Origin of the sequence: Sporosarcina jiandibaonis, assembly GCF_013184495.1 — a bacterium.
GTDB lineage: Bacteria > Bacillota > Bacilli > Bacillales_A > Planococcaceae > Sporosarcina > Sporosarcina jiandibaonis.
On sequence record NZ_JAAOIY010000009.1, the window covers coordinates 1 to 57,671 of the forward strand.

Consider the following 57,671-nt stretch of genomic DNA (forward strand, 5'->3'; position numbering starts at 1 on the left):
TGCTGAAAGCATCTAAGCATGAAGCCCCCTTCAAGATGAGATTTCCCATTACGCAAGTAAGTAAGATCCCTCAGAGAAGATGAGGTTGATAGGTCCGGGGTGTAAGTGCGGCGACGTACGTAGCTGACGGATACTAATTGATCGAGGACTTAACCTATTAAGTTAAAAGGGTTTGATTGACCCTGATTTGTGAACATTATCATTCGTTTTATCCAGTTTTGAGCGAACAAGCTCAAATAGTCTAGTGGCGATAGCGAAGAGGTCACACCCGTTCCCATACCGAACACGGAAGTTAAGCTCTTCAGCGCCGATGGTAGTTGGGGGCTTCCCCCTGCAAGAGTAGGACGTTGCTAGGCATATTTTTTCATTTCATCAACAGGTAAAGATTGATCAACTAAACAATAAATGCAATCAAGAAACCATGATTTATTGAAATGGAAATGGGGTAGGGTCAATGCCCTTCCTATACATACTAAGGTCCCGTGGTGTAGCGGTTAACATGCCTGCCTGTCACGCAGGAGATCGCGGGTTCGATTCCCGTCGGGACCGTCATTTAATTTAAAACATAGAAACCGATTACGGGATTTTCCCGGAGTCGGTTTTTTGTTTTATGATTTTAATAAGCGTCAACGCTTTCCGATAGAATATATTTTCTGTACAATTAAAGAAAATAAGCGGAGTGGACTACTCGAAAGGAAATAAAAAATGAAAAAACAATTTACCGTTCATTCCCTTAAGGAAACGGAACAGCTTGCCAAAAATCTTGCATTACTTGTATCTCCACCGGATGTCATTACTTTAGAAGGCGATTTGGGAGCCGGAAAAACAGCCTTTACACAGGCATTCGCGAAAGCAATTGGAATTACGCGGACTGTTAGCAGTCCTACGTTTACGATTTTAAAACAATATGAAGGGAAATTTCCTTTTAATCATTTGGATGTCTATCGGCTGGCCGGAAGTGAGGAAGATCTCGGTTGGGAAGAATTATTTTACGGTGATGCCGTCACTATTATTGAATGGGCTCATTTGATTGAGGAAGACTTACCAGCAGAACGTCTGGAAATTGAAATTGTTCATGCAGGAAATACAAAAAGAATTATTACTGTTAAGCCGCAAGGCGGCCGATATGAAAAAATTTGTGAGGGGTTAAGTTTATGATTTGGCTAGGAATAGATACAGCAAATATACCACTTTCAGTTGCAATCGTTAAAGATGGTGAAATACTTATTGAAGAAAACACCTCAATGGCAATTAACCATTCGCTTCGTGCGATGCCAGCGATTGATGAAGTGTTTCAAAAAACGGGTATTGCTCCTTCAGATATTAATGCAATTGCTGTATCTGAAGGACCAGGCTCGTATACAGGCGTGAGAATAGGCGTGACGATTGCGAAAACACTTGCATGGACGCTTAATAAACCGCTTATTGGGGTTTCTAGTTTAAAAGCGCTCGCTGCAAATGCCCTGTATTTTAATGGTTTACTTTGCCCAATTATAGATGCTCGGAGAAATAATGTGTATGCTGGTGCTTACCGGTTTGAAAATGGAAAGTTAACCGCAATAATTGAAGATGGACATTTTTCACTTGGGGAATTAATTGGAAAACTGAAATCTTTTAAATATCCAGTTTTGTTTATTGGAAAAGATACGTCATTGCATAAAGATCAATTGATTGATGAGCTTGCAGATCATGCAGTGTTTGCTCCAATCCAGTTTAATTTACCGCGTGCGTCTTCCCTCATTCATGCGGCACAGCAATTTGAAGAGAAAGTGGATATTCATAATTTCGTTCCAGAATATCGTCGAATTGCTGAAGCGGAGGCAAATTGGTTGAAAGCGCAGGAAAAGGGAAATGACCATGGTTAAAGAAATTATTTACCGTGAAATGGTGCGAGCTGATATTCCATCTGTAGTAACTATTGAAGAAGAAGCGTTTACGGTTCCATGGACACAAGAAATATTCGAACATGAGATGACTGGTAATAATTATGCTCATTATATTGTTGCGTTGGAAAATGATGAGGTAATTGGTCATTGTGGAATGTGGATTGTTTTGGACGAGTGTCATATCACGAATGTTGCTGTTCTGAAACGATTCAGAGGGTATAAAATTGGTGAAGGCTTAATGCGACAGGCTATTGCTCTTTGTGAAGAAATGAAAGTGAAGTTAATGACATTAGAAGTTCGAGTTAGTAACCATACAGCGCAAAACTTATATCGAAAGCTTGGCTTCCAAGAAGGCGGCATACGTAAAAACTATTATAGCGACGACGGCGAAGATGCCCTCGTCATGTGGGTGGAATTATAGTGAAAAAAGATTTGTATATATTAGGAATTGAAACAAGTTGTGATGAGACAGCAGCTTCTGTTGTGAAAAATGGAACAGAAATCGTTTCAAATGTAGTTGCATCGCAGATTAAAAGCCAAAAAAGATTTGGCGGTGTTGTCCCGGAAATCGCTTCTAGACACCACGTTGAGCAAATTACATTAGTTATTGAAGAAGCGCTTCAAATTGCCAAATTGCAACCAAAGGATTTAGATGCAGTTGCGGTGACGGAGGGACCAGGTCTAGTAGGAGCTTTGCTTATCGGGATTAATGCCGCAAAGGCATTTGCATTCGCAAATCAATTGCCGATCGTCGGTGTGCATCATATTGCGGGCCATATATATGCCAACCAACTTATTCAACCGATGGAGTTCCCAATGCTTGCACTCATCGTTTCAGGTGGTCACACTGAGCTTGTTCTTATGAAAGAGCACGGATTATTTGAATTGATTGGAGAGACGCGTGACGACGCAGCAGGGGAAGCCTATGATAAAGTTGCTCGCGTACTCGGATTGTCTTATCCGGGCGGACCGGAAATTGACCGATTAGCTACTGAAAGCGATGGGGAAGTCGAATTCCCGAGGGCGTGGCTTGAACCGGAATCATACGATTTTAGTTTTAGCGGACTCAAGTCATCAGTTATTAACTATAAACATAATTTGGAACAGCGCGGGGAGCATGTAAATCCACATCATGTGGCGGCAGGCTTTCAAGCTAGTGTTGTTGATGTGCTAACGACAAAAACAGTACGAGCAGCACAGGAATTTAATGTGAAACAGGTCATAGCCGCGGGTGGTGTCGCTGCGAACAAACAGCTGCGCACATCACTTGAAGCGAAATTTAAAGAACTAAATATTCCTTTTTATGTCCCGCCTATATCGCTTTGCACAGATAATGCTGCAATGATAGCTGCAGCAGGATCTTCAATGTTTGAGAGCGGAATACGGGGCACGTTGTCGATGAATGGAAGACCTGGGATGGAGCTTGTTTCTTGGAATAAATAGTAGAACGTGGAGAATGTCTATTCGGACAATTTCCACGTTTTTATTTTGGTGTTTTATCAATTGTCAAGAGGAACATTCGTACTTATGAACATGTTGTGGATAACTTGTTGATAACTAAGGTAGTTGTTTATTTAATAATAAAATTGATGGGATAACTTTGTGTATAATAAAATATATATCTGTGGAGAATGTGGGAAAGTGCATCATAACGTTGTTTTTAAAGTGTTTATACTGTGGATAAGGTTGTGGAGAAGTTAATTATTTGATAGAGTTCATTCACATGTTATTTCAGAAAAATAAATAGCCATCCCATGATTGTGCATGAAGATGACCATTTATTTGATTTTGTTTTCAGTTTATAAATGTTCAAGTTCTTCTTGTAAAGTGAGCCAGTTTTCAGCTTTTTCGTCATGTTCGGCTTGCAAGTTGTCGATGCTATTTTGAATTTCCATAAGCTTTACATGATCATCCGCATAATCAGGATTTGATAGTTTAATTTCATAAGACGCAATGCGTTCATCAAGCGCATTAATTTCAGCCTCAATTTCAGCGATTGCACGTGTTAATCTTCTCTCTTGTCGCTTTTTTTCTCTATCATCGCCCTGTCCGGTTGCTGCTGGGCGCTTGTTTGCTAATGAGGCTCGCTCTTTATCTGCTAGTAGTTCTTCTTGTTCTTGTTTCTTTTCCACGTAGTAATCGTAGTCGCCTAAATATTCAACTGCACCTTGTGGACTGATATCGATGACTTTTGTTGCTAGGCGATTAATGAAATACCGATCATGTGATACGAAGACGATAGTGCCAGGAAAATCATCCAGTGCATTTTCGAGAATCTCTTTACTATCCAAGTCCAAGTGGTTTGTCGGCTCATCCAATATGAGCGTGTTAGATTTCTGTAGCATCAATTTCGCAAGAGAAAGTCGTGCTTTTTCCCCGCCGGATAATGATGTTACGGATTTTCCGGCGTCATCTCCAGTGAAAAGAAAACGGCCAAGAACACTTCGTATGTCTTTCTCGTTCATCATCGGCCATTCACTCCATAGTTCCTCCAGGACGGTATCATTACCGACTAGGGTGGCCTGCTCTTGATCGTAATAGCCGAATTGAACATTTGTCCCGTATCTAATTTCTCCGGAAAGTTCGGCTTGCTTTTTTACTATTGTTTTTAGTAAAGTCGATTTTCCGACGCCGTTTGGTCCAATTAATGCGATTCGTTCGCCTTTATACACACGTAGGTTAAGATTTTTTGAAATTGGAGTATCATTATATCCGATAGCCAGATTATCTATCGCAAGGACATCGTTCCCGCTTGGACGCTCGATAGAAAAAGTAAAGTTAGCTGACTTTTCATCACCATCCGGGGACTCCATCCAATTCGTTCGTTCCAACATTTTACGACGACTTTGGGCCATCTTAGATGTTGAAGCACGTGCAATATTCCGTTGGATAAAATCTTCGAGATTAGCGCGTTCACTTACTTCTCTTTCGTACATCTTTAAATCACGTTCATAGTTTTTTGCTTTTTCGTTAAGATAAGCGCTATAATTGCCATGGTATTTTGCTACTTTATGTCTTGAAACTTCATAAACAATCGTAACAATTTCATCGAGGAAATAGCGATCATGCGAGACAATCAACAATGCACCCTCGTAATTTACAAGGTATTTTTCTAGCCAACTGAGCGTCTCAATGTCAAGATGGTTTGTCGGTTCATCTAAAATTAATAAATCAGGACTGCTTAGCAACATTTTAGCGAGTGCAAGTCTCGTTTTTTGACCACCAGATAACAGGTTAACTTGTTTTGTATAATCCTCCGGGTAAAATCTCATGCCGTGAAGAACAGACCGTGTGTCTGCTTCATATTGATAGCCTTTTGAATTACTGAATTCAGTTTGTAATTCATCATATTCGGTCGAAACCCGATTGAATTCAATGCTATTTGAAAAGATTGCTGGATCTGCCATTTGTTCTTCTAGGGCGCGGATTCGCCTTTCCATTGCTCGAAGCGGCTCGAAAACGGTCATCATTTCATCCCAAACCGTTAATGAAGAATCAATCCCAGAATGTTGTTCAAGGTATCCAATTCGTATATTCCTCGGGATGATTAAATCACCCGAATCTGCAGTCATTTCACCCGCTATTACTTTTAGCAAGGTTGATTTTCCGGCACCGTTCCGTCCAACAAGGGCTACGCGGTCGCGCTGATGTACTTCTAGTTGAACATTATCTAAAATAGTCGTTCCTGAAAATGATTTAGTTAAAGCATTGACTTGTAAAACAATCATAATAAAACACCTCTATTCTTCTCTAGTCTAATAGAACAGCGCAATGCGCGCAATGGCCAGCTTTACAATAATCAGTAATTAAGATAGGATAGAATAGGCTCTAAGTACGTGTAGGAGGGGTAATATGGCAGAGGAAATGCCTCAGATACCACAGGCAACGTCTAAACGATTGCCTCTTTATTATAGATTTCTCCAAAACTTTGCAAACGCAAACAAAAAGCGCGTTTCATCCAGCGAATTAAGCGAAGCAATGAAAATAGATGCAGCGACAATTCGGCGGGATTTTTCTCATTTTGGCGCGCTCGGTAGAAAAGGATACGGGTATGATGTTCAGTATTTAGTCAATTTTTTTCGTACAATTCTTGATCAAGATGAAGAAACTGATGTAGCCCTTTTCGGTGTAGGAAGCTTAGGCAGTGCTTTTTTAAAATATAACTTTCATAAAAATCATAATACGCGTATCGTAGTGGCGTTTGATACTAATGCTCCGGTTGAGGGGAAGACGATAAGCGGGATTCCCATTTATCATCCGAGGGTTGCTGAAGAGAAGCTGAAGGAGCATGGAATCGAACTTGCTATCCTGACATTGCCATCAGACGTTGCACAAGGCGTTACAGATGATCTGGTTCGCTTTGGAATTAGAGGGATTTTAAACTTTACCCCCGTACGTCTTGCAGCACCAGAATCCGTTCGCGTCCATACAATCGATTTATCTGTAGAATTACAGACGCTTATTTATTTCATGAAAAATGACGTTAAAGATTCACAAATGTAACAGCCCTATTATAGCAATGTAGGCGATTTTAGTGTAAAATATTGATAAGTGAGAGGGACGAGTCTAATATCCCTAGCGACTAGGTAACGCGTTTACCAACTCTTGAATAGGAGGTGTCCGAAGATGATGCCAGGTGCTATGAGTCTTGTTTTAATTGCAATTATTGCATTGCTTGTATTTGGTCCGAAGAAGTTGCCCGAGATAGGAAAAGCATTCGGTTCTTCATTGCGTGAATTTAAAAATGCGACACAGGGACTCGTCAAAGATGACGACGGAGTTAAGAAAGCAGAAAAGACCGAAGAAGAACAGAAGTGAGTTAGGATGTTAGTCCGATGAACGATAAAAATTTAACAATCATTGAACATATAGATGAATTGAGAAAACGGCTGATGGTAATCGTCGTTTTCTTTGTTGTAGCGATCATAGGCAGTTTTTTTCTTGCGAAACCGCTCATTCGTTTTCTCCAGATGCACGGTGAAGCAAGAGATATAACATTGAATGCATTCAATGTTATCGATCCGATGTTGATTTTTTTAAAAGTAATTTTCTTTATTGCGATAGTCATCATATCTCCGATTCTTATGTACCAAATGTGGTCTTTTATTGCTCCCGGCCTGCACGAAAAAGAACGACGTGCGACGTTGAGTTATATTCCATACGCTTTTTTACTATTGCTTGGCGGGATTTCTTTCGCCTATTTTGTCTTGCTGCCGTACGTCATAAAATTCATGATGATGTTATCAACGGACCTAGGTATCACACAGACAATTGGTATTAATGAATACTTTAATTTCTTATTTCAAATTACGATCCCATTCGGGATTGTATTTCAATTACCGGTTGTAATTGTGTTTTTAGCACGGCTTGGTATATTAAATCCATCACTACTTGTGAAAATACGAAAATATGCATACTTTGGTTTATTTGTAATAGCAGCATTCATAACACCGCCTGATTTAATGTCCCATTTGTTTGTGACGGTACCGCTGTTTATACTTTATGAGTTTAGTATTGTTATTTCTCGCGTCGGTTACCGAAAATATTTAAAAGCGGAACAACAACGACAAATTGAAGATGCTACAAATTAATAAAAAGTCTTCCAACCGAATGATGATCGGATGGAAGACTTTTTTATCTTATTAGGAATGCTATGAAAGATTGATGCATATTCTGTAGTTGTTCAATCTTGTCATAATTCAGTTGGACGGTGACAACGAGTCCATTCATTAATAAATGTGAAATCATCGGTGCGATCAATCTTTTTGTTTTGAAGTAGATGAATGAGAAAACAAGACCAGGCGCTAAGTAAATGAGCAAATGTTGGAGTTCTCCATGGACAGCCGCGAATATTAATCCACTCACTAAAGCGGCGATGATGAAATTGGTTTTTTGATAAAGACCGCCGAAAATAACTCGCCTGAATACAATTTCTTCTAACAGTGGTGCGAATACCACAATACAAATGATGATAATGGGAGATACTTTAGCGATTTCAGATAGAAAAGCTGTATTTTCCGAGCCTGGTTCGATACCCATCATTTGTTCGATAAAACCTGCAGCCATTTGCCCGAAAAGTGCAAGAAAAAACCCAATGACGCCCCATAAAATAGTGCTCCCCACCGAAGCTGGTTTTCCTTTAAATACATGAAAGAACTTTTTTCTTGTGAAAATTAATAGAAGGAAGATAATCGCAGCCAGGGTATTAGCGGTGAAAAGCGACCATGCAATTCCATGATATTCAGCCTCTTGTGAAGTTAAGCTTGGATTTCCTTTAAAGTATTGAAAAATCGGCTTAACTAAAAATACGCTGCCGATTTGCATAATTACGTAAGTGAAGATCAGGTAAAAATAGATTTTCCAGTTTTTCAAAATGTTCATCCCCTTAAATAACAACTGCTGTTATTTTAGCTGTTTTAACCAACATTAGCAAAGGGAAGAATGTATGAGTAAATTACTTGCAAAATAGGCAGATGTTTATTATGATTAGAATTGTGTTAGCACTCCTTGTAGATGAGTGCTAAAAGAAATTATTATCTTTGGGAGGTTGTTTTACTTGTTGAAACCATTAGGTGACCGTATCGTAATCGAATTAGTTGAGGCGGAAGAAAAAACGGCGAGCGGCATTATCGTGCCTGATTCTGCGAAAGAAAAACCGCAAGAAGGAAAAGTAATTGCTGCTGGAACAGGGCGCGTTTTGGAAAATGGCCAACGTGTCGACTTAGAAGTTAAGGAAGGCGACAAGATTATCTTCTCAAAATACTCCGGAACTGAAGTTAAACATGAAGGTAATGAATATTTAATCCTGCGTGAAAGCGACGTTTTAGCTGTTATCGGTTAATTCTAGGAAAAAATGAGTACTGTACAAACATGCTTAAAATTCAGGAGGGAAATTATAAATGGCTAAAGAAATTAAATTTAATGAAGATGCACGTAGTGCGATGCAACGCGGAGTTGACAAGCTTGCGGATACAGTTAAGGTAACACTCGGACCAAAAGGACGTAACGTTGTTCTTGAGAAAGCTTTTGGATCGCCACTTATTACAAATGATGGTGTAACGATTGCTCGTGAAATCGAACTTGAAGACAAATTTGAAGATATGGGTGCAAAACTCGTAGCTGAAGTTGCTTCAAAAACGAACGAAATCGCTGGTGACGGGACGACGACAGCTACAGTTCTTGCGCAAGCAATGATTAGCGAAGGTCTTAAAAACGTAACAGCGGGTGCAAACCCAGTTGGAATCCGTAAAGGAATCGAGCTAGCTGTTAAAGAAGCTGTTGAGCAGTTAACAGTTATTTCAAAACCAATCGAAGAAAAAGAGTCAATCGCACAAGTTGCAGCAATATCTTCAGGTGATGAAGAAGTTGGTAAGCTAATCGCGGATGCAATGGAGCGCGTTGGAAACGACGGCGTTATTACAATCGAAGAATCAAAAGGATTCACAACTGAACTTGACGTAGTTGAAGGAATGCAGTTTGACCGCGGCTATGCTTCAGCATATATGGCCACAGATACGGACAAAATGGAAGCAGTTCTTGACAATCCATATATTTTAATTACAGATAAAAAGATTACAAACATTCAAGAGATCTTACCTGTTCTTGAGCAAGTTGTACAACAAGGTAAACCACTTCTAATGATTGCGGAAGACGTTGAAGGAGAAGCACTTGCAACACTAGTTGTAAACAAACTTCGCGGTACGTTTAACGCGGTAGCAGTTAAAGCACCGGGCTTTGGTGATCGTCGTAAAGCAATGCTAGAAGACATCGCAATCCTTACAGGCGGCGAACTTATCACAGAAGACCTTGGACTTGACCTGAAAGAAACACAAATTACTCAACTTGGTACAGCTTCAAAAGTAGTTGTTACGAAAGATAACACGACAATTGTAGAAGGTGCTGGAGATTCAGACCAAATCGCAGGCCGTGTCAATCAAATCCGTACGCAACTTGAAGAAACGACATCTGAGTTCGATAAAGAAAAACTACAAGAGCGCCTTGCGAAACTTTCAGGAGGCGTTGCAGTTATCAAGGTTGGAGCAGCTACTGAAACTGAGTTGAAAGAGCGCAAACTTCGTATTGAAGATGCACTGAACTCAACACGTGCAGCTGTAGAAGAAGGAATCGTTTCGGGCGGCGGAACTGCACTCGTTAACGTTTACAATAAAGTAGCTACTCTTATCGAATCTACTGAAGGTGACGTAGCAACAGGCGTGAACATTGTTCTGCGCGCACTAGAAGAACCAGTTCGTCAAATCGCAAACAACGCGGGCCTTGAAGGGTCAATCGTTGTAGATCGTCTAAAGCGTGAAGAAATCGGTATCGGTTTCGACGCAGCAGAAGGCAACTGGGTGAACATGATGGATGCAGGTATCGTCGACCCAACTAAGGTTACACGTTACGCGCTTCAACACGCGGCATCTGTTGCAGCTATGTTCCTGACAACTGAAGCAGTTGTTGCAAATATTCCACAAGAAAATGCTGGCGGCGGAATGCCGGATATGGGCGGCATGGGTGGAATGGGCGGAATGATGTAAGGGGTCATATAAACCCCGTTACAAAAAGTTTTGTTAGCATGAACTTATTATTTGTTCATGTTTATGCTCATGTTTCATTGAATAAGATTATTAGAGAGGTCTTTCATCAGGTTACCAAACCTAGTGGAAGCCTCTTTTTTTATGTTTTTTGTCATGTGCGCATAAATTGAAAATGTAGTGTTAATATCCGAATGTCCAAGACGTTCCTGTATTTCCTTTATGTGAACATTAGCTTCAATGAGCAAAGAGGTGTGTGTATGTCTGAATGAGTGGGGAGTCACATTCTTTTTAATGTTTGTCCTTTTTAAGAGTCGCTGCATCCTAATGGCGAAATGTTTGATCGTTTTAGGATATCCTTCATTGGTTACAAAAATAAAGTCATTATCATTATAAAGTGGTTCGTTATCTTGTATTGTTCTTTCTTGTTCCTGTTTATGCAGATTGAGCAAATCGATTAATAGGGTATCAATAGAAATGGTACGTATAGAACTTTCTGTTTTTGGAGTAAGTAACTGATAATGTAGTTTGTTATTGGTTGGATTGTAATACGTTTTATATACCCTTAGTGTGTTGTTTATGAAATCAATATCAGACCATTTCAGAGCAATCATTTCACCTATACGAAGACCGGTATATGCCAGCAAAGTGAACGTTAATAAATCACCCTCTAAGCCTTCGTTTTTCGCAACGGTTAGAAATTCTTCCAATTCTTCTTTTTCAAGAAATTTTTCATTTATGTCGTCACCTTTTTCAAGATCAGCAACAGTTTTTTTCTTTTTAGCTAATTTAATGTCTTTTGTAGGTATGTCCTTAATTAATTTATTTTCATGAGCATAAACAAAAACCATGTTCGCAGAAGTGTGGATACTGGAAACATAGTTTGTACTGAATCGGTTAGATAAGTCATCTATCGTGTCCTGGTATACCTTTTTCGTTATTTTTTGAATTGGGGTTTGACCAAAAACACTAATAATGTGAGTCAACGCTATACGCCTAGCCCTTTGGCTACTTTCTTTTGCGCCTTGTGAAAGATAATGTTTTAACCAATCCTTACAAAGTGCTTCAAACGTAATAGCGGATGGTTCAATATATTCACCTTTGTGAAATTGCCTTTCGAACAATGCGGCAGCAAGTTGGGCATCTTTCTTTGTTAAAAATCCCGACTTGCTGGCCTGTTTATCCTTTCCAGTGACCGGGTCTTTTCCAGCATAGGCACGGTATGCCCATTTACTACCCCGTTTATAGATGTATGCCATGTTTAATCACCTTCTTTTTTTATAACAAAATGTTCGATAAACGTTTTTATATCTTGCTTGTCGGAATCAGAAAGTTCGTTTTCTTTGTAAAATAAGTCGCGCTTTAAATCGAGAATGTAATTCAAATCATGCATATTATTCTTGTAAGTGGCGTCATAACTCTGGACTTGTTTTTCAAAGATTAGGTGACGTGCCTTCAGCATTTCTAAGTCTTTCTTATCTGTTGATCGCTTCATTTCTTCAACTAGTGTATCCATTTCTTCTTGACTAGAGGTTATACGGTGTTTGAAATATTCCTCCGGGCTTAAATAACCTGCAGAGTACAACAGATAGTTGTAATCAACATTCAATCCTTTCGCTAGCTCGGATAAAAATTCATAGGATGGTTTTTTCTTTTTCCCGTTTTCAACCATCGAAATATACGCATCAGAGTAACCTATCTTTTCACTCAATTTTCCTAAAGTCATTTCTCTTCTTGTTCGCTGCCTTTTTATATATTCCCCGAGTTCATTCGATTTCATCGAGTTTCCCCCTCTTTTTATTAACTCAATTTTAACACAAAAATTAACCTCAGTAAATATTTAAGTTTAAATGTATTGATTTCTTAAAACGTACGTGGTATCTTTTAACTAGAGTTAACTAACTGCAGTTAAAAGTGAGGAGGGAAAAAATGAGCAGAATGAAAACAATTCGATTGCAAAGAGGTTTGAAGCAAAAGGATATCGCTATGGGTACTGGATTGAGTAAGGCATCTATATCGCTTTATGAAAACGGTAAAAGCAGACCATCTATGAATAGCGCTTTTAAAGTGGCTAGGGTTTTAGATGCTACTGTTGACGACTTATTCGGAGGGACAGGTGGTAGTCAGTGCTAGATATTCAAGTCAATGAAGAAACAGTAAAGTCGATGCTTGAAAAAGCGATTAATGCACGAGTCGAGAAATTAGCAAAACAAAAATATTTCATGACTTATAACGAACTAGCCGAATACCTAAATTTATCAAAACCAACCATCGAAGACCGTCTGATCAAAAACGGCATGAAGTATTACAAGCAAGGAAGTAAGTACCTTTTTAAGCGTGATGAAGTAGATGCATTTCTGGATAGTATGACCGCCAGTATGACCGCGACAAATAACGATATAAAGTTTTTTACTATTTTGAAAGGGGGGTAGAAAATTATGACTAAACAAACAATTGATTTAGGGCTGTTAATTAAAAAGTTGACTGTATTGGTCGAGGAAAAGAAAGCGAGAGAGAAAAAATAAATGAGGAGGAAGAAAAAATGACAATTACAAACGAAAGAACGGAAGACATTAAACATTTAACGCAGGAATTAGAAAGTGAGGTTGGTTCATTAAATTTGCAGGTAATCACAATGGGAGACATCCAAACAACGTTAGGACATTTGCGCGTGGATATGGATAACGTGAAAAACTTGAGACTACAGTTTGATGAATTTCACCGGACAGTCAGAATGTTAGACGATTTAATGAGGTACAACATGATTGATCTAATGGAAGACTTGAAAAATATTCAATATTTAAAAGAGGGATTGTTCGATGCTGCAGTAAGAGAAGGAAAAGTTGATGACGAAACAGAATGCAGACCGATTGAACAACAAAAAAAAGCCTCGACCGGCAAGTCGAAAGGCAAATTATAAAACATTCTACTTTCAATTATACGCTAGTTTCTATGATTTATTCAAGAAAAAAGAAAAAACGTTGTTTTCCGACGACGTGAGGGAGAAGGAAGGTCGCAAGTGAGTGACCAAAAGAGAAAAGGCTACCACTTGTGACTGCAATCGAACCGAAATTAATCGGAAGGAGGATTGAGTTATGACTAAACCTTTAGAAGTACCAAATCATATAGAAGAACCTAAAAATGAGCCATCACAAAAGCATAAAGCCGCTTCATATTATGCACATCATTACAAATGGTCAGTATTCCCCGTTCATAGTATACGGGATGGTGAATGCACATGCGGCAAAAATAACTGTAGTCAAGCGGGCAAACACCCCAGGACAATGCACGGTCTGAGAGATGCAACTGTAAACCAGAGCCTAATCAATCATTGGTGGTCAGAATGGCGCGATGCAAATATTGGCATAGCTACAGGTCGCACATCGGGTTTCATTGTGATTGATATAGATGATGGTGGAGAGGAATCACTTGAACAACTAGCAGAACAATACGGGCCACTTCCTAATACGGTTGAGTCTATTACTGGAAGTGGTGGGCGACATATATTGCTAGGATTCTCTGAAGGTTTTAAAGGGACTATAAGCAATAAACAGGCTTGGTTGCCCGGAGTCGACATTAGGGGAGATGGCGGTTACATCGTAGCTCCACCATCCTTACACAATAGCGGTAAACATTACGAATGGGAACTATCAAGTAGACCGGACGAAGTACAGATTCAGACCATGCCTGAATGGTTACTCAATTCATTAGTACAGCCAGAGGGCAATAAAGTCGAGAAAAAGCCCAACAGTCATTGGATTCAAATAATGGCGGGGTTGAGCGAAGGTCAAGGGAGGAATCCAGCGGCAGCATCATTAGCCGGCCATTTGTTCAGGCGCTACATAGACCCTTATCTAGTATTGGAAATTATGGAGATGTGGGATCAGCGTAACAATCCACCATTAGGTGATGAACTTTATAAAGTGATAAACAGTATTTTTGAAAAAGAGATTAAGAGAAGAAATAGAGGTGGAGCATAAAATGGCTCGTGAGCATGTTTTAGCTTCATTCGAAGAACATCGAGTTAAAAAGAAGGAATCCGGAACAGAAGCTAATTTTGTCAAAAATAAGGACGGTGGGATTAAAAAAACGCTATCCAATCTAAGGGAAATGCTAATTTTTGAACCTAAAATAGAAGGTCTCGGCTTTGATGAATTCGCACAGGAAATTACAGTGAATAAAAGCGCTATTACAGATGAATTTATAGCAGATTTAAGGCTCGCCATTGATAAAAAGTACCATATAACATTTACCAAAGAGGATATTTTACAAATGGTGAGTTCCATTGCTAGAGAAAAAAACTCTTATCATCCTATTAAACAAATTATTGAGGATAAAGATTGGGACAAGCAACCTAGAGCAGAATTGATATTTACAGACTACCTAGGAGCAGAAAATAATCCATATACCCGTGCAGTTGCGAGAAAGTGGCTTGCCGGCGCGGTGGCTCGGATATATGAACCAGGCGTGAAAATGGAAATGGTTCCGGTATTACAAGGTAAGCAAGGAGTAGGAAAGAGTACGATAGCCAGTAAGCTGGGCGGTGAGTTTTTTGTGGACAGTCTTGCTTCCCTCGGGAAAACAAAAGACGATTACCAGCTACTAATCGGATCGTGGATCATTGAGTTAGGAGAACTTGCCAGTTTCAACAGCACTGAAACGGAAAAAGTAAAATCGTTCATCAGCGCTAAGTTCGACAAGATTCGCTTACCTTATAGCGTTATTCCACAGAAATATCACCGTACTTGTGTATTCATTGGAACAACAAACAATGGCGAGTTCTTGAACGACTTGACGGGTAACAGACGATTCTTCCCTATCCCACTAGAGAAAAAGGCGAAGAAAGATGTTTTCGCGCTGGATAATGAAACAATTCAACAAATATGGGCAGAAGCCTTTGTCCTATATAGAAACGGTGAAAAGTTATTCCTTGATGATGAGGAAGATGAAGCAATCGCAGAACAATATCGCAACCAGGCAACAGAAGAAAGTCTATTCTTCATAAACATTGAGGATTACTTGGAAATGAAAGTTCCTGAACATTGGGATTCAATGAATATGGAAGATCAAAAATTCAAGTTCGGCAGATACCAGCACGGACAACCAGCGCCGGGCACTTACCTTCTTCGCAAGACAACAGCAAAAGAAGTCGCTTATATGCTCGGACTGGATGGAAAAGACAGAAACGCCAATTCGCAGATGAAGAAGATTAAATTGTATATGGATAATCATGGAGGTTGGGAAAGCAAGCCTGTTTACATTAAAGGAAAAACACAAAGAGGATATATGAGAAAGTGAAGCAGAAATGTAATATGTAATGGAATATGTAATCGACCTAAACCTTAGAGTTGTAAGGGGTTGTGGCACATATCTTACATATTACATCATTCCTAAAAGTTTAGAATGTAGCAAATGTACGCACTATACGTGGGGTGTCTCTATATATTTCAGAAAATATGTAATAAGTAATAGGAAGTCTGTAAGTCAATCGGGTCAAGGGTTCGAGTGATTACATTCGTTATTACATATTACATTTGTAAGAAGGGGAGAAAATGTTAACCAAAACTAGGAAGGTGACATTTTCATGAATACACAAACAGAAAACATCGTAATGGTCGAACTGCATCCAAGCAAAACATCTAAGCATATTCAATTAGTCGTGAAGAAGTGTCCGTTTTGCAAGAATCGCCATAATCATGGCATCGGGGAAGGGTGGCGAGTGACGGACTGCTTTAATAAGAAAACAGGAAAACGGCTTTCAACTCGACAATACTATTTACAAATAGATTGGAAAGTGCCGAAACATGCCAAATTGAAAAGTCGTTATTATGAGTTGCTTAATGTGGGCGGTGATTCTAATGGTTGATGTGAGGGAAGCATTAATGCCAGCTGATTTAATGGAACTAGCAATTAAAGCAAAATCAGTCGTTAATAAAATTGATAAAGTAGATCCTCACTTCAAAGCAAAAGTAGCACGTTTCAAATTGATACTGGAATCAAAAGAAGAAATCATCCGAACAATGGCTATCCAGTACAAAGAATTAGGCTTCTTGATAGACGGATTGGAACGAATGGAAAGCGGTTTGACTGTGGAGGAAAAGAAATACTTTGATTTTATGAACATTGATGAATTGAAAGCTGAACAGGCCGAACGTTTGGAAGCTATGCAAATTTTATTAACTGTACCCATCCCAGGGCTAGAAGGTATTCCTTTAATAAATTATAAGCCTGAATAACCTGGATATGAATCTTATCCCCATTGTGGAGGTGGTGGTGTGGAACAACTTGAAGAGTTCATTCCTGAAGCCGAAGAAAACAGACGAATCACTATGTACGAATTAGCAAAAAACGCCCAAGCAAAGAATGAAGCGAATCAAATGAAGAAAGACCGTGCCAGTTACTTTGAAAGTCTGTATGAAGATATACGATATTATTCAGTTCGAATAGACCCATTTAGAGAAGGCAGCGGCAATCCAGCAGTAGATTATCAAGCCATGGAAATCATTGATGCCAAGATAGCTTATGACAAACGAATTATGAAGTTAAATGAACGTTATGCCCGGTGGCGCGGATTCCTACACAAATTCAACAAGCAAGAATCTGACTTATTAAGACGTTATTTTGAAAATGGGGACCCGATTTCCTATGAAACCATTAGACGGTTACTTTTCAAGGCAGGTCGCATACTGGAATCCTCCGAAGAAGCTAGAGGAAAGGCTATGGACCAAGAAACAATGGAAGAGTACAGAGAGTATCAGAAACAGTTTCCAGAACGATTCAAGATATTTTCAACACAATTGCCATTACAGAATGACGAAAGTAAACAACAATATTTAATAAATGGCCAGTTCGTTTATATGTCGCCCGAAGAATATGAGGATCACTTAGAACAATCAGTGAGTGTCTAAATATTGAAGGGGGAAAACGATATGTCAATTAAATATAGATGCCGAAAGAGTTCAATAGATAAGCGAGTAGAATCAGAGAAAAACAGATTGAAGAGACTGGAACGACAATTGAAAAAGGAATATAGCATGAAGAAGAAACGGGCAACTTCCCAAACAATACATAAACACTAAGGGGTGAAAACAAGTGGCTACTGCAAAAGCAAATGAAGTGAGGAGAGATGAGATTGAACAAGAAATACAGCGTGTTCTTCAAGTAGGTAAGAAGCATCGAGCATACAGCAGACGTAAAAGAAATTCAAGAAAAAAATAAAACTTTGGAGGAATTAACTTATGAAAGCAGTTAAACGAATTGACCAGGTAAATGAAAAGAATCGCACTAATGCAATGCAACAACATCAGGAGTTATTACAGGAAGGTGTCGGGATGGTGAAAGTGAATGGCAGCCACAAGAGAGAAATGAAGGTTAAGTTATCGGCTGATGACTTAAGAGGTATCAGTCAGTATAAGTCACGCGCAGCCAATACGGGTAACTATAACATCAAAACATCCGAAGCGATTCATGAAATGATTCAACGGCGTGGCCAGTTAGAAGAGTTGGTTATAAGTGAATCGGGAATCCTTTCACCTAATATCATTCGTGTGGATCTAGCGGTGTACGAAGAACTAAAGGGTGAAGCGAACCGGTATGGCGTAACCTTGAACGATTACATGCGGGCAATCTTCTATGGCTTAGGACAAGCCGCTAAAGGTGAGAAGAGTAACCAAATAAAGAAACAACTTGATGCAACTCAAGCGAATCGATTCGTTCATGTTCCTCTTTATCTATCACGAGAAACTAGAGAAAAGTTATATAAAAAGCACGGACAAATGACTGACGATAAATTGAAGGTGCTTGTAAATGAGTTGGCTCTAAAACACCTGGACAGTTTGTGAGCGTATTTTCTAGTACGGTTGTCAGTACGGTTTGAGTACGGTAGCAAGATGGTGGGCGGTACAGTCGCCCTTCCATCGCTACATTCAAACAAAGATTTAATTAATTAATTTAAAGCAAATCAATTCGATAAATCATTTCAATGTGAATGAGAACTGTTAAGCAAGGGGAAGAAACAGATCTATTGAACGGTAGACCTGGGCGTGTCGGTGATTGATATTGGAGAAAGAATTCTTTGGAAATCTGAAACAAGTTTTTAAAATTGTGCATCCCCCCTCACCATTGTCGAATTGTTTGACACAACGGGAGCGAAGAGGGGAGGGTCTTCCGCTAAACTGAACATTTTTGAAAAGGGGGTGTTAATTTTTATGGATTCAAAACGAGGAATTGAATTAAAGGTTAGGCGTGAAATGGAAAGCATTGGTGTATATAGGAAGGAATTCGACATGATTATTAATATTTACGCAGGTATGCTTCATCAATATTTGTGGTTTGAGAAGGAATTTCATGAAAGCGAGTACCAGATCACTGAACCGTATACAAATAAAGCCGGAGCTACTAACGAAAGAAAAGTACCGCTGTTGACTGCTATGGAGTCATTAAGAAAAGATATTGCGAGTTATTCAGACAGGTTATGCCTTTCCCCGAAATCACTTGAAAAAGTAGTGATTGATTCGGACAGTAAATCCGTACTAACCAGTATTCTAAAAGAACTTGACTGAACTGTATTGTTAGAAGGAGGTGTGAAAAATGGTCAATTCATTATTATGTCGGCACAATTCTATTGAATATATTGAGAAGCGCCAAAAGGATTTAAAAGAAGCGAAAAAGAATCATCAGCCAACTAAAAGTATTGAAGAACAGAAGAAGGAACTCTTAGCAAAACTAAAATAACTGTGAGAGGGGTAACCCTCTTCTCGGTAATAAAATGAGGTGATCAGAACATGGCGAGCAAGGATGTTGGGAGTTTACGCACCAGGCTTTCCTTCGAAGATGAAGGAAACTCAAAAGGTTTAGCGGGATTTAAACAGGATTTGAAAGGCTTACGCTCTGAAATGAACTTAGCGCGCTCTGGTGGTCGTGACTACACCAACAGCTTGAAAGGTATGCGAGAACAGTCGGATATTCTTTCTAGGCGCTTTAAAACGCAAGAGGAACGAGTTAAAGAACTTAAAAAGCGTTATGACGAATCCGTAAAAGTTAAAGGCGAAGATGCGTCATCCACAAAAGATTTAGCTGCCCAATATAACAATGCTACGGCTGAAATGAATCGAACAGAAGGACAACTTCAACGATTGAACGAAGAGATCAGGCGGCAAGAAAGCCCATGGACACAGTTAGGCAAGAATATGACTGATACAGGCGAGAAGTTTCAAACAGTCGGGAAGCACATGACTGATTTTGGAAAGTCGTATTCTATGCGAGTTACTGCTCCAATTGTGGCGGGCGGCGTTGCGGCGTTTAAAGCATCCATGGATTATGAAAGTGCATTCGCGGGGGTTAGGAAAACGACGGATGCGACAGAAGAAGAATTTGCATCCCTCTCCCGCGGCATCCGGGATATGGCAAAAGAACTCCCTGCGAGTGCGACAAGCATCGCAAGTGTGGCTGAATCTGCGGGTCAACTTGGTATTGCCAAAGATGACCTGCTCGAATTTACGCGCGTCATGGTCGACCTGGGCGAATCTACTAACATGACTTCCGAACAAGCGGCCACTCAACTTGCACGATTTGCGAATATCACCGGTATGTCCATGAAAGATGTGTCTCGTCTTGGTTCCACTATTGTAGATTTGGGGAATAACAGCGCCACAACGGAGGGAGAGATTGTTTCCCTTGGAATGCGGATAGCGGCGACAGGAACTCAAGCGGGTATGACTGAAGCGGAAATCATGGCGATTTCGGCAGCGGCATCTTCCCTCGGCATAGAAGCAGAGGCAGGCGGAACAGCTCTCTCCATGGCATTCACGAAAATCACAAATGCTGTTGACAAGGGCGGCAACGATCTCAAAGCGTTCTCAAATGCTTCCGGTGCAACTGCGAAAGACTTTGCAAAAGCGTGGAAGGAAGAACCAACAGTCGCTTTCACCATGCTTCTTGAAGGTCTGAACAAGTCGTCTAAAGCCGGGAAGAATATGAGTGACATCCTCAATGATATGGGCATCAAGGGAATCCGTGAAGTAGACGTTATCAAACGTTTATCCGGTGCTCATGAATTGGTCACAGACTCTATCAATACATCGAACGATGCATGGAAAGAGAATTCGGCACTCTCCAATGAAGCGGCCCAGCGCTACGCTACATCCGAATCACAATTAAAGATATTGTGGAATCGTGTGAAGGATATGGCCATATCATTAGGCGATGCATTAGTTCCCGCGGTCATGGACGCTTTAAAGGCAGCAGAACCGTTAATTAAGAAAATAGAAGAAGGCGCACAGGCGTTCAGCGATATGACCGAAGAAGAGCAACAAACCATTTTGAAAACCCTAGCATTAGTCGCGGCCATTGGTCCGGCAAGTTTGGCGGTTGGTGGACTAACTACCGGAATTGGCGGATTTATGAAAATCGGTGGCAGCGCTGCAACTATGCTTGGCAAAAAAGGCGGAACAGGTTTAATCGGACGTGTCGGTTTGCTCGGTTTGGGAACGAATCCGGTAGGCTTAGCAGTGCTCGGCGTGGGCGCTCTTGCCACCGTTATGTACGCATTAAGCCAAAAGACAGAAGATAGTACCCAAAAAGCATTAGAAGCGGTAGAAGCTCGTAAAAAAGAGCTTGAAGCGAACGAAGAATTAGTTGCTAGTTTCGAAGAATTGAAACGTAAAAATAAATTGTCCACAGATGAAGTATTGCGTTATATGGATATTATGTCCGAATTGAAAGATGCTAAATCCGAAGAAGCTATTAAAAAGTTAAAGGACGAGCAAGAAAAACTTCGCGAAAAGTCCGGTCTTACTAATGAACAAATGGAAGAGTTTTTAAGGCTAAATGGACAACTTGTGGAGAAAGCCCCCGAAACAGCGAAAGCGATTAGTGACCAGGGTAATGCTTATGTGGATGTGCTAGATGCGGTTAAAGACTTGAATCAAGCGGAACGTGAATTACACAATGATCGTATAAAAGAAAACCTTCGCGAAGAAGCACAGAAACAAACCAAAGAATTAGAAAAGCATAAAAAATTAACTGAAGAAATAGCCGCTAAAGAAAAAGAGCAGACCGAAGAATACAATAAACGTCGGGAAACTAGTGCGGCATTGATGGAAAAGCATAAAGTAATTGCTGATTTAGAAAAAGAAATTCTAGGCGCTACAGGCGAAACAAGAATTGAATTAGAGCGCAAGCTAATTGAAGAAGAAGGTATCAGGGAATCATTAGACAAGCAACTACACCAACACGATAAAGAATTAGACAGGCTTAAAAAGCAAATTGCCGACAGAAAAACTAAACTTGAAATGTCGGATAAAGAACTAGCGGCATTTGAAGCGTTAACTGACCAATATGCCCAAGCTATGCTTTTGGAACAGGGAATTGTTTCGGAAAAAGGTAAAGCGGTTGAAAAGATTAAAGAAGAACAGCGGGAAATTGACAAGGCTAGAGAAAAACTTGAAAAGTTCGGGCAAGAGAACGGTAAAAACACGACTAAGTATAAAGAGCAAAATGAACAACTTAACGAACAACAAAGAAAAATCGATACAGCGAAGAAGAAACTCGGTGAAATGAATGAGATTGCCGGAAAGAAAATCTTTAAAGATATTGAAATCAGAACGAATCCTTCCATTCTTTCGTTGGATCAGCAACTATCAGCGCCAGTCAATAAGCGAATTCAATTACAAGGGCATGACTTTAGAGCAATAAGCGCTTATGCGGCAAGTACAAGTTACCATTCAAATAGTGCTGCATTATGCGTGGGGGTCTAATATGACTTTAATTCTCGGTGTCACGTATAACGATTTCATTCTCGTGTCCAGTGATTCAAAAGTAGTTGAACGATATTATGACGGGGAAACTTTTGAAGCTGAATCTGATACGATTCGTGAAGCTGATTTCAAAAGTGAAAAAGTCATAAGGATTGCCGATAAAGTATTACTATCCACATCGGGTTGGTATTTCATAGGTAATCTATTGGAGAAAAAGCTTCGGGAACTAGTAAACAAAAATAACGACTTAATAGAATGCGCAAACATTATTAAGGATTTAATTTCAAATCTTAAAGAGGGTAAAGTAACAGGTTTAAGTGAAGAAGATGAATTGGCCATAAAGCTGATGAATTCTAAAAACTTTTCGGGTTACTTGTTCGGCTTTACCCATTCGGGAGTTACTGGACTTGTGGACGTCAGAACTGAAAACTTTATAGAAATGCCGTCTGATGAAAGAAAAGGGTATCCGTCAGTTATTAATGGACCGGAACCCGAACATGATTTTCAATATCGCAAGGCTTTCTTCTTACCAGTGGGTGAAAGAACGATTGAGAACTTCGTAGAAAGAATGGTCTTTGTTCATGCCCATCTTAGCAAAAAACACCATGAACTAGTTTCGACTGATTGTAATTTTGATTTACTCCAAAGAAATGGCGATCACTTCGAACATAAGAAGTTTATTATTGATACAATAGACATTTATGAAAGATTAGGATTGAAACCCTGAGCCACTAGTGACGAGTAGCATGGGAGTTATATGAAAGTGGTATGCAAAAGGTATGCAAGTGCATCGCGTATGCATAGACAAAAGCGACTACTCTTAATTGAGCGGTCGCTTTTTTTATTTGTCGAAATTTGTCGGACTATTAAGGTATCTTTTGTACTACTAAACTAGTATAATTTGAATTAGCTCAGGCGTAGTAGGCTTAGAGGCTGCCATCTATAAAGTGTGCGTAACAGCTCGCGTTAGAGTAAATCTAACGGGGAGATGAGTGTATGATTAAAAAAGAGATTGTGGTGTTGGTGGTTGTGATGATGCTTTCAGGGTGGTTGCAAGGAGTTGTAAACTTTGACTTCAAGGAGTTAAGGGGCTTTCTACTCTTTGTAATACCTCTGATTTACGCACATTGGCTAGATGCGAAACGACAAAAATCGCATGGCGACAACCGAGGGAAAGGAACATGATTTCTTTCCTCCCGCACCACAGGGGGTAACCCCCATGATTCAAAAGTGGAATAATCCATTTTTGAAAAACGTTCATGAAAGCATCATCTTTTATCTGGTGAAGCATCATTTTTATTAGGGAAAAAGCACCATCTCCTTTGTTAGTAGCCATCCTTAATTGGATGGCTTTTTATTTACCTGAAGTTTAAAGCTTATGATGTTACAAGCAAGTGATGGAAGGAGATGGCCTTTGTCTAAAATCGAAATAGCAGCAGACATTAAAAACATGGTGGAGCAAGTAATCTGTCAAGAATGTAAGCAATCAACTTTAATTTTTGAAAGCATTAATTTTGATTACTATGGAAGCGTAGTGGTTAAAGCTAACTGTCCATCATGTAAAAGCGATCCGTACATAATTGTTGAAAATGTACCGAATCACAGAAAATAAAAACGACCATTCCATTTAGGTAAGGTCGTTTTCTCTATTAGTTGTTGAAAGGATGAGACAAATGATTACACCCCAAAACGTAAAAGTTTTCGAAGCGGCGAAGTTATTAGGGAAATCAGAGCAGTTCGTAAGAATCGGTTTACAAAGAAATATATTGCCTTTTGGATTTGCGGTGCAAATGTCGTCTAAGTGGACGTATCACATTTCGCCGAAGTTATTAAAGGAATATATCGGATTAGCAGACCAATGAAAGAAGTGAATCCAAATCCAACAATTGAAAGTTAGCCTGACAATTCCAATCCCATCTGATTCTGTCATCATTTCCAAAGTAGAATTGGAGCAGTTAAAGAAAAATGAGTTATCCGGTGTCTATTGGAGCATGAAAGATTTAGAAAAACGGACGAATCGGGGACGGATTTGGCTGAAAGAAAACATTCTCTTACATCCACGATTCAAAAAAGAATTAGACAGCGAGAATGGTGGTTTTGTTTTTTATCCGAAAGCGAAAGGTCAGAATTGGAGTTTTCAAGCAGTAAAGATGGCCGAGTTTTTGGACAAGAATTTCCATCGTGTTTTCAAATAGAAATGAAGATGTGAATAACGTATGAAAGTATACGAAAGCAGTATGCAAATGCATTGCATAAGCATGTTTAATATTCGATGGTTGATATGAAAATAGATAGTATAGTATCCATTGGTGAGGAGTGAAATGAGAAATGAAAGACACAGATGAAAAGATAGGCAGCGCTTCTAGTTCACTGAAGAAGATTCCAGATGATGTACTAAAAAAAATGTGGGAGTACCTTATGACCACATCGGCGGTACCGAAATTGATTGAAAAATATGAGAAGGAGCAGTTAGAAACGCAGGAAAAAGCTAATTTGTTAAATCAAAATAAAAAGGACGATTGAATTTATGCGTTATAATTATAAACTTTATATTTACCGTAGAGAAAACCGATTACGCCAAGTCGATATGGCCAAGATTCTTGAGATAACTCCACAGACTTATTACGTTAAAGAAAATGGGAAATCGGAATTTACGATAAGCGAAGGCTTAAAGTTGGCTAAGTTTTTCGGTTGTACGCTTGATGATTTATTCGGATAGTGAAAAAATCAAATCACAGAGAGTGCCCATCTACACACCCAAATATTTTCGGGTGAAAATGGGGTCATTCCATGACTAAATAATGCTACGCATTGGACTCAAGTTATTAACTTCTGAATGGATAAAGGCGACTACTCATTTATTTGAGAGGTCGCCTTTAATTTATTTCTTCCAATGGTTTATAACAAATTCCGAAACAGTGTCTTGGACCTTTTCAGCGTGAACTTGAACCTCTTCCAGCAGGTGACTAAGTAACGCAGCCCATGAAATTCTTTCATCAAACGGGTTCCCGGCATTTATATATTTCAAGACTTTCTTCAACTCTCTCATTCTCTCTTCATCCACATTCTTTTCAATATAGCCCTTTGCAAATTCATTCACGAAATCTGTATCTCGTACAGTCGCATCTACAAGCAAAGCACAGGCCTTGGAAACGGAGCATCCCATAGCATAAGCAAGAGCGGACAAGCTATCATGCATCGATTCTGTGACTCTCGTAGATACTCTTTCATTTCTTCCTGTAGACGCCCTTTTTTTAATTGGTATTCTATTTAAATCTCCCATATATAGAGTGTTTGCTATTCTAACGTCACGCAAAAAATATTGTGAAAGATAACTGACGACTTTTCTTCTTTGCGATCCGGCTATTAGTATTTCTTCGATTACATCTTTTACTGGCGTGTCAGTGATGAACGATAGTCGATAGATACAGTCCTTCAATTCTCTGGTAACTGTCGGCTTAATATCTCTTTTTTTATCGTTCCGCACCTTTCTCTTCCCTTCTCCAACCACTTTCCCACTCCTCTTTACGGCATTTACCTCATGTACACTGTACTTTTGTACCGAGGATATTCCAAGATATGAAGAGATGGGGGAGGATATGTCATTTGCGTTTTGATTTCGGTTTCTTTTTCAAAGGGATGCTATATTTGTCTGCGTTTTTAATGATCTCTGCTGCTAATTTAGTAGTGTCTTTCCTAGTCACGGCATATCATCTCCATCTATTTTTTCATAGTCTTTACAATTTTAACAACATCCATACATAATCCTTTCCGTTGTTCCATATCATTTACTACAAGCGTAATAACAGCAATCGAGAATTTCTCGAATTTATTACAAGCGTAATAAAAAATCGGAGGGAATAAGTTGAGTAATTTAATATTAGGGATCGACGCGGGGAATCATATGGCAAAGGTCGCGGGAGAGTATGGAATTGATAGTTATCGAACTGCTATTTGTGAATGGTTCGAACGCGACGTAGTAGAAATCCACGGTGCTGATGATATGGAGTTTGAAATAGATGGACGAAAAGGATTCGCCGGAACGATAGCGGTTTATGAAGATGAATTTGGCGGTGGGAGCATGTTTGGTGATAGCAAAGCGCACGAAGACACCAAAATTCGCGTGTTGCTGGCAATCCATAGGTATATAGAAAAATATAGTCCTGGCATCGAAAACGTTAGTTTGGTTACAGGGCAACCAATTAGCTCCCACAAAGATGCAGAAAAGAAGAAGATAATTGAAATGCTAAAAGGGACTCATGAATTGATTGTAAATAAAGAGTGGCGACGTATTCATATCCACGATGTCGCTGTTGGCGCGGAGGGGTCCGGGGCGTATTGGGCTACTTCGGGGATTAGGTCCGCTAGAATCATAGATGTGGGAAGCGGTACGGTCAATTGTGCGACGATTGCCGATAAACGGTATATAAACAATGCATCCGACACTTTTAATTTCGGAATGGAAACCGTCAATAATAAAAACGATCTTGCAAGTATTGCGCGAGGTATTATTCGCGGGACCACTAAATTAAAGTGGGATAAAAATGATATAGTTTTAATTTGCGGAGGAATTTCGAAAGATATATTGCCTTTTATTGCAAAATATTATGTGTCCGCTCGTTTGTTGGAACCGTTGTTGAAAAATAGGGGCGACGTGATATTTGCGGATCCCGTATTTGCCAATGCGATAGGGTTTTATAATTTAGCGAGGATGACTTTTAAATGAGAGAATTACGCGAAGTGGTTAGCAAAGATGCTGAAAAAACAAGACAAACAAAATCTGAAAGCTATGATTTGACGGATGCGTACGAAGTGGGTTTACTCAACTATGCGGAAGATCCTGAGCATGGTAATTATAGCGAGTTTGTTAAAAGGGCGATTGCGTTTTATCGAGATGCGAAAAGTATGCCGCAGCAACATATCCCGGTTATTGTTAGGTCAATGGAAAATGATGATGAAGATTCAGTGGATGGATTTTTATGAATAAAGTTGTCCACGATTTACCCGTCCACTATGTTTATGTTCATGTTTTGTTCATGTTCGCGTTTAATACCAACTATTTACGATGGTGGTAGTAACTTGTAAAAGTTGATAATACGGCATTTGAGGGGTCTGTTTCATTGTGTTTTTCGTGTTATTTAATGGGCGGAATGATGTAATATAGCAAAACAGTCCCTTTCACAACGGGGTTTTAAGCTATGTGTCGTCATATTTAATGCCTAAAACTTATTTTTAATCATTGAAGGCTTCTCATTAGTTGACCAAACTTTTGAGACGCCTTTTTATTTTCCTTTTGTAATATGCAAATTCACTTTGAAATCAGTCCATATAAAACAGCTCTTTGCCAACCCTGCTTTGTTAAAAGCATATTTTCACTCCTTGTACATATTTATTTCCATTTAAGTAAATGGTGTTTAGTTACCCTCTTATAGAGGTAAACTACAACAGGATTAAAAAAGGGAGTAGATACTGATGAATGAAAAAATAGCAGCACTGAAAATCCTGAAAGAGAGCTTTGTTGGAATAATGGCGACAGTTCAACAGAACAAGCCGCATACACGTTATATGACGTTTTTCAGTGATGAATTTACTCTTTACACCGCAACATCAAAACAAACACATAAGGTGGATGAACTTGAAGAAAATCCGCATACTCATATTTTAATCGGGTATGAAGGTAAAGGTATGGGTGACGAATATCTTGAAATAGAAGGTACCGTCAGTATTTCAGACGATGAGAGTATAAAAGAGAAAGTATGGAATGAGCATATGAAACCATGGTTCAGTGGCCCAGAGGATCCCGATCTAGTGATATTGAAAATTTCACCCGATTCAATTCGTTTGATGAATAAAAAAGGGGAGGAACCAAAAGAGATTACTCCGTGAGTAGAGGGTGCCAGCGTTAGGAGCTGGCACCCTTTTTTTACGGTATTATTGGCGTAAGGAGTCTTCAATTGAATCGGGATTGATGAAATATATATTACGGAATTGAAATCAACATTTTGACTCTCCCTTTCGTTATCTTAAGAAGAAAGAAGAGCCATCAATTATTTCAACATCTTCCCTTGCTTTTATTTCATCCATTAATTTGAAAAGCGCTTCATCTTTCCTCTTGGCTTCAATCATACAGTCAATTTGTGGAATACTACCCTTTATTACTTTAAGAAATCTAAAAAACATATCGACATCTATATAATCTGAGTGATGGCGATATTCTTTTTCACTTTTAGGACTAGAGATATGCATTTTTATTGGGAGCGGGGAGTTCCGCCATGTCTGCACAACTCTATCCCAGTTGTGTTCCCAATTTGGATCTTGGTGATGGGCGAGATGATGATGATAATCGAAAACTAGAGGTATATCTAGTTTTTCACATAAGTAAAGTGTATCTTCTAACATAAAAGAAGTATCATCATTTTCAAGCATGATCATCGTTTGAATCCTTTTTGGGATGTCCATCCAATTATCAACAAAACGTTCAAGTGAGATTTCGGTTTCTTTATAATTACCACCAACATGCATGACGCAGCGGTGATTTGGGTCAACCCCCATCGTCTTTAATAATAAGTAATGCAGCTTTAAGGTCCTTATTGAATTTTTCAAGACATGCTTATCTTTAGAATTAATTAGAACAAAGTGATCTGGATGAAAATCAACTCTTATCTGATGTTTTTTTGCGAAAAATCCAATCTCACGTAGCTGCTCTTTTAATGGCTTTATATAATTCCAATCAAGAAGCTCTTCGTGGTTTGCTAAAGGGATGAGGCGAGAGGTTAATCGATAAAAATGAATATCAGACGTTGCATTATGTTTTAACAGTCTTAGTGTGTTGTGCAAATTCGATAGTGCAATACGTTCTAATTTACGAATGGCAGCTTCCCGGTCATCAATTTTTTCAAATTGAGCAAATGTCATCGTTTGCGACGGGGAGGCATTTTTAAGTTCCATACTCATTGCGACATAACCAAGCCGTACAATCGTCATTGATTTCACCTCAGCAGTTTTATTTATTCTAATCAAAACGTTGTATACCGTGTAGAAGTTAAATTTTTTGATGGACTGGCATCCCATAAGCCCAATGCATTTGCTACATATCCGAACCGAATTTTCATCGGATTTTCCCTTTTAACACTTTGCAGTTGAAATCTATTTTGATAGATTATTATCAAGATGTTATAAATATTAAGGTGTAAATGATATATAATTACATTATCCGCGAAACTCCATTTATGTATACACAGAATGAGAATGGAAAAATCATGAATTCTTAACGAGGATTTCTGATTTTACCTCACACTGATCCTTAAAATGTCTTATTCTTTGTCGAGAGCAGTATTGAGTATTATTTTTATTTTGGGTGGTATTATAGATACAATGGCGACCAAAAGGAGTGCTAATCATGAAATATGTATTACAAGTAGATTTTAAAATGGATGGCCCATTCGGTAAAGAAATGTCAAAGGCTTTCGTTGATCTAGCCGAGAGTATTAATAATGAGTCAGGTGTGGTTTGGAAGATTTGGACAGAGGATGCGGCTGCTAAGGAAGCTGGCGGGATATACTTATTCGAAACGAAAGAGGATGCTGAAAAATATTTAGTCATGCATTCAAATCGATTAACCAGTTTTGGTATTACTGATGTTCGAGGTAAAATTTTTGAAGTGAACGAAGCATTATCAATTATTAATAACGCACCAATTAAATAATAAATATTACTTACAAAAATAGGGCGCTTTAATTCCTAACATATAAATATCTTTAAAGGTAAAGGCCTTCCATCTGTTCACTGAACTGATGGAAGGCCTTTTCAAAGTGAAAGTATTCATTATTGTGGGAAGGGTAGCGCAGAGCAGGTGAAGCACTTTCTTTAGATTTTAATGTTTAGCAAATTTCTCTCTAGGGAAGTCACACTTGATTAGAATGTAAGTTATTGAATATCCAAGTGTTTCTTAATCGTTTTAGACAATTTTGTTCGTTCTTCCTCAGGCACAATGTAGTAATAGACTTCCTTTTCTTCCTTGCCACTTCCGTTTATTTGGATTTGTTCAAGATTGTGACGTGTGATTGAGTAGTTCGCCTGAATGTCTTTCAATTCCTCAAACGTTAAATTTGTTTTTACATTTTTGGCGATTACCTCTAATATGCTTCCATAGTTTGTGAGTGTTCCAAGTTGTACTGCTTCTTTGATAAAACCTTGAATGATTTTACGCTGGCGTTCTTGTCGTCCTATGTCACCCTGTGGGTCAAGAGCTCGCATACGAGAATACTTCAATGCTTCCTCACCATTCAATTCCAGTTTACCGACAGGGAAGTTTGTCCCATTATAGAAAAAGTCCAAGGTGTTATTCACGGTTACACCGCCAACAGCATCTACCAGATCCTTAAAACCATCCATATTTACTTCCACGTAGTAGTCTATCGGGGCATCTAGAAAATTTTCAATGGTTTTAATGGACATGTCGACTCCGCCGTATGTATACGAATGATTGATTTTATCCTTTATTCCTTGGCCGACGATTTCGGTGTATGTATCACGAGGAATGCTTACCATTTTAATAGATTTATCCCCCGGGTTTGCTGTTAATAGAATTAGTGAGTCTGGACGCCCGCGGTCACCTTCGCGCTGGTCCACCCCGAATAATAGAATAGATATGGGATCTCCTGCTGCCAAATTAATAACACGTTGCTCAGATTCTGAACGATTTAGTGGTTCATGTGTTTTTTTGAGTGTGCCAGCAACAGAGTTATATACAGAAAAACCGTATGCACCTGCACCTAAAATAAGGGAGAAAATAACTATAAGTGTAATTTTGAATCCTATCTTCCTTTTTTTAGGGGATGGTGATTTATGTTCCTGTTCCATTCAAACACTTCCTTTCCAGTAATCTCGTTTTATTTTAGCATCAATAAAATATATAGGTATCCAACAAAATAACCGGAGAAGCTTCAATTATACTGGATTTTACCTCTATTGGTATAATGTTCCTGGGCAAGAGGAACCTCTTTTCGCCAACATAATGTTTCGCCTATATTAAATTTTTATTACAAAAATCGTAATATTGCTGAAATAAGTGCTAGATTTCACTTAAAATTATTCAAGTAAACAATAAATTGGAGTAATTTTAAGAGGAAAAGGTCAAAGGAACTATGAATATTAGCAAGTAAATTATTGTTTTGCTTGGGCATAGCTTGAAAGTGGCAGATGTCCGAGATACATGGATAAATCAGCTTATATCTTCTTATAAATCCTTTTGTTATTCTTATTAATGGATTGGAAGACTGGAAGAATTTACAGCTCTTGCTATCTGCGGTTTTCTTTCTAATTGGCAATTCCTGGCTTGTATGAAAGTGTGAACAATCCACTTTACTAAAATAGAGAATAGGAAAGTTCCTAGGAATCGTGCTTATGCAAAGATCAAAAATGAGGTAGGTAACACAATGAGAAAAAAGAATTTCCGGAGCAGAAATAAAAATAAAAAAACATATTTGCACTTTGAGAACGAGAAAAATGATTTTATTTTTGAAAGCGAATCGAACAAACGTTGGAGTATTCTTACTATATTCTCAACCATTCTAGTTATTCTATTCTGTTTGTTAATCTTTTTTGGAGGATTGGGTCTATATGCTGATCCCCATCTTCCTCAACTGAAGACAAAAGAAGCGGATGAATTTTCGCACATCCATTCATCCGAAACAATGACTTCCTTAAAGAATGTATCTGCAAATACCGATACGAATAGGGAGTATCTCCAGCAGGAAATTGCTTATAACGATGATGTTTACGCATTTTATGTGAATTGGGACAGCAATAGTGAACAATCGTTGAGGAAAAATATTGATACAATCGATGTTCTGGTTCCGCAATGGTTGAGTTTGAATGCTGAATTGGAGCTTGAAACCGATATTGAGCCAGAAATAGTAGAGCTCGCCAAAAAGAATGGTGTTAAGATCGTGCCGTTAATTCACAACATACAGAATGGCAAGTGGAATCAGGAGACAGTTCATCAACTTTTAAATTCTCCTGAAGAACAAGCGAAATTAATTAATAAACTGCGTAAACTTATTAAAAAGCATAACTTTGATGGAATCAATATTGACTTTGAGAATCTAAACAAGAACGACCGGGATTTATTGACTCAGTTTATGGAGGAGCTGTACACGAGTTTTCATGCTGAAGGCCTCTCTGTATCCATCGATGTGCCGGCTGCCAATGATGCGTTTGATTATAAAGGACTGGAAAAGCACGTTGATCAGATGATTGTGATGGCATACGATGAAAATGTGGACAATCCTGGCACGATTGCTTCTTCATCCTGGTTTAAAGAGATTCTCTCAAAACTACCTAAAGAAAAGCTGATCGTCGGGCTTGGGAATTATGGATACGACTGGGAATGGGAAAGCCAACAGCCGGGAGAAGCAGTTTCCTTTGATGACGTTACAAGACTAGCAGAAAAAGCGAACTTGAATATCCAATGGGACGATATGAGCCAAACTCCTTACCTTAAATATATGAAAAACAACAAACTACATGAAATATGGTTCCTAGACAGTGCAACCTTCTATAACCAATTGAAAATGTCTACTGAGGCTGGTGCGCAGGGCATTGCGCTCTGGAGACTCGGATCAGAGGATCCATCTCTTTGGGATATTCTCAGAGGGCATAAAATGGAAGAATTGCTTACTGTCAAGAATGGAGGAAATATTTACAGTACAGGGGATGGGAATATCTTCAGGGCGAAAGAGAGCCGGAAAGAGGGGGAACGCAGCCTTCAGTTTAATGACTCCGGCTTTATCACGAGCGAAACTTATATTTCCAACCCGATATCATCGGAGTTTGAGCGTTTAAGCCAACCCGGGGAAAAGGAAATCGTCCTAACCTTTGATGATGGGCCTGACCCTAAATATACGGAAAGCATATTGGAAATCCTGAAACAATACAATGTTAAAGCTTCGTTTTTTATCATTGGAAATAAGGCAATCCACAATCAAGGTATTATTAAACGAATTCATCGGGATGGCCATGAAATCGGTAACCATACGTTTTCTCACCCAAAAACAAATGAAATGTCCGATAAACAGTTAAAGCTTGAGCTAAATGGTACTCAACGCATCATTCAAGGAATTACAGGACATACCACCTCGTTGTATCGGTCCCCTTATGGAGATGAAGAGGCAAAATTCATGCCAGCACATTTTCAAAAATTAGAGGATGTCACACAATTGGGGTACATCACCGTCAATTATGATGTAGATTCAAAAGACTGGAAGCTGCGTGATAGCAAGGCCATTGCGGAGAATGTCTTGAAGCAGGTATCGAGCGGCGACATTATTCTACTTCATGACGGCGGCGGAGATAGGCAGGCTACCGTCGAGGCACTGCCTGAAATTATTGAACAGTTACAGAATAAAGGGTATAAATTTGTGACGGTCAGCGATCTAATGAATCAAAGGCAAAGTAATATTATGCCGCCAGTCGCAAAGGTGGAAAATCAGATTATGCAAAGCTACAAAGTGATGCTATTCAATATAGCAAACTTTAATCAGGTTATTTTCATTTTACTTTACAGTGCGATGTTCATTTTAGCTCTGCGCATTTTGATTCTAGGGAGTTTAGCTTTAATACATAAAAAACGTGTCAGACATCCGGTAGGGCGGTCTACCCCATCTGTAAGTGTTATTATTGCGGCCTACAACGAAGAGAAGGTTATAAATAGAACCATCGAGTCGATCCTGAAAAGTGATTATCCAAACCTAGAGGTCATTGTTGTCGATGATGGTTCTACAGACCAGACCTCCTTGGTTGTATCCCGTGAGTACGAAACTAATGAAAACGTACTTATTTACAACAAGAAGAATGGGGGAAAAGCTTCAGCGATTAATCTGGGTGTCAAGCAGGCAAAGGGTGATATTCTTGTTGCCATTGATGCGGATACAGTTGTTACCGCTGATTCGATTTCGATGCTTATTCGACATTTTGATGATGAAACTATTGCGGCGGTATCTGGAAATGTGAGGGTCGGGAACAGGGAAAACCTGTTAACTGCTTGGCAACATATTGAGTATGTAACCGGATTTAACTTGGAGAAGCGCGGCTTTGCCACTCTTAATTGCGTCCCAGTAGTCCCGGGAGCTTTTGGCGCGTGGCGCAAACAGGTGGTTGAAAAGCTAGATTATTTTTGCAAAGATACGCTTGCCGAAGATACAGACATGACGTTGAAAATCCTTCGACAAGGCTATAAAGTTGTGATTGATGAACAGGCCTACGCCTATACGGAGGCACCTAAAACGATTAAAGATTTCCTGAAACAGCGATTCAGATGGACCTTTGGAACTTTACAATGTTTTTGGAAGCATAAGAAAGCGTTTGGGGGAATAAAACATAAATCACTGGGATTCATTGCCCTCCCTAATATGCTTCTATTTCAGTTTATTGTTCCTTTCTTTGGTCCGATTTTAGATGTATTGTTTCTATTAGGAATCCTGGCAGGGTATGCCCAAAAATCAATACTGATTTTCGGGAGTTATCTCTTGGTCGATTTCCTTGTTTGCTTAGTTGCTTTCAGGATGGAGAAGCTTAGCTTTAAACCGCTTATTTTCTTGTTCCTGCAAAGAATTTTCTACCGTTACTTACTGCTATGGGTAACGTGGAAATCTATTTTTGCTGCACTAAAAGGAACCCGGGTTGGCTGGGGAAAATTGAAGCGGACAGGAGACCTGAAAGTAGAGCCACGATTGAATGTGAAACGCACCACCTAAAATGGACAATTCTCCCTTTTGCTACCTAGATGATTTAAAAAAACTGAGGCTTCCCATTAGTTGTTAAAACTTTTGGGAAGCTTCTTCTCATTTCTTTTACGTGGGGATAGACATCATTGAACATCTTTTTCCGAGTACTACACCAACATCCTCTGCAAGAAACTATGTGTGTAACAATTTACAAATGAAAGAGTAAACGCACCCCATTGAAGAGTAACAAACCCTTCGAGGTCCAAAGGGTTTGTTTGGTTAATCATATAAATGGCTAGTCAGAAAACACCATCACAAACTTGTTCTACCGATATAACCGTGTCTATGGGGATTAGCACCATTTACAGTAGTAAAACCACTAAACTCATGATAATGACCGCCGTTAGGAAGTGGAATAGCTGGCCCGGTAACTCCACGAATCTCATGTCGATGTCGATCATCGACAGATGTAAAAGTAAAGTATCTATGGGTGTGTGGGACACCACTTGGAGCTGGTTCAGTAGTTCCGGCATATCCATGATTATGTCCTGCATCAAAAGAAGTGACACCTCTAAATTCGTGGACATGAGCAGGCACGGGTCTTCCATCCCATTGAGTAATAAGAAGCTGATGGGAATGCATAGGATCAAAATCATCAGAATGATACATGAATCCAGAAACTGGTATTTCCAAAAGTATAACTCCTTTTTGCTTTTTCACTACTATATGTATGGGAGGTGAAAAAGGATTCTAACTTATGTCGATAAAGAGGTTTGTTAGTAAAAATACGCCACACTTGTTAAACCGATTAAATATAGGCGAATGTACAGACAGTAAATCTTACATAGCATAACCTAAACTGAAATCAAAAGGAGGAAATATAATGAGACAATTTGATTATGATCGATATGACAGATACGACGATGATGATGACTATGAATACGATTATGACAGTTATGGGAGACGTCGCAGAAGACGGCGGCGCCCGCGTCAACGATACCCATTTTTCCCGATTTATCCATTCTACCCAATCTACCCACCATACCCGCCATACTATCGCTATCCATACTACCGTCCTTATGGCTATTAACGTATAATACTCTAACCATGACCGACAGAATTATATAGATACTGTATTCCCGTTTCGTTTATTGAAAGAGAAATACAGATATTTAGGATGAAATCTATTTGTTCGGCTTTTAAATACCCGGAAAAATAAACAAACAAGGGAGCGTAGGTGCTCACTTGTTTGTTTTATATTTAGATTCAATTAAATTCAATTAAATTAAATTAAATCCATATCTGCTATTAAGTCGATGGAACAATTTCAAAAACGGTACCTTGGTTATAATCAGTTACATTCATAGAGCCATAAACCCCTAAATATATTCTGGTTTGATTCAGATTTGTTCCTAAACTAACATAATAAGCTGACCCGGAACCAAAGTCATAATCGGTTTGAATCACACTAAAATCATTTGGTTTACCATCATTTCTGACCCTGCTATAAGCTAAAACCCCTCTTCCCGGAGGCGCAGATTCCTCATCCCGAGCAAAATCGGTGAAAACAATACTTCCTGTTAAATCGGCGACAGCATTCCCCATATAGGCTTGCACTCCTGTAAGTGCAGTTCCTCCAAACTTATCGGGCCTAGGATCTTTATGAAAATAACTAGTTAAAGGCCGAAGACGTCTCGATGTTGTTTCTACTGCTTCATTGTAATAAGCAATTGTTTTCTCATCCAAAGTCGGATTTGCAGAGCAGCCCCTTATAATCGAAGCAGGAAAATCACCTTCCCACCCTCGCCAGCCAAAGTTAATAAATCCTTCTTGGTCAGGTTCAGATTTCATTAAAGAAGTTTGGACAAGTTGAGTAACCGGTATTTGTTTATAATGAACGAATGAAAAAATCGACTCCACCAAATCCTGTCCGACATTTCCCACATATTTGATATACTGATTATAAACCCTTTGAAATGAAATGCCTGGCATATTTCGAACGCCTTTGGCAATGACCGTAAGTGTTTCCTGAATTGGTGCGGGAAGTTCATTAAAACGTGTGACTACGGGTGGATTATAGATAAATGTATTCTTATCTACATCAATTTCAATTATTTTACCGGCTATTTCCATATCGTTCTGACTCAAATTAAATGGATCATAGCCTGATCCGCCATCTCCGGTTGTTAAAATAAGTTTCCCTGTTTCAGGTGAGAAGTTTAAGCTGTTGACACCATTATGATTAAAAAATGGTCTTCTCAAGTTGAGTAATGTCCGCCGTTTTTGAGGTTGGCCATTCGATTGTAAAACCCATTCTTCAACTGTATCAATATGATCATATTGAGTTTCTCTATTTGTCCACCTTAGATTTAAAGTACTGGGATCGCACGGGTTAGGATTAAAAAATTCAGGAAGAGCATCTTGACCTTGTCTTACAGCTTCTGGGCTAGGGAGAGCACCAGGACCTTGTGTTCCAGCTACAGAATAATGAAGATAAAACAGACCGTTGTAATAAAAGTCGGGATGAAACGCTAGACCTAGCAATCCTCGTTCATCATATCCACCATCAGAAACCCCTAGTTTTATGATTCGCGGGCGGATATCTAAAAAAGTTCTTATCACTCCGTTTCGTATGTAAAAGATTTCTCCTACCTGGGTTGCAATAAATAATGTTTCAATTGAGTCGCCCGGAAGTATAGTTGTTTTCAATACAGTGGGTAAATTCACCTTATTTACAATGGGCCTTAAACTCACCTTAACTTTTATCAACTTTACACTCCTTCTAATTGTTTTTCTTATTAAGAATATGAATAGAACTGTTCTATTAGTACCAAATCAGGGGCGTAGAATCTGACAAGGCGTTGTACCATTTTCTGCACCTGCATCGAATGAATCCAGGACGGTCTTTTTATATGGCTATACTGCCGTGCAACGCTATGGGCTTCGTATTTAAATTTATCATTAATAAGCACTTGTCCCCCTGGCCCTCAGAACAACGACGTACCTTAAAGGGAGTGGAAAGGATTGTCCTATAAGGTTAAGTTACTTGCAAACCCAATCTTCTTTCTCTCAAATAGCTAGAAAGGAGGGGGACTACATGTCGCTATTTTTTGAAGATGAAATACAAAGAGTGAAGAGAAGTACTGATCGCTCTGGATTAGAAATCTTAATGTCTCAAGATCCCCGTAATAAACCGAATTGGTCTTACGGAAGTCTCAACACTTCTTCTCGAAGGAATCACGGTAAGACCGAAGATCGACAAGATAACTCGTAGAACAACAGTTAAGAAAGCGCTGACCTATCTTCGGGTTAGCGCTAACTTTTGTTATTAATAAAAGAGCATCAGCCAATATTCTAGGCCGATGCTCTTTACGTTTGACACATTAATCATTTCAGGATTTCACGATTCCAATGTCTATGAGCTGCTACTGCGGCAATGAAATCTTCATTGAAATCTTTTGCTTCATCAGCGAAAACAATACCCGGTTCAGTCTTGGATGAAGAAAATAGCCGTTTGGCGGTTGTTGCGATACCGATTGGTTTGTAATGACGGAACGCTTCATTAATAAAATCGGCAATGTCATTTTCAAATTTTTTCTGGTTATCCGCTTTGCCTCCGACAACATATAAACCATCATACAAGACTGAATGGACCGTTAAAAATGTTTCATTCACTTCGACAGTTAATTGATTGTTGCTGTCGTTAACTTTACCTTGTTTTTCACTAACTATATCGACTATCATGCCTGCATTTGCTAACGCATCAACAACTGATTTCACTTCATCTCCGTCGAAATTATTGCCGATCAACACCGCGATTTTACGCGTATTTGGCAGCTTAGCTGTCGACTCTTGGCTTAATGCTGGAGATGATGCTGTTACTTTTGATTCTTCGACAGCTGCTGGCGGATTAACGCCTACTGCATCTGCGATGGTTGTTGCAAGTGCATGATCAACATTGGCAAACATATCAACAACTTGTTGTTTAACATCTTTGTTCTTGACTTTCCCGACTTCAAAACTGAAGGCGTCTATAATATGTTGTTTTTCAGGCGGTGTCATGCTGTTCCAAAAAAGACGGGCTTGGGAGAAGTGATCTTTGAATGAATCACTGCGCGCTTGAATTTTTCTGCCATCTATTTTTTCTTGGTAATGGACATAACCGCCTTCATCTTCTGTTGAAGTTTCGGGCGTGTTATCCGCCAATGAGTTTTTATGATAACTTACTTGTCCAACGTTAATCGTTTGTCTGCCATAACCATCGCGTTGGTTATTATGGAATGGACATACTGGGCGATTGATAGGCAGTTCGTGGAAGTTCGGTCCTCCAAGACGAATCAGTTGAGTATCTGTATAGGAAAAGAGTCGACCTTGTAAAAGTGGATCATTCGTGAAATCGATACCCGGAACGACGTTTCCTGGATGAAAGGCAACTTGTTCTGTTTCTGCAAATACATTGTCGACATTGCGGTTCAATGTTATTTTTCCGATTAATTTTACGGGAACTTGTTCTTCAGGCCATATTTTTGTCGGATCCAAAATATCAAAATCAAACATGAATTCATCTTTTTCTTCAATAAGTTGTACGCCGAGATGAAATATGGGAAAGTTCCCTTGATTGATTGATTCCCATAAGTCGCGACGGTGGAAATCAGGGTCTTTTCCGTTTAACTTCTGTGCTTCATCCCAAACCAGGGAATGGACGCCAAGTTCAGGTTTCCAATGAAATTTAACGAAATGCGCTTTACCTTCTTCGTTCACCAAACGGAATGTATGAACGCCGAATCCTTCCATCATTCTATAGCTTCTGGGGATTGCGCGGTCGGACATATGCCACATGACCATATGTGCAGATTCCTGATTATTGGCCACGAAATCCCAAAATGTATCATGTGCGGAAGAAGCTTGCGGCATTTCATTGTGCGGTTCCGGTTTTACTGCATGTATGAGATCCGGGAATTTTATCGCATCTTGAATGTGGAACACGGGCATGTTGTTCCCGACTAAATCATAATTTCCTTCTTCCGTGTAAAACTTCACCGCAAAACCGCGTACGTCTCGCACGGTGTTTGCGGATCCGCGATTTCCCGCCACTGCTGAGAATCGCGTGAATACCGGAACTTTAGATCCTGGCTCTTGTAGAAATTTCGCTTTCGTATAGTCCTTCATCGATTCATATAATTCGAATTCCCCGTGGGCCCCGTATCCTCTCGCATGAACAACTCGTTCCGGGATTCTTTCATGGTCAAAATGTGTGATTTTTTCACGTAAATGAAAGTCTTCCAAAAGGGTTGGCCCTCTAACACCGGATTTTAATGAATGCTCATCCTCAGAGACTCGGAGCCCTTGATTTGTCGTTAGCTTTTCATCTTTTTCATAAGAACGGAAAGTTTCCAATTGCTCGTCCTTGCTTCTTTCATCGACATTGCGGTTTTCAGTCAAGTTGAATTCCTCCATTCGAATAATTAGTAATCTACTAAACTGTTCCCGAATGGTGTTTCCTTAAACGTTATTATTTCTGACACAATACACTGCTCGTATAGTGATGATTATCACAGTAGAATAGTAGATTAATCACTATTCTTAAATGGAAGGTACTAGTTTCTACTATCATTCCAAAATAAGAGGAGTGTTTAATATGCTTAATTTAAACGAGGAAAGAGATTTTAACGTGCATCCATTTATCGTTATATGGGAAGTGACTCGCGCGTGTGCATTGAAGTGTTTGCATTGCCGGGCGGAGGCGCAATATCAAGCTGATCCGTATCAATTATCATTCGAGGAAGGAAAAAAACTGATCGATCAGATCGCGGAAATGGATAATCCTCTTTTCGTCTTTACTGGGGGAGACCCATTAATGCGTCCCAATCTTTTTGAACTTGCCAAGTATTCGATTGAAGAAAAAGGTCTTCCTGTTTCGATGACACCGAGTGCTACGCCAAAGGTGACACGTAATGCTATTCTAAAAGCGAAGGAAGTTGGGTTGTCGCGTTGGGCATTCAGTTTGGATGGTTCATGTGCGGAGATTCATGACCATTTTCGCGGGACGAAGGGGTCTTTCGATAGGACTATGAAAGGCATTGAATTTTTGAAGGAAGCGGAAATTCCAATTCAAGTAAATACGACCATCTCGAAATATAATCTTCACGACCTTGAAGCGATTGCTGAAAAAGTGAAGGAAATGGGCGCAGTTCTTTGGAGCACGTTCTTCCTGGTGCCAACGGGCAGAGGAATGCAAAAAGATATGGTGAGTCCAGAGGAACATGAAGAAGTCATGAAATGGCTTATTGACATAACTTTAATTGAAAAAAGCAAGGAGTTGGGAGGAAAAGTTCAGACGCTTCGTCGGGACGGCTTTATCATTGAAAGGGGCCCTGATGCTTTTCTTGCCCGTAAATTACCGATTATTACCTTAACGAAAGAGCTTGGGCTTGAAGACGAGTTGGTCGGTACAAATCCGAGGGCGAGGACAAACTATATATATCATAAGAATAAACTGCATAAAATGCCGCTTGGCCTTGTGCTTGGTATTCCCACAAAGTTGACGCCATTCATGAAAACAGGCTTAATATCTCCTTTCGGAAAGTTGCGGGCAGCTCTTGATTTGCTGCTTCCTAAGAAGGGAACTTTAGACGATGAATCTCTTGGCCATTTTATCCAACGACGGTTGGGAAAGGAAGTATTGGAAAATATCACAGAACCCTTGCTCGGCGGAATCTATGCAGGTGATACGCAGACGCTTAGTCTTCAAGCGACGTTCCCGAACTTTTTTGAAATGGAACAGAAGCACCGCAGTCTTATATTGGGAATGGTTGCTGGGATGAAAAAAGCGCCCGTTTCAAATACGCCCAATTCCGCGGAAAAAAGTATGTTTTTAACTTATAAAAATGGGATGTCGACATTGGTTGAAAGATTAACAGAAGAATTAAAGTCAATTCGAATTATTAAAGGAAAAGGTGTAGATGAAGTCTTTAGAATGGAAGATGGCTATGAAATTCTGCTGGAGGATGATACCATGCTCCAAGCGGATGGTCTTGTCATGGCACTGCCGACTCAACAGGCAGCTTCGCTTTTACCCGATGTGGAATTTATCGACTGGTTGAAGAAAATCAACTATGTTTCAGTTGCCAACATCGCTTTGACGTTTGATAAAAAAGACATTTCTTTTCCGATGAATGGGACCGGTTTTCTTATCCCCGCGAAAGAAGAAACTGTACTCACAGCTTGTACATGGTCTTCTTCAAAATGGTTACATGCGGCTCCGGAAAACAAGTTGTTATTTAGATGTTATGTAGGCCGAGAAAGGGATCAACAATGGGTTAAATGGTCTGATGAGGAGTTATTAGCGAAAGCGTTAAATGATTTAAAAAATATTATGGGCATAACTGCCACGCCGAATTCTCATGTAATCACTCGAGCGAAGCATTCGATGCCACAGTATCCCGTTAACCATATTGATCAATTAAAAAAACTGAGGGAGAGCTTAATAATTCAAAAGCCAGGCGTATTTCTTTGCGGGGCGGGCTATGAAGGCGTAGGTATTCCGGATTGTGTTCAGCAAGGGAAAAGTGCAGCTGAAAAGATGTTGAAGTTTCTGTCATAAATCTTCAGTTTTGACTACTTCCAAAAAATGGGGAGTAGTCTCTTTTTCGTCTACCGCAAAAAATGATTAATCCTGTGAACATTGGCAAATAGTGACTGTAGGGTTAGTACAAACGCATTCCGACGATAGTGGACAAGAAGGAAGGTTGGCCAATGATACGGACGATGGGACTTACTATAGATGATGACCTTATTTTCGACTTCCCGCTGGACGAGATTTCAAATGGGTCGTTCCTATGGTACTGGGTGGATTTTGATCAGCCTACTAAGGAAGAAGAATCAATGTTGCATTCGGTATTTAATTTTCATCCACTCGCAATTGAAGACTGTTTGCATCGTTTACAGCGACCGAAGCTAGATTACTATGATGAGTACGTTTTTTTTGTCCTGCATTCCATATGTCATAAGGATTTATCCGCAGAAGAACTAAATCTCTTCCTTGGAGAAAATTTCATTGTCACTTTTCATTATGATGATATTCAAGAACTGAAGCGTGCACGTGAAGAAATAACACAGAATCCGAAAAAGTGGGAACGTGGACAAGTGTTTAAAACTTATCAAATCATCGATAACTTAGTTGATCACTACTTCCCGATACTTTATAAAATTGAAGACCACCTAAATGAAATTGAAGACCAATTGTCACCATCTACAGTCCATTTGTCTATGGATTATGTATTTGAAGTTCGCAGTGATTTGCTGCGTTTACGGCGAACAATTTTTCCGATGCGCGAGCTTTTATACCGGATGCTCCATTCGGAAAGGTTAGGGCTTACTTTTAATGAACGTGCTTATTTTACTGATATTCACGACCACTTGTTGCGGCTGGGGGAGATCATTGAAGCAAATCGGGAACTAACATCCGATATAAGGGACAGTCAGTTATCAATCAATTCGAATCGGATGAACAGCATTATGATGACTTTGACAATTATCTCGTCCATTTTTATACCGCTTACTTTCATCGCGGGAGTGTATGGGATGAATTTCGATAATATTCCCGAATTACATTGGAGATACGGGTATGTGATCGTACTAGGTGCCATGTTTTTTACGGGCGCTGCCATGGTGATGTGGTTTAAATACAAAGGTTGGCTTCGTATATTTAAGTCATGATGAAAAGGTCGCAATAATCTGCGTACAGAATGTTAATAGGCTGGCCAATCAATCGAATACATCCCAAAGGTTACCTGAGTTAGATTCTATTTTGAACAGTTCACAAAAGTCATAGCCAGTACTTTATAAGGTAACCAACAATCAAACTGTACATTGCGTGACCGATTGTCCAATAAAACCAGGCAAGTACATCTGTAACAGCAGGCGGTTTTTCAGTTAAGGCAGTCAAAAAGAAAAGAACAGCTGCCCCGCCAGTATAAACGATTAAATAGGTTGAAATGCGTCTTTCCAGATGAATCGTTTTTAAGATAAAGAAGAGGGCAACGACACTAACAATACAGAAGAGAAAATGAAAGGTTAAACCAATTATTGTTAGTGGACGAAACGCATTCAAAAATGGTATGTAATCCATATTGAAAAGAAGTATATAGGCTTGATTGCCGGTGAGAAGATGGATGGTTTTCATAAAGGCTGCCAGCACGATACCCGCAAAGATTCCGATAGCCACTAGTTTGAAGAGGTTTCTCATTTTATTCCTCCTTTAGTTGGAATATATCGTTATTAACTTATTCCCCTGCTTGTAACAGTAAAACTTATGTGAAGCAGTAATGAAAGAGATTGCGCTACCTACTTTGGTATCGCAGTCTTTTTTTATGTTCCCGAAAGATGCACTAATATTTATAAAAAAGGGTATACCATGATTACTGAATCTCGATATGGTTTGATGGAGGGATATTATTAATGAAATATAAAGGTAGAAGAGGAAGCGCCAATGTTGAGGACAGGCGCGGGATGGGTGGCAAGACACTCGTGGGCGGTGGAATCAGCGGGCTGATTATCGTTTTAATCATAACGTTCATGGGCGGTAATCCGGGTGAGATTTTAAATAATTTAGGGGCAACGGGTACGGACCAAAATGTACCTTATGAACAAACGGAAGAAGAGAAGGAATTAGCGGAATTCGTATCAGTTGTATTGGCTGATACGGAGGAAGTATGGACAAATCTTTTTGCAAAAGAAGGCATGACATACAAGGAGCCGAAGCTCGTTTTATATTCGGGTAGTGTTCAATCCGCTTGTGGTGTTGCGGGTTCCGCTGTCGGTCCGTTTTATTGTCCTGGCGATCAGAAATTGTACATAGACTTGAGTTTTTATCAAGAGTTGCAGAATAAATTCCAAGCTCCTGGCGATTTCGCAATGGCTTATGTCATTGCCCATGAAGTGGGTCACCATGTTCAAACTTTGCTTGGGACAAGCGGTCAAGTTAATGAGTTGCAGCAACGTTTAAGTAAGGAAGAATTCAACAAATATTCCGTAATGCTAGAGCTCCAAGCTGATTATTATGCCGGTGTATGGGCCCATCACGCGCAAGGCATGGATTTATTGGAGGAAGGGGATTTGGAGGAAGCATTGACAGCTGCAAGTGCAGTCGGAGATGATACAATACAAAAACGCGCCCAAGGATATGTTGTTCCCGATAGTTTCACACACGGCACATCTAAGCAACGGAAAAATTGGTTTTATAAAGGATTTGAATTCGGAACTATAGAGGATGGCAACACATTTGAAGGGACTGGGATTAGGTAATCATTGTTTTCTTCTAACTGGATTGAAGACAGGTCAGCTAACGACTTGTCTTCTTATTTGATTACCAAATGTTCGTGTGCATGGGTAGTATCAACTAGTCTAAATCCCTATGCTTTAACTACTGTTTTCCGAAAATGCAGAATCTTAGTTCCTTTTTAGTTCACAAAAGCTTCTAACATCATTACAATTAATATAAAACTATTATTAAAATAAAGAGGAGACTCTACTCTGATGAATAAAATTTATTGCATACTTGCGGGACTATTACTTTTGTTAGGGGGCTGTGACAGCGTGAAGGTTACTAAAGGTGGGGAACCAGAAAATTCAGTTGAACAAGATGGATATGAAAAAGAAAACTTTGTCAGGATTCAAGATTATAAAGGCGAAGGTTTTGAACTTAGAGGCAGTCTAAAAGAAACAGGTGAAATTGCACAAAACAATCTTGAAGACATTGAAATAGCAGTTCAAGATTTTTTTAAGGAAAAATATAAAACAGATGTGACAGTTCATAATATTGTCAGTGCTGCCGACGGGGTATCTGTGTTTGTGGAGTCGGTCGGTGAACCGCATTTCTATACTTTTGCGATTGTCCCAGTTGACGTGAAAAACAAAGAAGTAAAAACGGATAGCGTTTGGTCTCAAGAAGGCCAAGTTGAAAACGCGATACAAAGTGGCCTCTATGCGATGGCTTATGATCAAAAGTTCCAGAAGTTAGATGAATACTTCAATAAGCTAGTAAAAGAATACCCTGTTGTTGGCAGACCCTTGGAAGTTATTGAAAATGTGAGAGCTGATGGTTATGCGACCCCCTATTATTATATGAGTACAGTAGGGGAAACGTTTGAATCGATCCTAGAAATGTATTTGGAGAATCCGAATATTTCCAAAGAAGATATCATGGCATACTTCCACCACAATGAATTTGACACGAAATATGCAATAATTACTGTTTATTTATTTATGGAAGAGGCTGACGCCGAACCGGACAATGAGATATTTTCCGCAATTGTATCCGATTTGAACGAATTAGAAGGCATTCCACGAGGCGAATATACGGTCCTTCTAAATGACAATTTAGTCGATAAGCGAAGAGGCATTGGAACGAAAGATAATACGTTGAGGACGGATAAAGATAAAATTATTAAAGAATAATGAATTAGGGGGGCGTTACGTATGAGTGCTACTGCTGACATTTCCAGTGCTGCGGGTACACATGACAAGGATTTAGTTCAGTTAGCTGGATACCATGCGTATAAGTATTACGATGTGGGTCATGTAGAAATCTTAAATGGAAAATATTTCGAGGTCATAGACACCGAATATGATACTTTAACTGGGCTTGATGCGATGGCGGTGAAAAATTTGGAGACGGATGAATTGTCCGTTGTATATGTGGGCAGTGATCAACTAATAGGTGATTGGTTGAAAACAAATACCCAACTTCCAAGTTATGTAGAACCTACACAGATGAGTGCCGCAAAGAAGTATTTTAAAGATGTGCAAGATAGGTTCGGAGAAGTTTCATCCGTCACAGGAAATTCTCTAGCAGGCGCAAATGCAAATGCTGTGGGGATTGAGAACCCTAACGTTAAAGTTGTGACACTTAATCCAGCGATGCTCCCGGGTGGAATGATTGATTCAACGAAACAGTATTCCAATATAACAAACTACTACAGTAAATACGACGTGTTAACGATATCCCAAGATACTATGAGATACAGCGACCGCATTCCGGGTAATGTATTTGTCATTAACAATGGCGTTTCTAAGTTTTCGGAGATTATAGGAAATCATAAAGGGTATCCAGAAGCAAAATTGGACGGTGAATTTAAAATTGAAATAGGCAAAAAAGGAGAACCGGGTCATGGCTATATTCATGTAGGTGCCGATGATCATATTGTGACGAGCATTTGGACGGGGGCGCCTCTTTACGGTGGTCAGACAACTCGAATAAAAATAAATGAAGAAATTTTGCATCAGCTTGCGGGAGGCATAAAGTCTGAAGTGAAGGGCCGCGTGGAGATTGCTGCCGGCTATATAGAAAATTCCATTAGTATTGTGCAAGATGAAAGTGTCGAGTTCAATCGTCGCATCACCCAACTACAGGAAATGTTTCAAATGTTGTTCGAAGATCTTGCCGGCGATCCAATTTTCAAAGGGATTACGACAACAGGTTACATCATTAAATCGTATATTGACACACTTATAGAACTTTTAAATACTGCAGAAGAAAAATGCAGGTTTTTAAACAGCGTTCTAAATTCGAAACCGGTGGAAATAATTGAACATATCACATCAACCGATATTAGTGTTGAAAGCATTTTTGCACCTGCTAAAGAATACCTCTTGAATCTTAGATATGATGTTAACGAACTTGCTTCGAGTGCACAAAATATTATCCGTAACGAGATACCCGATATATTTAAAAGTAAAAAACATGATTTTGTAGATGCGATAGTAGGCGAACTCGATGCGCATTATATGATTATCCAAGATAATAAAGTGAAAGTAGATAGCCAATTAACCATGTACGGGGAACAAATTAGTACCATCGCGGATGTCTTTAGTTTTGTTGATCAAAATTCCGCAAGATATATAGAGAAAAAGTCAAGTTCGATAGAAATTCTAAAGAATAGTCAACAGAAGGTGATGGTATCGCTTAAGGATTCGCCTTACCTAGAAAATCGAATGAAGCTAAAAGAATTACATGTGGATTTCGTACATTCAATGCTAAAAAATAAATCAATGACAATTTTAATGCCAATTCTTGTTGTTATTCGAGGTGCGCTCAGAGCAATTGAAGGGCTTTTGGAGTCGGCAATTTTTGCGATTAAAGCTGCTACAAATATAGCTATCTATGGAAATCCAGTAAGTTTGTTTTGGAGCATATTTACTGATTATGACGAAAAAGTAAAAGATGCTGCTAAAGAAGCGAGAAAGCCGATTGAAGAGATGGAATCTATAATTGAAGGGCTTAGAATAGCAATGGATCGATTAATGATAGGTCTTCCAGAAATGTTGAATAACTTTAAATCCTATATTGACACGGCAATTTTCCTGCCTAGCAAATATTCAAATATACGCCTCTATAATATCGCGTCTTCGTCAATTTTTGATGAAATGGATTTACTGTTTAACGATATCACGCAACAATTAAGTAGTGAAAAAGGAAAGGCAATAGACGCAGCTCTAGAAATATCTAAAAGTGTATCGACGAATATCCGAATATTGAAAGAACAAATTGATAGGGGAACAATATAACTTGAAACTGATAAGGAACCAAGCACTCGCAGGTTCCTTAATTTTGTCTTCATTTACTTCTTCAGTTCCTCGTCTTTCACTCTTTCCAATTCTTCTATTTCATCAATGAATTCCTGCTCTTTCAATCTTTTTTCTCTTTCAAGTTCTTTTATTTCTTCCATATCGGCTTGGTATTGTTCTTCTACTTCCGTTGTTGAAGGAATAAAGGGTTCGTTATTATAATCCGTTCGTTTTCCATAACGTATCATTTCGTAAATAATCATTCCATTATTGGGTTTTCCATTTACAGTGAACATCGGAACGATGTCGAAAAGAACGAAATAGAACGCATAAAAAATAAAACGATCAAAAAAAGTTTTATAGTCTTGAAGATAACCGTTGGCTAGCAAGGCGTTAAGAGCTAATGCCAGAGATAGATTAATTAAAATCGGTCCTGCATAAATCGCTATATAAGCAAGTTTGCTTTTGTTTTTCAACTCGTCGAAAGAAAACCAGCTATACAGATGATAATGTTTTCTTATATCAAACATCCATTTCTTATAGATGCGCGGACCAGAACCAATGGTCAATCTGGGATTTTTAACGCCAAAAAGTCCGCTGATTACAAAATAACCAGCTTCCCTTAAAAATGTAACGACAGGTAGAATAATAAATGCTGAAATGATTAACGAGATTAAATCAGAAAATCCAAACATATTTATCTCCTTCCAAGCAAAAACCTGCTAATTTTGAAATACCCTCAGGAGAATGAATCGAATCATCTTACGGCAATGTGATTTTTTACAATTGTATAATGAATTCATGTAAGCTTAAATTAAGCAATCAACAAAAAATACATAGTTATGCAAATAAGAGGAAACAATGAAACCATTTCGCGCTTATACCTGGAGATGGAATAGGTCCCGAAGTTGTTGCAGAGGGCACAAAAGTTTTAAAGGCAATCGAACAGCTCGATTCAACAATCGCTTTCGCGTTCACCGAATTTCCGTGGGGTTGTGAATATTATTTAGCAAACGGAAAAATGATGGCCGATAATGGCATTGAATAATTGAAATCATTTGATGCGATTTTTCTTGGGGCTGATGACCAAGAACAGGAGGAATGGGCCTTGCGACCGTTATTGAGTTATTAAAATCCAAGGAGTAAATCTAAATAGAAGTCTTTCAATCGTTCCCTGAAAGACTTCTTTTTGTTTAGTTCAACAAATCCTTTAGCTGATTTAGAACGACTTCAAATTTTTGATCCTCTCCTATCTGACGAAAACTCTTGAAAGGATCGCCATTGACTTTAATTCGCTCCAAAACGGTCGACATTGGAAATAAAGCGGGTCGTAACTCGTCAGTCACTTCATCCCAGTATAAGGGGGTGGCGATAAGTCCCTGCTCGTTGCCTCGGGGGGAATACGGTGCGATTATTGTTTTTCCTTCAGCATGTTGAACATAATCCAAGTACAACTTGTTATTCCGGTTTTTCTTTAACCGTTCGATTGTAAACCACTCCGGTTCTTGTTCACATAAAAAACGACAGACAAATTCCGTGAATATTCGCGTTTCCTCATAAGTAAATGCGTCTATTGGCAATGGAATGTACAGTTGCAGTCCTTTGCCGCCGGATGTTTTTACGAATGAATGTAAATTGAACTGATCGAATATTGCTTTCATCTTCAGTGCCGCCTTGATCGCCAATGAAAATGCATCTACCGAAGGAGGATCTAAGTCAAATACAATTTCGGTTGGATAATGTGTTTTTATCGTTTGAAATGGGACGTGAAACTCTAGCGCTAGCTGGTTTCCTAACCATAGCAAGGATTGAAGATCATTGCAGACAATATAACGGATATCATCATTCTGTTTAGTAGTGATGAAATCAGGCGTGTAGTCTGGTGCATTTTTCTGATAAAAACTTTCTCCCGGTACACCATGCGGAAAACGAATCGCGGTCAAAAGACGGTCATTCAGAAAAGGGAGAAGATATGGAGCTATCTGCTGCAAATAAAAAATATAGTCATCTTTTTCAATGTCGATAGCTGGCCAAACAGGTTTATCGGGATGGGTTATTTGAATAGACGGCGGTATAGGATGGAGTTGCCGCTGCATTTTATTCCAGCTCACATCTTCCGGTGCCATATCAAAATTGAATTCATGAAATCGAGGCTCTCTCAGCTTTTTTCCATCAAAATCGATGCAGGCGACATTAACGCAAATAGACGGGGACAATTCCCAAATATCCTGATTAAACTTAGTACCTTTTGTTTGAATAAAGTCGACTAAAATATTTCTTTCTTCATCCGTGAAGCCGTGACGAAATACAGTAATCTCCACCAAGCTTTCCGCGATGTATACAGAACCGTGAAAAAAGCCGTTTTCTTGATTATATTTCGTCAAAACAACAGTCACGTATCTCCAGTTTTTAATCTTTAGCCATTGATTCGTCCGCTGTCCACTCAGCCAATCACTTGTTTTTCTTTTCGCAACGACACCTTCCGAGTTGTTTACTTGTGCTATATTCCACACTTTATCGGCATTATCGTATACATCGATGACTTGGATGGGCTCTTTCGCCGACACAAGAGTCGACTGGAATATTTTGCGTAGTTCCGCTTTACGGCGTGACAAAGGTAAATTCGTCAAATCCTTTCCCTTAATTCGAAGGAGATCGAACATGATATAACTACAAGGATAATTTTCGACATGTTTTGAAATGACATTTTCATTTCGCATTCTTCCGCGTGATTGAACGATTGAAAAATCACTTTTAAACTCATTGACTAAATGTACTAATTCACCATCTGCAGTTATCGGAAGAAAAGGAGCGACTTGTTCATAAATGGAAGTGTAAAAATGAATAATTTCGGGAAAGAGATGAGTAAGGTCGTTGCCATTTCTACTAACGAAAGTTGGTGATTTTTCATCCCAAACTAAAATACAACGAAAACCGTCGTATTTCACTTCATAAATCCAATCATTGCCGACTGGAATCTCATTTGCTGATGTCAAAAGCATCGGTTTCATAGTTCTGAACCTCTTCCGCGTTTTTCTTAGGATTTGATTAAATTTATTTCTTATACATAAATTTAATCAGTGCACACATAATAAGCCAAAAAGCGGGTGAGCAGCAAATGCATACAGTTTGGAAAGGCAGTATCAGTTTTGGATTGGTGAATATCCCTGTGAAGCTTCATGCAGCGACCGAAAATAAAGATATTAAACTCCGCCAATTGCACAAAGAATGCAATACGCCAGTGAATTATCAAAAGGTTTGTCCGATATGCGATAAAGAAGTTAAAAGTGAGGAAATTGTCAAAGCGTATGAGTACACGAAAAATAAATTCGTCGTTCTAGATCAAGAAGAATTGGAACAACTGAAAAAAGAGAATGAAGACAAAGCTGTAGAGATAATCGAATTCGTCAAGTTAGAAGAAATCGATCCAATTTACTTTGAACGCAGTTATTTCATGGCCCCGGATAGCGGTGGGGGTAAGGCTTATGCATTGTTGCGAAAAGCGCTCGGTGATTCTGGAAAAATCGGGGTAGCCAAAATTGTCATTCGCTCCAAGGAACAACTGGCTGTCGTTCGTGTTTATGGCGACACATTGTTGATGGAAACGATTCATTTTCCGGATGAAGTGCGAAATGTGCAAGATGTTCCGAACATCCCAAGTGCTGAATCAGTCATCCAGAAAGAATTGGATACGGCGCTCATGTTGGTTGAACAATTGACGACAAAATTTGATGCTGCCAAATATACCGATGATTACCGATCAGCCTTAATGGATTTGATTGAACATAAGAAATCGGGTGAAACTGTAACCCCTAGCGAGAAAGGGCCGGACATGCCATCGAATGTCATGGATTTGATGACTGCACTTCAAGCCTCGCTAGATAAAACAAAAAAGAAACCGGCAACGCGAAAGAAGACAACGAAAACAGCGAAGAAAAATGCATGATATATAGGAGGAAAAAAGGATGATTGAAAATTTCCAACTAGAAGAACCTTTATTTGAAGGACGGATTCATGAATGCCAACAGTTTACACTGACATTCAATGGTGAGGAATTCAAAGGCGTTTATAAGGATGACGAAATTAATTGGTATCATCCGCAACCTACTGTAGAAAACGATAATCGGATAGAGATTGAAATCGAAGTGTATAGCTTGCTGAAACAATGACAAAAAGGCTTTTCGTTATTTTCTAACGAAAAGCCTTTTTTAGGTAGTATTCTTAGAATGTATGTAGAATACTCTTATAGTAAATAAAAAGGGGATGCAATGTGAGAACTGAAAAAGAGAAAATGTTGAATGGCGAAATGTATAACCCCGATGACAAAGAGCTGAGAAAAGATCGCCGAAATGCACGAAGACTTACATGGATATTTAATCAAACGTTCGAAACAGAAGAAGAAAAAAGAATAAATTTACTGAAAGAGTTGTTTGGTTCAACGGGAGAAAGTATACATATCGAGCCGGTTTTACGATGTGATTACGGTTATAACATCCATGTTGGCGAGAACTTTTTCGCAAACTTTGACTGTACTTTTTTAGATGTATGCGATATTCGAATAGGGGATAATTGCTTTATCGCGCCGGGTGTACATATTTATACAGCCACACATCCAATAGACCCATTAGAAAGAATTGGGGGAACCGAATACGGGAAACCGGTAAGTATTGGCGATAATGTATGGATCGGCGGCCGAGCCATCATTAATCCCGGTGTTCGAATAGGAAATAACGTCGTCATTGCTTCGGGTGCCGTTGTAACAAAAGATGTACCGAATAATGTGGTGATTGGCGGAAATCCTGCACGGATAATTAAGACAGTCGAATAGGAAAGATTCTAATCGGCCAAATGGATTATTTGCTGAGAAACTCTTCCGCGTATAATTCATTTTTTATTCACAAATCAAAAAGTAAGTAAGATTATAGTGAATTTGGTATGATTTTATGTGAAAGAGTAGAAAGGGAGTTGCTAAAGTGGGAGCTAATCTTGAGCAAATAAATCGTTTTAAGCAAGCAATGGGGAGTTATCCGACAGGAGTCACAGTCGTAACTGCATTCGATGAAAATGATAAACCGATGGGATTAACGGTTAATTCGTTTGCATCCGTGTCTTTAGAACCTTTGCTAATCCTATGGTCAATCAATAAGGGCGCGGGTTCATACCAAGATTTTCTGAAAGTCGAAAAGTTTGCGGTTAATATATTGGCATCAGATCAAGCGGACTTATGCACATTGTTTTCTAGCAAAGTAGAGGATCGATTCGGCGAATGCGACTGGAAAAAGTCCGAATTAAATCTACCGATTCTATCAGATTCATTGGCTGCATTACAATGTAAAGTGTTTAAAAAAGTTGATGCCGGCGACCATACAATTATGATTGGGGAAGTACTCGATATACATAACGAGGAAAAAGAGCCTCTTCTATATCACAGAAGAACTATCGGAGCTATTCCCGAAGAGTTTTATAAATAAATAAATAAATAAGATCTGTCTGTCACCCGCTTTCGATACGGATGACAGACAGTTTTTTTATTCGTTGATTTTTGAACTCGCCGGCGCTTTATTCGTGACATCGAGTATGTCCAGGAGGAACACGAATACTGGAATCCCGATTATCAGTCCCCAGACGCCAAAGAAGTGTTGTGAAAAGATCAGCACGACGAATGTATAGAAAACAGGTAAATCCGTTTTCGATGACATCAGTTTTGGATTTAAGATATATGCTTCAATCCCGTGGATTATCATGATTGCGACAAAGAGATAGATGACTTTTAGGTAACCGCCAATTGTAAATGCAATGATAGTCAAAGGGACAAGAGATATGATTACACCGGCAACGGGTATGAGACCTAAAAAGAAAATCATGATGGCTAATCCAATTATTTGCGGGAAACCAAGCACCATTAATATTAGCACCGATAAGATCGTGTTGACGATTGCAATGATAAATTGCGCTTCAATTACCTTTCCAAATGTGCGTGTAAACTTTTGGCCGAAAAACTCAATTTCATAATAAAAAGGGGCAATTTTGCTGTTTTTAAACTTACTCGTGAATTCTTTTAATCTCGGTTTTTCAAGTATGAAAAATAAACTTAAAATCAAGGAAAGCAATACTTGAATACTTGTTTTACTAATGTCTGTGAACGATTTTAAAAGAAAAGAAAATCCGTCTTCCATATACTTTGCAATCTTATCGCTTGATATAACTGTTTCTATGTAGTTAATCAGCACATTGTCTTGTGACGCTGCAGAAAAAGACGTAATCCTCTTGACGAGTTGGCTGATTTCCGATGTAATGATTGGTAAGTATTTGGCGATTCCGACTGTCATGATGCCTACAATTATGGAATACAGAAGTATGACGAGCAAGGTGCGCTTTATATGTACGCGCTTGGTCGTGAATTCTACAAGCCGATCCATTAAAAATGTAAATATGAATGTCAGTAGAATAATATTAATCATACTTCTCACACTGTAGAGAATTAAAATCAATAAAGCGAAAATAATGATGCGTTTTACTTCCCTTTTTCGGAAGAGTTCTAGTAATCCATTCATCAAGCCAATCCCCTTATGAAAAAATTATAATGCCTGACAATCTATTTCTTCTAAGTATTAACCTATATGATGAAGAAAACAAGCTATTTACTTCTAAAAGAAAATATACGTATAAAGGAGCTCCAAACCCTGCAGGTTTTAGCTCCCCATTGTAATTTTATTGCTAAATAGCCCTTTTCCTAGTCGGTAAACAATAATGCCGGTTAATATGCTGCTTATGAATAAGAGTACGAGATGCGGTATAGCTGTTGCCGCAAGATCTGAACGGCTTGTGAGCGCAATTACGTCGAGCCATTCAATCCAGGCTGGAGGAACAAACATTAATGCCACAGCAAGCGTATTATTAAGCATATGCAATAATATAGGAATTAGTAAATTGCCGGTTCGTATAACTAAAAGGGCTGTAATCACACCAAATAAAAATGCCCCGATAATATCGGCATGCAAAATTCCGAATAGGATGCTAGATATTAAAATGCCGCCCCAAACAGAGGTTTTTTTGATAAGCCGTTGAAGAATTACCCCTCGAAAAAAGAATTCCTCGACAATAGGCGCTAAAATTGTAATCATGACTATTTCAATGATTAAGTACATACCGCTCTCGGGCATTGGTGTTTCTGCCAATAAAAAATCTACTACAAATGGCAAAATCGGACTTAATAAATATAAATAAAGCCAAAACGCGCTTAATGAAAAAGCGATGGAAACGATGACGATGACGAAGATGGAAGGTACCCATCGAAGCACGCCATTTGTATAGATGATTCGCCGAATGGAAATATCATGTTTTCTAAAATGATAACCGAAGAAAACAACCGGAACAAGCGCATAAAAAACGAGTCCGAATGCAGCAGAAACAAATTCAATATCCACGCCAGTAAACAGTAACAAGAAAAATAGAAACACTACTGTTGGAACTAAGAATAATGCTGTAACCCCGATCAAATGCCGGATCTTCATTTCACCAAACACTAAACCACCTCGCTGTCTATTCATAATGTACGAAATGAACGGATAAAAGTTTCAGGTTTTCGTATTCAAAATCAAATTCTGATAAAGTAGAGGATACTTTGTAGATTTCTAGGCCAGGTGAAAGGAGTTTCGAAGTGGCAAAACAATATGACTTTACGGAAGGGAACATTTTTAAACAGCTATTCATTTTTTCTGCGCCCATTATTCTTACAAACCTATTGCAAATCTCCTATCAATTTATCGATAGTCTTTGGGTTGGAAATTTAATTGGATCCAACGCGCTCGGGGCTGTAGCCATATCGGGGACAGTCATTTTTACGGTTCTTTCCTTTGTGATCGGATTAAACAATGCTGCACTCACCATATTGTCCCAGCAAAAAGGAAAGGGGAGCGAAGAAGGACTGAAGCGGTATTTAAATGCATTCGTTGTCATGCTATCTGGAATGTCCGTCGTCTTGGGATTAATCGGCTTTATAATGGCGGAACGAATTTTGCTTCTACTCGGAACGCCTGATGCGATGATAGACATGGCGGCATCGTATTTACAAATTAATTTTATCGGCATGTTATTCTTGTTCGGCTATAACTTCATTGGAACCGTATTTCGTTCCGTCGGAGATTCTAAAACGCCTTTATATTTTGTGATAATTGCTGTCATACTAAATACCGTTCTTGACCCGCTTTTCATATATACATTTGATTGGGGAATCGAGGGGGCCGCTTATGCGACGATCGTATCGCAAGGGGTGGCATTCGGTACAGGACTCTTTTTCACCTTGAAGAAAAATCTTGTTCCGTTTTCAAAGCCGCATTTACCGGCGCGAAGGGAAGTTTTCGATATTTTGAAATTGGGAATACCATCAGGGTTGCAAATGAGCGTCATTTCTGCCGGCTCCATGGCAATCATGAGCGTCATCGCATCTTTTGGTTCTGCAGTAGTAGCTGGATACGGGGCAGCGCAGCGGTTGGATAGTCTCATTATGTTGCCAGCGCAAGCACTTGGTGTAGCTGTGAATAGCATGGCGGGCCAAAATATTGGTGCAAATAGATGGGACCGCGTGCATCGTATTACCTTTTATGGATTTATTTATAATTTAATTGTGATGTTTATGCTCGCTTTAGTCATGTTCTTATTCGCTAATTATGGCATACGGCTTTTTATTAAAGACCCGGCCGCAGCAAGATTTGGAACGAGCTATTTAAAAATGGTCGCCTTTTTCTACCCGTTCCTTGGCATTAACTTTATTTTGAACGGTACAGTACGGGCTGCTGGCGCTATGTTTCAAGTCCTCGTACTTAATATTATTTCATTTTGGATACTCAGATATCCGATGACATACTTGCTTTCAACCATATTCGGCGAAAAAGGGATTGCGCTCGGTATCGGTATCAGTTTTGCAATCAGCAGCGTTTTTGCTTTTCTTTATTATCGATTTGGCCGTTGGCAAGACGCGAAAGTATTTGGCGATTAAACAGTTAATACTAAAGATAGTGCATTTTCGCGAATGGTTATATGCAGTGGGGTGGATATGATAATTTCTCCATCAACCATGGCAGGAATCGGTCGATTGGTTTCAATCGTTATTTCTTTGCCGGCATTGTAAAATACCCCTTCTTTCGTAACCGGACCCCCCCGAAGCAAATCAGGGAATAGTCGAAATAGGACATTTAAACGGTT

The 57,671-nt window shown here is 39.2% G+C and carries 62 protein-coding genes, 1 tRNA gene, 2 rRNA genes and 1 pseudogene (1 of these 66 running past the window's edge); 50 read left to right on the forward strand and 16 right to left on the reverse strand.

From position 1 onward, the window contains the following. From G8782_RS17105 to tsaD, 7 genes are all read left to right on the forward strand, one after another. Positions 1-157: ribosomal RNA gene (locus G8782_RS17105) — 23S ribosomal RNA — on the forward strand; the annotation flags it as partial. A gap of 83 nt (positions 158-240) precedes the next feature. Next, a 5S ribosomal RNA gene (gene rrf, locus G8782_RS17110) occupies positions 241-356 on the forward strand. A 120-nt stretch (positions 357-476) separates the two neighbouring features. After that, a tRNA-Asp gene (locus tag G8782_RS17115) sits at positions 477-549 on the forward strand. Positions 550-705: 156 nt separating this feature from the next. Next, positions 706-1,158 carry a tRNA (adenosine(37)-N6)-threonylcarbamoyltransferase complex ATPase subunit type 1 TsaE gene (tsaE, locus tag G8782_RS17120; RefSeq protein ID WP_172373493.1) on the forward strand — a complete coding sequence of 151 codons (453 nt, stop codon included), beginning with the start codon at positions 706-708 and terminating at the stop codon, positions 1,156-1,158. Continuing rightward, complete coding sequence (tsaB, locus tag G8782_RS17125) at positions 1,155-1,865, forward strand: tRNA (adenosine(37)-N6)-threonylcarbamoyltransferase complex dimerization subunit type 1 TsaB (RefSeq protein ID WP_172373501.1); 711 nt, start codon at positions 1,155-1,157, stop codon at positions 1,863-1,865. Before tsaE ends, tsaB begins: the two co-directional genes overlap by 4 nt. Next, a complete protein-coding gene (rimI, locus tag G8782_RS17130) occupies positions 1,858-2,307 on the forward strand; it encodes a ribosomal protein S18-alanine N-acetyltransferase (RefSeq protein ID WP_172373621.1) in 450 nt (149 codons plus the stop codon). The genes tsaB and rimI overlap by 8 nt, the downstream gene beginning before the upstream one ends. Continuing rightward, positions 2,307-3,329, forward strand: a complete 1,023-nt coding sequence (tsaD, locus tag G8782_RS17135; protein WP_172373511.1) for a tRNA (adenosine(37)-N6)-threonylcarbamoyltransferase complex transferase subunit TsaD — start codon at positions 2,307-2,309, stop codon at positions 3,327-3,329. The genes rimI and tsaD overlap by 1 nt, the downstream gene beginning before the upstream one ends. Positions 3,330-3,685: 356 nt before the next feature. Here the strand turns inward: tsaD and G8782_RS17140 are convergent, their stop codons facing one another. Continuing rightward, positions 3,686-5,614: an ABC-F family ATP-binding cassette domain-containing protein gene (locus G8782_RS17140; protein WP_172373513.1), complete on the reverse strand. Its 1,929-nt coding sequence runs from the start codon at positions 5,612-5,614 to the stop codon at positions 3,686-3,688. Between the two features lie 124 nt (positions 5,615-5,738). Here G8782_RS17140 and G8782_RS17145 point away from each other — a divergent pair, with 124 nt between their 5' ends. The 3 genes from G8782_RS17145 to tatC all read left to right on the forward strand — a co-directional run bounded on the left by G8782_RS17145 (position 5,739) and on the right by tatC (position 7,477). Beyond that, on the forward strand, positions 5,739-6,389 hold the full coding sequence (locus G8782_RS17145) for a redox-sensing transcriptional repressor Rex (RefSeq protein WP_172373515.1): 651 nt from the start codon (positions 5,739-5,741) through the stop codon (positions 6,387-6,389). A 126-nt stretch (positions 6,390-6,515) separates the two neighbouring features. After that, positions 6,516-6,704 carry a twin-arginine translocase TatA/TatE family subunit gene (locus G8782_RS17150; RefSeq protein ID WP_172373622.1) on the forward strand — a complete coding sequence of 63 codons (189 nt, stop codon included), beginning with the start codon at positions 6,516-6,518 and terminating at the stop codon, positions 6,702-6,704. A 17-nt stretch (positions 6,705-6,721) separates the two neighbouring features. Then, complete coding sequence (gene tatC / locus G8782_RS17155) at positions 6,722-7,477, forward strand: twin-arginine translocase subunit TatC (RefSeq protein ID WP_172373517.1); 756 nt, start codon at positions 6,722-6,724, stop codon at positions 7,475-7,477. 43 nt (positions 7,478-7,520) lie between these two features. Here the strand turns inward: tatC and G8782_RS17160 are convergent, their stop codons facing one another. Then, positions 7,521-8,258, reverse strand: coding sequence for a CPBP family intramembrane glutamic endopeptidase (locus G8782_RS17160; protein ID WP_216667925.1), 738 nt, complete (start codon positions 8,256-8,258; stop codon positions 7,521-7,523). A gap of 184 nt (positions 8,259-8,442) precedes the next feature. Between G8782_RS17160 and groES the strand changes: the two genes are divergently transcribed. Together groES and groL are read left to right on the forward strand one after the other, a co-directional pair. Next, entirely contained in the window at positions 8,443-8,727 is a 285-nt protein-coding gene (gene groES / locus G8782_RS17165; RefSeq protein WP_172373519.1) for a co-chaperone GroES, read from the forward strand. A 58-nt stretch (positions 8,728-8,785) separates the two neighbouring features. Continuing rightward, positions 8,786-10,423, forward strand: a complete 1,638-nt coding sequence (gene groL, locus G8782_RS17170; RefSeq protein WP_172373521.1) for a chaperonin GroEL — start codon at positions 8,786-8,788, stop codon at positions 10,421-10,423. A 74-nt stretch (positions 10,424-10,497) separates the two neighbouring features. On the opposite strand, the gene G8782_RS17175 is transcribed toward groL, so the two are convergent. Then, entirely contained in the window at positions 10,498-11,679 is a 1,182-nt protein-coding gene (locus tag G8782_RS17175) for a site-specific integrase (protein WP_172373523.1), read from the reverse strand. Positions 11,680-11,681: 2 nt separating this feature from the next. After that, positions 11,682-12,200: a helix-turn-helix domain-containing protein gene (locus G8782_RS17180; protein WP_172373525.1), complete on the reverse strand. Its 519-nt coding sequence runs from the start codon at positions 12,198-12,200 to the stop codon at positions 11,682-11,684. Positions 12,201-12,349: 149 nt separating this feature from the next. Here G8782_RS17180 and G8782_RS17185 point away from each other — a divergent pair, with 149 nt between their 5' ends. From G8782_RS17185 to G8782_RS17275, 20 genes are all read left to right on the forward strand, one after another. Then, a complete protein-coding gene (locus tag G8782_RS17185; protein WP_172373527.1) occupies positions 12,350-12,553 on the forward strand; it encodes a helix-turn-helix domain-containing protein in 204 nt (67 codons plus the stop codon). Then, positions 12,547-12,852, forward strand: coding sequence for an excisionase family DNA-binding protein (locus tag G8782_RS17190; protein ID WP_172373529.1), 306 nt, complete (start codon positions 12,547-12,549; stop codon positions 12,850-12,852). Before G8782_RS17185 ends, G8782_RS17190 begins: the two co-directional genes overlap by 7 nt. Positions 12,853-12,962: 110 nt before the next feature. Then, positions 12,963-13,340, forward strand: coding sequence for a hypothetical protein (locus G8782_RS17195; RefSeq protein ID WP_172373530.1), 378 nt, complete (start codon positions 12,963-12,965; stop codon positions 13,338-13,340). 175 nt (positions 13,341-13,515) lie between these two features. Further along, positions 13,516-14,400 (forward strand): bifunctional DNA primase/polymerase, encoded by an 885-nt coding sequence (locus G8782_RS17200; RefSeq protein ID WP_172373531.1) that lies wholly within the window; start codon positions 13,516-13,518, stop codon positions 14,398-14,400. Position 14,401: 1 nt separating this feature from the next. After that, a complete protein-coding gene (locus G8782_RS17205; protein ID WP_172373532.1) occupies positions 14,402-15,718 on the forward strand; it encodes a virulence-associated E family protein in 1,317 nt (438 codons plus the stop codon). Positions 15,719-16,004: 286 nt separating this feature from the next. Continuing rightward, the gene (locus G8782_RS17210; RefSeq protein ID WP_172373533.1) at positions 16,005-16,286 is read left to right on the forward strand and encodes a hypothetical protein; all 282 of its coding nucleotides are present in this window, start codon (positions 16,005-16,007) and stop codon (positions 16,284-16,286) included. Further along, a complete protein-coding gene (locus G8782_RS17215; protein ID WP_172373534.1) occupies positions 16,279-16,656 on the forward strand; it encodes a hypothetical protein in 378 nt (125 codons plus the stop codon). Before G8782_RS17210 ends, G8782_RS17215 begins: the two co-directional genes overlap by 8 nt. A 39-nt stretch (positions 16,657-16,695) precedes the next feature. Beyond that, on the forward strand, positions 16,696-17,328 hold the full coding sequence (locus G8782_RS17220; RefSeq protein ID WP_172373535.1) for a hypothetical protein: 633 nt from the start codon (positions 16,696-16,698) through the stop codon (positions 17,326-17,328). A 184-nt stretch (positions 17,329-17,512) separates the two neighbouring features. Then, entirely contained in the window at positions 17,513-17,638 is a 126-nt protein-coding gene (locus G8782_RS18640) for a hypothetical protein (protein ID WP_281357953.1), read from the forward strand. Positions 17,639-17,658: 20 nt separating this feature from the next. Then, positions 17,659-18,261, forward strand: coding sequence for a hypothetical protein (locus G8782_RS17225; RefSeq protein ID WP_172373536.1), 603 nt, complete (start codon positions 17,659-17,661; stop codon positions 18,259-18,261). A gap of 366 nt (positions 18,262-18,627) precedes the next feature. Beyond that, the gene (locus G8782_RS17230) at positions 18,628-18,981 is read left to right on the forward strand and encodes a P27 family phage terminase small subunit (protein WP_172373537.1); all 354 of its coding nucleotides are present in this window, start codon (positions 18,628-18,630) and stop codon (positions 18,979-18,981) included. A gap of 28 nt (positions 18,982-19,009) precedes the next feature. Beyond that, positions 19,010-19,153 (forward strand): hypothetical protein, encoded by a 144-nt coding sequence (locus tag G8782_RS17235; protein ID WP_172373539.1) that lies wholly within the window; start codon positions 19,010-19,012, stop codon positions 19,151-19,153. Between the two features lie 50 nt (positions 19,154-19,203). Continuing rightward, positions 19,204-22,176: a phage tail tape measure protein gene (locus G8782_RS17240; RefSeq protein ID WP_172373541.1), complete on the forward strand. Its 2,973-nt coding sequence runs from the start codon at positions 19,204-19,206 to the stop codon at positions 22,174-22,176. 1 nt (position 22,177) lies between these two features. Beyond that, on the forward strand, positions 22,178-22,903 hold the full coding sequence (locus tag G8782_RS17245; protein ID WP_172373543.1) for an Ntn hydrolase family protein: 726 nt from the start codon (positions 22,178-22,180) through the stop codon (positions 22,901-22,903). Between the two features lie 269 nt (positions 22,904-23,172). Next, entirely contained in the window at positions 23,173-23,361 is a 189-nt protein-coding gene (locus G8782_RS17250) for a hypothetical protein (RefSeq protein ID WP_172373545.1), read from the forward strand. A 229-nt stretch (positions 23,362-23,590) separates the two neighbouring features. After that, the gene (locus G8782_RS17255; RefSeq protein WP_172373547.1) at positions 23,591-23,788 is read left to right on the forward strand and encodes a hypothetical protein; all 198 of its coding nucleotides are present in this window, start codon (positions 23,591-23,593) and stop codon (positions 23,786-23,788) included. Positions 23,789-23,849: 61 nt separating this feature from the next. After that, on the forward strand, positions 23,850-24,038 hold the full coding sequence (locus G8782_RS17260) for a hypothetical protein (RefSeq protein ID WP_246231736.1): 189 nt from the start codon (positions 23,850-23,852) through the stop codon (positions 24,036-24,038). 15 nt (positions 24,039-24,053) lie between these two features. Beyond that, a complete protein-coding gene (locus G8782_RS17265; RefSeq protein ID WP_172373624.1) occupies positions 24,054-24,371 on the forward strand; it encodes a DUF771 domain-containing protein in 318 nt (105 codons plus the stop codon). 133 nt (positions 24,372-24,504) lie between these two features. Then, positions 24,505-24,699 (forward strand): hypothetical protein, encoded by a 195-nt coding sequence (locus G8782_RS17270; RefSeq protein ID WP_172373551.1) that lies wholly within the window; start codon positions 24,505-24,507, stop codon positions 24,697-24,699. Positions 24,700-24,703: 4 nt separating this feature from the next. After that, positions 24,704-24,895, forward strand: coding sequence for a helix-turn-helix transcriptional regulator (locus G8782_RS17275; RefSeq protein WP_172373553.1), 192 nt, complete (start codon positions 24,704-24,706; stop codon positions 24,893-24,895). Positions 24,896-25,057: 162 nt separating this feature from the next. Here G8782_RS17275 and G8782_RS17280 read toward each other — a convergent pair whose 3' ends face one another. Next, the gene (locus G8782_RS17280; protein WP_216667927.1) at positions 25,058-25,663 is read right to left on the reverse strand and encodes a hypothetical protein; all 606 of its coding nucleotides are present in this window, start codon (positions 25,661-25,663) and stop codon (positions 25,058-25,060) included. A 378-nt stretch (positions 25,664-26,041) separates the two neighbouring features. Between G8782_RS17280 and G8782_RS17285 the strand changes: the two genes are divergently transcribed. The 3 genes from G8782_RS17285 to G8782_RS17295 all read left to right on the forward strand — a co-directional run bounded on the left by G8782_RS17285 (position 26,042) and on the right by G8782_RS17295 (position 28,062). Further along, positions 26,042-26,902 (forward strand): ParM/StbA family protein, encoded by an 861-nt coding sequence (locus tag G8782_RS17285; RefSeq protein ID WP_172373557.1) that lies wholly within the window; start codon positions 26,042-26,044, stop codon positions 26,900-26,902. Then, positions 26,899-27,159 carry a hypothetical protein gene (locus tag G8782_RS17290; protein ID WP_172373559.1) on the forward strand — a complete coding sequence of 87 codons (261 nt, stop codon included), beginning with the start codon at positions 26,899-26,901 and terminating at the stop codon, positions 27,157-27,159. The genes G8782_RS17285 and G8782_RS17290 overlap by 4 nt, the downstream gene beginning before the upstream one ends. Positions 27,160-27,648: 489 nt before the next feature. Further along, positions 27,649-28,062: a pyridoxamine 5'-phosphate oxidase family protein gene (locus G8782_RS17295; protein WP_172373561.1), complete on the forward strand. Its 414-nt coding sequence runs from the start codon at positions 27,649-27,651 to the stop codon at positions 28,060-28,062. Positions 28,063-28,194: 132 nt separating this feature from the next. On the opposite strand, the gene uvsE is transcribed toward G8782_RS17295, so the two are convergent. Beyond that, positions 28,195-29,160 (reverse strand): UV DNA damage repair endonuclease UvsE, encoded by a 966-nt coding sequence (gene uvsE / locus G8782_RS17300; protein WP_172373563.1) that lies wholly within the window; start codon positions 29,158-29,160, stop codon positions 28,195-28,197. A gap of 415 nt (positions 29,161-29,575) precedes the next feature. On the opposite strand from uvsE, the gene G8782_RS17305 reads away from it, so the two are divergent. Further along, the gene (locus G8782_RS17305; protein WP_172373565.1) at positions 29,576-29,881 is read left to right on the forward strand and encodes a monooxygenase; all 306 of its coding nucleotides are present in this window, start codon (positions 29,576-29,578) and stop codon (positions 29,879-29,881) included. Positions 29,882-30,102: 221 nt separating this feature from the next. Here the strand turns inward: G8782_RS17305 and G8782_RS17310 are convergent, their stop codons facing one another. Beyond that, positions 30,103-31,038: an LCP family glycopolymer transferase gene (locus tag G8782_RS17310; protein ID WP_172373567.1), complete on the reverse strand. Its 936-nt coding sequence runs from the start codon at positions 31,036-31,038 to the stop codon at positions 30,103-30,105. Between the two features lie 575 nt (positions 31,039-31,613). On the opposite strand from G8782_RS17310, the gene G8782_RS17315 reads away from it, so the two are divergent. Further along, on the forward strand, positions 31,614-34,931 hold the full coding sequence (locus tag G8782_RS17315) for a trifunctional glycoside hydrolase family 18/polysaccharide deacetylase/glycosyltransferase family 2 protein (protein WP_172373569.1): 3,318 nt from the start codon (positions 31,614-31,616) through the stop codon (positions 34,929-34,931). A 282-nt stretch (positions 34,932-35,213) separates the two neighbouring features. Here G8782_RS17315 and G8782_RS17320 read toward each other — a convergent pair whose 3' ends face one another. After that, positions 35,214-35,594, reverse strand: coding sequence for a YmaF family protein (locus G8782_RS17320; protein WP_172373571.1), 381 nt, complete (start codon positions 35,592-35,594; stop codon positions 35,214-35,216). Between the two features lie 190 nt (positions 35,595-35,784). Between G8782_RS17320 and G8782_RS17325 the strand changes: the two genes are divergently transcribed. Then, positions 35,785-35,991, forward strand: a complete 207-nt coding sequence (locus tag G8782_RS17325; protein WP_172373487.1) for a hypothetical protein — start codon at positions 35,785-35,787, stop codon at positions 35,989-35,991. A gap of 218 nt (positions 35,992-36,209) precedes the next feature. Here G8782_RS17325 and G8782_RS17330 read toward each other — a convergent pair whose 3' ends face one another. Then, entirely contained in the window at positions 36,210-37,670 is a 1,461-nt protein-coding gene (locus tag G8782_RS17330) for a PQQ-dependent sugar dehydrogenase (protein ID WP_172373573.1), read from the reverse strand. 328 nt (positions 37,671-37,998) lie between these two features. Here G8782_RS17330 and G8782_RS17335 point away from each other — a divergent pair, with 328 nt between their 5' ends. Next, positions 37,999-38,175, forward strand: coding sequence for a hypothetical protein (locus G8782_RS17335; protein WP_172373575.1), 177 nt, complete (start codon positions 37,999-38,001; stop codon positions 38,173-38,175). 113 nt (positions 38,176-38,288) lie between these two features. Here the strand turns inward: G8782_RS17335 and G8782_RS17340 are convergent, their stop codons facing one another. Continuing rightward, positions 38,289-40,358, reverse strand: a complete 2,070-nt coding sequence (locus G8782_RS17340) for a catalase (protein ID WP_172373576.1) — start codon at positions 40,356-40,358, stop codon at positions 38,289-38,291. Positions 40,359-40,539: 181 nt separating this feature from the next. On the opposite strand from G8782_RS17340, the gene hemG reads away from it, so the two are divergent. Together hemG and corA are read left to right on the forward strand one after the other, a co-directional pair. Beyond that, on the forward strand, positions 40,540-42,504 hold the full coding sequence (gene hemG / locus G8782_RS17345; RefSeq protein ID WP_172373578.1) for a protoporphyrinogen oxidase: 1,965 nt from the start codon (positions 40,540-40,542) through the stop codon (positions 42,502-42,504). A 152-nt stretch (positions 42,505-42,656) separates the two neighbouring features. Beyond that, positions 42,657-43,619, forward strand: a complete 963-nt coding sequence (gene corA / locus G8782_RS17350) for a magnesium/cobalt transporter CorA (RefSeq protein WP_172373580.1) — start codon at positions 42,657-42,659, stop codon at positions 43,617-43,619. A 109-nt stretch (positions 43,620-43,728) separates the two neighbouring features. On the opposite strand, the gene G8782_RS17355 is transcribed toward corA, so the two are convergent. Beyond that, on the reverse strand, positions 43,729-44,148 hold the full coding sequence (locus G8782_RS17355; protein ID WP_172373582.1) for a hypothetical protein: 420 nt from the start codon (positions 44,146-44,148) through the stop codon (positions 43,729-43,731). 212 nt (positions 44,149-44,360) lie between these two features. Between G8782_RS17355 and ypfJ the strand changes: the two genes are divergently transcribed. The 3 genes from ypfJ (at position 44,361) to G8782_RS17370 (ending at position 48,467) form a co-directional block, all read left to right on the forward strand. After that, positions 44,361-45,206: a KPN_02809 family neutral zinc metallopeptidase gene (gene ypfJ / locus G8782_RS17360; RefSeq protein ID WP_172373584.1), complete on the forward strand. Its 846-nt coding sequence runs from the start codon at positions 44,361-44,363 to the stop codon at positions 45,204-45,206. A 291-nt stretch (positions 45,207-45,497) separates the two neighbouring features. Next, positions 45,498-46,358 carry a DUF1672 family protein gene (locus G8782_RS17365; RefSeq protein WP_172373585.1) on the forward strand — a complete coding sequence of 287 codons (861 nt, stop codon included), beginning with the start codon at positions 45,498-45,500 and terminating at the stop codon, positions 46,356-46,358. A gap of 21 nt (positions 46,359-46,379) precedes the next feature. Further along, positions 46,380-48,467 (forward strand): SA1320 family protein, encoded by a 2,088-nt coding sequence (locus G8782_RS17370; RefSeq protein WP_172373587.1) that lies wholly within the window; start codon positions 46,380-46,382, stop codon positions 48,465-48,467. Positions 48,468-48,520: 53 nt separating this feature from the next. Here G8782_RS17370 and G8782_RS17375 read toward each other — a convergent pair whose 3' ends face one another. Next, entirely contained in the window at positions 48,521-49,162 is a 642-nt protein-coding gene (locus G8782_RS17375) for a mediator of RNA polymerase II transcription subunit 21 (protein WP_172373589.1), read from the reverse strand. 185 nt (positions 49,163-49,347) lie between these two features. Between G8782_RS17375 and G8782_RS17380 the strand changes: the two are divergent. Beyond that, positions 49,348-49,512, forward strand: a pseudogene (locus G8782_RS17380) (isocitrate/isopropylmalate family dehydrogenase); the annotation flags it as partial. 148 nt (positions 49,513-49,660) lie between these two features. Here G8782_RS17380 and G8782_RS17385 read toward each other — a convergent pair. Next, a complete protein-coding gene (locus G8782_RS17385; RefSeq protein ID WP_172373591.1) occupies positions 49,661-51,478 on the reverse strand; it encodes a DNA ligase D in 1,818 nt (605 codons plus the stop codon). Between the two features lie 107 nt (positions 51,479-51,585). Here G8782_RS17385 and ku point away from each other — a divergent pair, with 107 nt between their 5' ends. The 4 genes from ku (at position 51,586) to G8782_RS17405 (ending at position 53,938) form a co-directional block, all read left to right on the forward strand. Beyond that, positions 51,586-52,413 (forward strand): non-homologous end joining protein Ku, encoded by an 828-nt coding sequence (gene ku / locus G8782_RS17390; RefSeq protein ID WP_172373592.1) that lies wholly within the window; start codon positions 51,586-51,588, stop codon positions 52,411-52,413. A 19-nt stretch (positions 52,414-52,432) separates the two neighbouring features. Next, entirely contained in the window at positions 52,433-52,636 is a 204-nt protein-coding gene (locus tag G8782_RS17395) for a hypothetical protein (RefSeq protein ID WP_172373594.1), read from the forward strand. Between the two features lie 101 nt (positions 52,637-52,737). Next, positions 52,738-53,295: a sugar O-acetyltransferase gene (locus G8782_RS17400; RefSeq protein WP_172373596.1), complete on the forward strand. Its 558-nt coding sequence runs from the start codon at positions 52,738-52,740 to the stop codon at positions 53,293-53,295. A 187-nt stretch (positions 53,296-53,482) separates the two neighbouring features. Next, on the forward strand, positions 53,483-53,938 hold the full coding sequence (locus G8782_RS17405; protein ID WP_172373626.1) for a flavin reductase family protein: 456 nt from the start codon (positions 53,483-53,485) through the stop codon (positions 53,936-53,938). A gap of 57 nt (positions 53,939-53,995) precedes the next feature. Here G8782_RS17405 and G8782_RS17410 read toward each other — a convergent pair whose 3' ends face one another. Both G8782_RS17410 and G8782_RS17415 read right to left on the reverse strand, forming a co-directional pair. Further along, positions 53,996-55,021, reverse strand: a complete 1,026-nt coding sequence (locus tag G8782_RS17410; RefSeq protein ID WP_172373598.1) for an AI-2E family transporter — start codon at positions 55,019-55,021, stop codon at positions 53,996-53,998. A 138-nt stretch (positions 55,022-55,159) separates the two neighbouring features. Beyond that, on the reverse strand, positions 55,160-55,993 hold the full coding sequence (locus G8782_RS17415) for a CPBP family intramembrane glutamic endopeptidase (RefSeq protein WP_172373600.1): 834 nt from the start codon (positions 55,991-55,993) through the stop codon (positions 55,160-55,162). 134 nt (positions 55,994-56,127) lie between these two features. On the opposite strand from G8782_RS17415, the gene G8782_RS17420 reads away from it, so the two are divergent. Continuing rightward, positions 56,128-57,465, forward strand: coding sequence for an MATE family efflux transporter (locus tag G8782_RS17420; RefSeq protein WP_172373602.1), 1,338 nt, complete (start codon positions 56,128-56,130; stop codon positions 57,463-57,465). Here G8782_RS17420 and G8782_RS17425 read toward each other — a convergent pair. Further along, positions 57,462-57,671, reverse strand: the 3' end of a protein-coding gene (locus tag G8782_RS17425) for a diacylglycerol/lipid kinase family protein (protein WP_172373604.1). Its footprint extends 693 nt past the window's final position; only the last 210 of its 903 coding nucleotides appear in the window; the start codon falls outside the window, past its right edge; its stop codon occupies positions 57,462-57,464. The two genes, G8782_RS17420 and G8782_RS17425, sit on opposite strands and share 4 nt — an antisense overlap.

Excerpts from the sequence above, each read along its gene's own strand:
- tsaE (WP_172373493.1), top strand. The coding sequence starts at position 706 with ATGAAAAAACAATTTACCGTTCATTCCCTTAAGGAAACGGAACAGCTT.
- tsaB (WP_172373501.1), top strand. The coding sequence starts at position 1,155 with ATGATTTGGCTAGGAATAGATACAGCAAATATACCACTTTCAGTTGCA.
- rimI (WP_172373621.1), top strand. The coding sequence starts at position 1,858 with ATGGTTAAAGAAATTATTTACCGTGAAATGGTGCGAGCTGATATTCCA.
- G8782_RS17140 (WP_172373513.1), bottom strand. The coding sequence starts at position 5,614 with ATGATTGTTTTACAAGTCAATGCTTTAACTAAATCATTTTCAGGAACG.
- G8782_RS17145 (WP_172373515.1), top strand. The coding sequence starts at position 5,739 with ATGGCAGAGGAAATGCCTCAGATACCACAGGCAACGTCTAAACGATTG.
- G8782_RS17150 (WP_172373622.1), top strand. The coding sequence starts at position 6,516 with ATGCCAGGTGCTATGAGTCTTGTTTTAATTGCAATTATTGCATTGCTT.
- tatC (WP_172373517.1), top strand. The coding sequence starts at position 6,722 with ATGAACGATAAAAATTTAACAATCATTGAACATATAGATGAATTGAGA.
- groL (WP_172373521.1), top strand. The coding sequence starts at position 8,786 with ATGGCTAAAGAAATTAAATTTAATGAAGATGCACGTAGTGCGATGCAA.
- G8782_RS17175 (WP_172373523.1), bottom strand. The coding sequence starts at position 11,679 with ATGGCATACATCTATAAACGGGGTAGTAAATGGGCATACCGTGCCTAT.
- G8782_RS17180 (WP_172373525.1), bottom strand. The coding sequence starts at position 12,200 with ATGAAATCGAATGAACTCGGGGAATATATAAAAAGGCAGCGAACAAGA.
- G8782_RS17185 (WP_172373527.1), top strand. The coding sequence starts at position 12,350 with ATGAGCAGAATGAAAACAATTCGATTGCAAAGAGGTTTGAAGCAAAAG.
- G8782_RS17195 (WP_172373530.1), top strand. The coding sequence starts at position 12,963 with ATGACAATTACAAACGAAAGAACGGAAGACATTAAACATTTAACGCAG.
- G8782_RS17200 (WP_172373531.1), top strand. The coding sequence starts at position 13,516 with ATGACTAAACCTTTAGAAGTACCAAATCATATAGAAGAACCTAAAAAT.
- G8782_RS17205 (WP_172373532.1), top strand. The coding sequence starts at position 14,402 with ATGGCTCGTGAGCATGTTTTAGCTTCATTCGAAGAACATCGAGTTAAA.
- G8782_RS17210 (WP_172373533.1), top strand. The coding sequence starts at position 16,005 with ATGAATACACAAACAGAAAACATCGTAATGGTCGAACTGCATCCAAGC.
- G8782_RS17215 (WP_172373534.1), top strand. The coding sequence starts at position 16,279 with ATGGTTGATGTGAGGGAAGCATTAATGCCAGCTGATTTAATGGAACTA.
- G8782_RS17225 (WP_172373536.1), top strand. The coding sequence starts at position 17,659 with ATGAAAGCAGTTAAACGAATTGACCAGGTAAATGAAAAGAATCGCACT.
- G8782_RS17230 (WP_172373537.1), top strand. The coding sequence starts at position 18,628 with ATGGATTCAAAACGAGGAATTGAATTAAAGGTTAGGCGTGAAATGGAA.
- G8782_RS17235 (WP_172373539.1), top strand. The coding sequence starts at position 19,010 with ATGGTCAATTCATTATTATGTCGGCACAATTCTATTGAATATATTGAG.
- G8782_RS17240 (WP_172373541.1), top strand. The coding sequence starts at position 19,204 with ATGGCGAGCAAGGATGTTGGGAGTTTACGCACCAGGCTTTCCTTCGAA.
- G8782_RS17245 (WP_172373543.1), top strand. The coding sequence starts at position 22,178 with ATGACTTTAATTCTCGGTGTCACGTATAACGATTTCATTCTCGTGTCC.
- G8782_RS17250 (WP_172373545.1), top strand. The coding sequence starts at position 23,173 with ATGATTAAAAAAGAGATTGTGGTGTTGGTGGTTGTGATGATGCTTTCA.
- G8782_RS17260 (WP_246231736.1), top strand. The coding sequence starts at position 23,850 with ATGATTACACCCCAAAACGTAAAAGTTTTCGAAGCGGCGAAGTTATTA.
- G8782_RS17270 (WP_172373551.1), top strand. The coding sequence starts at position 24,505 with ATGAAAGACACAGATGAAAAGATAGGCAGCGCTTCTAGTTCACTGAAG.
- G8782_RS17275 (WP_172373553.1), top strand. The coding sequence starts at position 24,704 with ATGCGTTATAATTATAAACTTTATATTTACCGTAGAGAAAACCGATTA.
- G8782_RS17290 (WP_172373559.1), top strand. The coding sequence starts at position 26,899 with ATGAGAGAATTACGCGAAGTGGTTAGCAAAGATGCTGAAAAAACAAGA.
- G8782_RS17295 (WP_172373561.1), top strand. The coding sequence starts at position 27,649 with ATGAATGAAAAAATAGCAGCACTGAAAATCCTGAAAGAGAGCTTTGTT.
- uvsE (WP_172373563.1), bottom strand. The coding sequence starts at position 29,160 with ATGACGATTGTACGGCTTGGTTATGTCGCAATGAGTATGGAACTTAAA.
- G8782_RS17305 (WP_172373565.1), top strand. The coding sequence starts at position 29,576 with ATGAAATATGTATTACAAGTAGATTTTAAAATGGATGGCCCATTCGGT.
- G8782_RS17310 (WP_172373567.1), bottom strand. The coding sequence starts at position 31,038 with ATGGAACAGGAACATAAATCACCATCCCCTAAAAAAAGGAAGATAGGA.
- G8782_RS17315 (WP_172373569.1), top strand. The coding sequence starts at position 31,614 with ATGAGAAAAAAGAATTTCCGGAGCAGAAATAAAAATAAAAAAACATAT.
- G8782_RS17325 (WP_172373487.1), top strand. The coding sequence starts at position 35,785 with ATGAGACAATTTGATTATGATCGATATGACAGATACGACGATGATGAT.
- G8782_RS17335 (WP_172373575.1), top strand. The coding sequence starts at position 37,999 with ATGTCGCTATTTTTTGAAGATGAAATACAAAGAGTGAAGAGAAGTACT.
- G8782_RS17340 (WP_172373576.1), bottom strand. The coding sequence starts at position 40,358 with ATGGAGGAATTCAACTTGACTGAAAACCGCAATGTCGATGAAAGAAGC.
- hemG (WP_172373578.1), top strand. The coding sequence starts at position 40,540 with ATGCTTAATTTAAACGAGGAAAGAGATTTTAACGTGCATCCATTTATC.
- corA (WP_172373580.1), top strand. The coding sequence starts at position 42,657 with ATGATACGGACGATGGGACTTACTATAGATGATGACCTTATTTTCGAC.
- G8782_RS17355 (WP_172373582.1), bottom strand. The coding sequence starts at position 44,148 with ATGAGAAACCTCTTCAAACTAGTGGCTATCGGAATCTTTGCGGGTATC.
- ypfJ (WP_172373584.1), top strand. The coding sequence starts at position 44,361 with ATGAAATATAAAGGTAGAAGAGGAAGCGCCAATGTTGAGGACAGGCGC.
- G8782_RS17370 (WP_172373587.1), top strand. The coding sequence starts at position 46,380 with ATGAGTGCTACTGCTGACATTTCCAGTGCTGCGGGTACACATGACAAG.
- G8782_RS17375 (WP_172373589.1), bottom strand. The coding sequence starts at position 49,162 with ATGTTTGGATTTTCTGATTTAATCTCGTTAATCATTTCAGCATTTATT.
- G8782_RS17385 (WP_172373591.1), bottom strand. The coding sequence starts at position 51,478 with ATGAAACCGATGCTTTTGACATCAGCAAATGAGATTCCAGTCGGCAAT.
- ku (WP_172373592.1), top strand. The coding sequence starts at position 51,586 with ATGCATACAGTTTGGAAAGGCAGTATCAGTTTTGGATTGGTGAATATC.
- G8782_RS17395 (WP_172373594.1), top strand. The coding sequence starts at position 52,433 with ATGATTGAAAATTTCCAACTAGAAGAACCTTTATTTGAAGGACGGATT.
- G8782_RS17405 (WP_172373626.1), top strand. The coding sequence starts at position 53,483 with ATGGGGAGTTATCCGACAGGAGTCACAGTCGTAACTGCATTCGATGAA.
- G8782_RS17410 (WP_172373598.1), bottom strand. The coding sequence starts at position 55,021 with ATGAATGGATTACTAGAACTCTTCCGAAAAAGGGAAGTAAAACGCATC.